Source organism: Mycoplasmopsis opalescens ATCC 27921 (genome assembly GCF_000712185.1).
In the GTDB taxonomy this organism is placed as follows: Bacteria; Bacillota_I; Bacilli_A; order Mycoplasmatales; family Metamycoplasmataceae; genus Mycoplasmopsis; species Mycoplasmopsis opalescens.
Window position 1 is genome coordinate 1 of record NZ_JOOB01000011.1, and the last position, 57,671, is coordinate 57,671.

The following is a 57,671-nucleotide window of genomic DNA, read 5'->3' on the forward strand; positions in this document are numbered from 1 at the left end:
GTAGGTATTGTTGAGTTAGACCCTAAATCCATTATGTTATCTTGAATATTCTTTAATGAATTAAATAAAAAGAATGGATTAATAAATATCTTCAAATCTAACGAAAAACACTTGTCATTAAGATAAAATTTAACTGGAATATATGAAACCCAGCCACATTTCCCGGCTCTTGCGATAGTAATAGTGTTTTCTAATCTATTGTATTCAGTATGGTAACCCATAATATCCACACCACCTGAAATTATTGGAAAACCTTTTTTAGATGATTGAAAAACAGTTATAACTCTACCGGTTGAAAAATTGGTTACATCCCCTAACCTTTTTAGTTCTCAAGCGTAAGTAAATCCGGCAAACCGAATTGATGGAATATTTGAGCCCTCAACCGGAAACATTTTCTCTAGTAAAGTTTGCTTGATTTTTTTGAGCGCAGTTATCTTGCTTTGATGTAGTTTTAGTAGTGAATCAAGGGTTGAGAATGTCTGAGCTATTTTGTTTTGTTCGGGGAGTTGAGTGAATAAAACTGGTAGCTTTTTAAATGATTGCTGATTTATATTAAATCTTGATATTCCTTGAGCTTCCCTAATTGCAAATGTTCTAAAATACATTGATCTAAAATATCATGCTAAGTACTTGGCGCAATAGTTTCGGATATTTTTAAATCTAGCACAAATACAAAAACTATTGAAATAGATGTATTTATCTTTAATTTCTTCACAAACTACAGAAGAAATTCCAGCTTCCTCTGGAGTTTCGGAAGATATTGTTAAAAGCACATCACCAAATTTTATGTTGTTTTGATTTCTTCTATTATTGAATTTTCTTAATATTGATAAGTCAACTATAGGATTATTGAAAACATTTAAATAGTCAATATATTCATCAGAACCAGAAAGAAAATCGTTTTTTGATACACTACTTAAGCCATTAATAAAATCAGCCTCATCCCCCAACCTTTTTAATTCTCAAGCATCAACAAACCCTTTAAATCTAATTTTTGGCTTCAATTCATTACTCATATTTTGCCCCTTAATACTAATATTTATAATTATATTAAAATAAATATATTCATTTTAAATAACGTAATGAATTTTTAAAAATTTCAAATAGCAAACAAAATGGATGCCTCCTGTAAAATACAGGAAAACATCCATTTGTGTTGCCTAATTAATAAATTTGTGTCCATGATTCTGGGTACATATCATTTTTAGCTACTTTTTTTATAAATTTTGAATTGTATCAAACCCTGGCAATGTTTTTCCTTCTAAAAATTCTAAGCTAGCACCACCGCCTGTTGATATGTGTGAAAAATATTGCTCCATTTTTAGTTTTTGAATTGCAGCTACACTGTCTCCACCGCCAACAATAGTATAAGCTTGATTTTCTTTAGCTAATGCATTGGCTATTGCTAATGTTCCAGCTGCATAATTATTAAATTCTGTAACTCCCATAGGTCCATTTCATACTACTGTTTTAACATTTTTTAATGTTTTGGTAAATAAGTCGATACTTTGAGGACCTAAATCTAGCGCCATAAAATTATCGTCTATGTTGGCATCGTTAGTATATTTGGGATCAGTATCGGCAAATTCTTCACTTATAGCATGATCAACCGGTAAGATAACTTTATCACGGTATTTAGCTAAAAAATCTGTAGCAAAGGCTAAAAAGTCATCTTCAACTAATGATTTACCTACCTTATATCCTTGTGATTTTAAAAATGTGTATGCCATACCTCCGCCGATAATGATCTTATCCACTAAAGTAACTAAATGTTCTAAGACTTTAATTTTATCGCTAACCTTTGCACCTCCAATTATTGCAATGTAAGGTTTTTCAGGATTAACAAGCGCTTTCGAAAGGGCACTAGTTTCTTTAGCTATTAAATAACCAATTGCGCTTTCTGAAATATGCTTAGCAATTCCAACATTTGAAGCATGAGCTCTATGTGCTGTACCGAAAGCATCATTAATAAAAACATCCCCCAAAGAAGCTCAATAAGCTCCTAATTCATCACTATTTTTACTTTCAGCTTTATTATTCAAATCTTCATAGCGTGTATTTTGAACTAAAATAACTTCGCCATAATTCATATTTTTAATAGCATTTTCAAGCTTTTGACCTCTAGTTTCATTGACAAAAGTCACTTGATTTTTTAAATGTTTAGCTAACTCCAATGCGACAGGCTCTAAATTATTTTTTTCTTTATCTGCTTCTTCTTTAATTCTGCCAAGATGCGAAAATAAAACTAATTTAACTTTACTTTCTAGCGCTTTTTTAATTGTTGGTAAAGCCGCTAAAATCCTTTTATTCGATGTAATTTTGCCTTCTTTAATTGGAACATTAAAATCAACTCTCATTAGTACAGTTTTATTATCTAGTTTTAAATTATCAATAGTTTCCTTCATATTTACTCCTTTAATATAATAATTATATTATTAAGCATTATTTATTATTTTGATTAGCTTAAAAAATGGAAAAAATGTGGAAATAATTCACTAATTTCGAGCTAATTTTTCTAGATTTTATATAATGCAATTACAAAAAATGAGGTGTTATGAATCGCAATGAAGCGCAAAAAAGAATTAAAACATTAAATGTTTTAATAAATAAATATAACCGTGAATACTATATTGATGATAATCCTTCGATTAGTGACAATGAATATGATAAATTGCTGCTTGAATTAGAAAATTTAGAAAAGATTTATCCAGAATTTGCCTTAAGGCAATCAACAAATGAAGTCGGCGCTGGTAAATTAATTTGAGATCAAAAATTTAGCAAATTTGTACATGCCTACCCTATGTTATCCTTAGCTAAGGCGTACAATTATGATGAAGTAGAAAGGTTTGTAAATAATATTGAAAACAGTGTTCCTTTAGATGAAATTAATTTTATTTTAGAGCCAAAAATTGATGGTCTTTCAATCGCATTGCACTATAACAAAGGCTTTTTGGTAAAAGCCGTTACCCGTGGCAATGGTGTTGAAGGTGAAGATGTAACAGAAAATATTTTTATGTTGCAAGATGTTAAAAACAAAATAGCTTTTGATAAAAAAATTGAGATAAGAGGTGAGATATATTTAGCTAAAGACCGCTTCGAAGAGCTAAATGAACAATTAATTAAAGAGGGCAAAAAACCTTTTGCAAATCCAAGGAATGCTGCTTCGGGAACTCTTAGACAATTGGATGCATCCGTTGTTTTAGATAGGGGTTTAAGCTTGTTTTTGTATCAAGTTGTTAATCCGCTCGAATATGGACTAAAGACTCAAAAAGAGGTATTAAATTTCATAGAAAATATGGGGTTACCTACTACTAAAGTCGCTAAAGTTGTTGAGATAGAAAATCTCTCGAACGAGATTGAAAATTTTGCAGAAGTCAAAGATAATTTCAATTATGCTGTTGATGGATTAGTTATTAAACTTAATTCTCTTAAATACCACGATGAACTAGGAAGAACAGCCAAATTCCCTAAGCATTCTATTGCATTTAAATATGATGTTGAAAATGCAGTTAGCACCATAAAGAATATTATTGCAACAGTTGGACGGACTGGGAAAATAACTTATGTTGCTCAACTTGAACCGGTGGAATTAAATCAAACAACTGTACGAGCTGCAACCTTACATAATTATGAATTTATAAAAAAGCATAACATTAATATTGGGGATGAGGTCAAGATTGTTAAAGCAGGAGAAATTATTCCAAAAGTTATAGAGCTAGTTAATAAAAACAGCCAAAACACCTATGCTACAGTAGAATTGTGTCCATCATGTAATCAAAAAATATTTTACATTGGCGATAATGTCGACCAATTTTGTATAAATAAACAATGCCCAGAAATGATTATAAATAAACTAGCTCATTTCACAATGAGAAATAGTTTAAACATAGTAGGACTAGGCTTAAGCACAATAAAAGATTTCTATCGAAATGGTCTAATAAAAAATATTTTAGATATTTTTGAATTAAAAAACAAAAAAGCTGAAATCTTAAAGCTACCTAGGTTTGCTAATAAAAAAGTTGAAAATCTTCTTAAAAATATTGAAAATAGTAAAAATACACCTTTTTTTCGAGTTTTATATGCACTAGGAATTAGACATATTGGTTTAAGAGCTTCGAAGATTATTTCAACTAAATTTAGTAATTTTACTCAGCTACTGGAAGCGGATAATTTAGGTAATATTGCAAAACTTCAAAATATTGGTGAAACAATTTTTACATCGCTTACCGAATATTTAAAAAATGACGAAAATCGCTATAATATAGCAATTTTAGACACAATATTTAATTTTAAAAAAACTACTAATGCCCTCAAATCCAACAAGTTTGAAAATTTAACTTTTGTAATTACCGGTAAACTCTCTCAACCTAGAGAATATTTTGCTGAACTAATTGAAAATAATGGTGGTAAAGTATCCAATTCAGTATCTAAAAAAACTTCTTATTTATTATTCGGTGAAGATTCAGGATCTAAATTATCCAAGGCAAATGAGTTAAGCATAAAAATAATTAATGAAGAACAATTATTAGAACTTTTAAAATAAGAATGGAATTGTGGTATTATTTCCATATAAGTGGAGGAGAAAAATGAATAAAATTATTATTGCAAACTGAAAAATGAATAAAACATTCACAGAAAGTATGGAATTTTTAACCCAAGCATGTAAATTAATAAAAGATAGAATGGCTAAAGATAAAGAATATGCTAAAAATGTAAAAAATAATGTAATTGGTATTGCAATGCCTTTTACAAATCTATCAACTTTTTTACCTTTTGAAGGAGATAAAGATTTTCCTATAATGCCTGTAGCACAGGATATTTCATTATATGACCAAGGGGCATATACAGGAGAAATATCAGCTAAAATGCTTGTTGATTTAGGGATTAAATATGTTATTGTAGGCCATTCTGAAAGAAGAAGATACCAAGGAGAAACAGATAAAATAGTTAATTTAAAAGCTAAGAAAGCAATTGAGTACGGTTTAATCCCTATCGTATGTGTGGGTGAAGAGTTAGAAGATTATGAAAAACACTTATCTAAAGAAGTTGTAAAACAAAGAACAATTAACTCGCTTTTTGGTCTTGATTTGGATAAACTTATTTTGAGCTATGAACCTGTTTGAGCTATGGGAACGGGGCATTGTGCTTCGAGAGAATGGGTTGAAGAGATGACTGCATTTATAAAAGAAATAACTTCTCCTAATTTGCATATTATGTATGGTGGTAGTGTTTCGCTTAAAACTAATGAGGAATTATCGCAAATCGTTCCTAATGACGGATTTTTAATTGGTAACTGCACCCTAGATTTAAATAATTTTGTTGAAATAATTGGAACTAAATTTAAACATAAAGAAGATAAATAATTCAAAGAGTATTTACTGCTCTTTTTAATTTAAATTAAAGAAAGATCATTAAAAGCCTATGTCTTAAGCTTAATTTTTCTCTTTTGTAATATAATTTATTAGACAAGGGTGCTGTAAAAGGCTGAGATTATACCGAAAAGCAGATCATGGTAATTCATGCGTGGCTTAAATATTGAATTTAAAAATATCCCCTTGTCGTAGAGGATATTTTTAATTATTTTGTGATTTTAGAACAAAATAATATTTATTCCTCATTAAGGATAATGATGAAAACTAAAAAAATATATAGGAATTTAATGCTTTGTTCATCAATTTTTGGGACTGCTTTATTATCAGTTTCATGTTCTAAAAATGAATTAAGTTTTAAAGAAATTAAAAATAATCTTGCATTTATAGAGGCAAGAGATTTTTTAGATGTATCAAGAGATAAGATTGATGAATTCAAAAAAGATTTGGATTTATATGAAAAATCTACAAAAAATGATAAAAATTTGAATGAATTAAGACAAAAATATCGAGAACTTAAGAAATATGCTGAACAGAAAGAAGATGAATATTTATCTTCTTTGGCAGGTTATGAAGTCATAGATGCAAATATAAATAAAATTAATGATACAAAAGATTATGAACTAGATAAAACAAAAACTGAAAAAATGTTTTCTAAAGATTCAATGGAAATTAAAATTCCACACAACTTTACAGTAATAAAAGATAATGCTTTTGAAGGTTATTATAATTTAGAGAAACTAATATTACATGATGATCTAGTTTATATTGGTAAAAATAATTTTAATAATTCGCAAATTACACAAATCACTTTACCCAAGAAAATCAAAACTTTAGGAGGCTTTGCTAATACTAATATTGCAAAAATAGAGTTAGCTGAATCTATAGAGGAGATATTGGAAGGAACTTTAGATAATTCAAAAATAACTAATTTATATTTACCGAAAAAAATAAAAAAACTTGGTGGTTTTGCTAAAACATCTATAAGAGAGCTGAATTTGCCGGATGGCCTGCAAAAAATTTTACCATGCTCTTTTGATTCAACATTAATTAAGAGCTTAAAATTAAATAATGAATTAATAGAACTTGCCGGTTTTAATAATACTCCAATTAATAATATTGTTTTTAATAACAAATTAGAAAAAATACTACCCAATAGTTTTGAAAACATAAAAATAAAAGAGTTAAATCTTCCTAGTTCAATCAGATTTTTAGGAGGATTTAATCGTTCCTCATTGAGCAGCGTCGATATTCCGGAGGGTGTAGAGGAACTATATGGAGACGCCTTTAATAGGAGTGAAAATTTGATGCAGGTCAACCTTCCAAACTCATTAAAAACATTAGGCGGTTTTGCTTATACTGGTGTAGTTAGCTTGAATTTACCTCAAAATTTAGAAAAAATATTACCTAAATCATTTGATAATACATTGATATCAGATATTAATCTACCAATAAAATTAAAATACTTAGGTGGTTTTGCCAATACTTTGATAACTGAAGTAGATCTACCTGAAAGTCTAAGAGTAATATATGCTAACACATTGGATAAAAATATTGAGAATATCAAAATAGTTAGGTCACTAAAATTACCATCTAAATTACAAGCTTTTGGTGGATTTAAAAATTGAAATATTAAATCAATCAATCTTCCAGAATCATTAATTCATATTTTTCCAAACACACTAGATGAGGCTGAAATTAGAGAAATTTTATTACCAAAAAATTTAGCTAGTTTTGGTGGTTTTGCAGGAAGCAAAATCACAAATATAGCTTTGCCTAAAAATTTAAAAGTTATTTGAGCTAACACTTTAGATAGAACCAACATAAAAGAAATCGAATTACCTGAAACATTAAAAACACTTGGTGGATTTGCAAAAACCAATATAAATAAAGTTAGCCTTCCCAAGGCTTTACAGGTTATATATGAAAAATCTTTTGATAAAACTAAAATCGAAAATTTAAAATTACCTAATCAATTGATTAAATTTGGAGGTTTTGCTCATACATTAATTAAAAGCATAGATCTCCCTAATTCAATAAGGATTATTTACCCAAATACACTGTATGAAGCACATTTGAGTCAATTAATTCTCCCTGAAAATCTTGAAATATTAGCTGGTTTTGGCGGAAAAAACAACACTATTAATAATCTTAAAATTCCTAATAAAGTTAAAAAAATTCTCAATGATGCGTTTAATTTCAACCAACATATATTAAAAATTAATATACCTGAAGGAGTGATTGATGCACAAGGTTTTAATTCTACAAGAGTCCAACAATTAACGTTGCCTAAAGGCCTAATTAAAATCGGTGGCTTTAATCAATCTTTTGTTAATGAAATTGACTTGCCCGATTCGCTAGAAAGTTTCGCGGGCTTCCATGAAAGTAATATTGAAATTTTGACCTTGCCTAAAAATGTCCAAGAAGCTGAAATTTCAAAAGCCCATTGAAGTGGATTAATTCAAATAAATATTAAAAGTAAATTTTTAGTTAACAATAAAGAATGAATTCAAGATATAAATAATCAAAAAATTTATTATGAAATCCATTTGGATTAGTGAGAGGAAATTATGAAAAAAATTCAAAAACAATTGTTTTACATTTCGCCTTTAGTTGGATTATCCTTAACAGCTGTTCAATGTTCTATAAATCGTAATAATTTATTAGAGGAAGCTAAAGAAAGACTTTATGATGAAATTCAAAAATTAACCAATAAACGCGGTAAATATAGATATGACTATGATAGTGTAGCATTTGACCTATCTACAGTTGTTTTAGACAAAGCTAATAAAGCTTACCATGATGAAAAGGCAACAGTTGAATCTATAAATAAAGCGATTGAAGACATAAAAAAATCAGCAAAAGATATTGATAAATACTATAGTTTGACATTGAAACAAAAACAAGATTTATACTATAAAAAATTCATAGCTAAAGTCCAAGAAGCAGAACAAAAACTTAAAGAACTATCTAAATTTGGCGCTAAAAATTATCTTCGCAATATAATCAACACTGCTAAAAAGTTACAAAAAAATGATCGCCATTTTTATAAAAAAATTAAAGAGATGACTAGTGTAATCGATGAAAAAATTAATGAAGCACTTGTCCTTGAGAAGAAATCATATGCAGAATTATTAGATTTATTTTTAGATAGTGAGTCAAGGATTTTGAGTGAGTTTGAGCAAGAGCACGGAAATAATCCTTTTGCCTTAGATCAACAAGATGTTATTAGACAACATTTTAATGATGCTAGAGATAAAAAGAACAAAATAAACGAAGAAAAAGATTTTGAACAAATTGAAATTGAGTTGTTTAATAAAATTAATGAAACTATAGAATTTGCTAATAAAACTGCATTAACAAGGAATAACGCAAAAAAACAATATGATTTCAACGATAAAGAAATTACAATATCAAAAGAAACTAAATATATTCAATTTGAAGTTTTAAAAGACTATGAAAATTTAGAAAAAATTAATTTTGAAGCAGATTCAACCCTTGAGTCGATTGGTCATAATGCTTTTGATAATACAGCCATAAATGAGCTAAATTTACCTCAATCACTTAAATTTATTAGTGGATTTAATAATATACGAATCAAAAAGCTAATATTATCAGAAAATGTCACACATATAAATTATGGTTTTAATGAAAATTTTGAGCTTGAAGAAGTTAAACTGAATAATAATTTAGTTGAAGTTAGGGGCTTTAATTTTACAAAACTTAATAAGATTGATTTACCCGAATCTTTAATTGTTTTCGATGGTTTTAGAGAAGCTAAAATAAAAAATATAACACTAAATAAAAACTTAAAAACATTTTTAACTAAGCTTCCAGAATTAGAAACGTTAACCTTACCTGCTAATATCGATTTAGATTTAATCACAAATGATAATAATGCAAAACATGGGATATTAATTTCAAAAGCAGCTTTTAAAAATCTTAAGAAAATATATGTTTCTAGTGAAGAACAAAAAGTGAAGCTACAAAAAAAATTAAATGGTAATATCAAAATAGTTAAACAATCTGATATTGAAGAAAAAATTAAATTATTACAAGACAAAAACAATGAAAAAATATCAGATATAAATAACAATTTAAACAAAGCAAAAAAATTCTTATTTGATGCATATACAGATGTTTTGGCCACGATTGAAAACGATAAAAAGGATGAATTTATTAAAAATAATCAATGAATAGAAACTTTGGATTTTGATTTTCTTTGAACTATTAAAGATAAATATCATTATGAATCAATAATCGAAAAAGGCAAAAATAATGCTAAAAAACTTAATAAAGAAAATGAGTTCGATGATGTAATAAGACAAATTGATTATTCGATTATTTTTGAAGAAATAGCAAAAAATAAAATTTCAATTAATGAACATAAAAATATTCTAAAAAAATATCAAGAAATTGTCAAAAATGCTGAATATTATAACCAATATCTTTTCTACATAGCTCAGGTAAAAGTTTTAAATAAATATCATAAATTAACTGAAAAAAGTAAAGAAAATATTAAAAAAACTATCAAAATAGAAGCAAATAAGAGCGATAATGATGTCATTAATTCAATTGAAAAATTTATTTATAATAATAAATTTAATATTAATGATAATTTAGATAAGACTGATGAAAAAATCAATAATTTAATTGCTCTAATAACTGATATTGGTTTTGAATTAACTAATGTAAATATTGCTAATGATGAGGAAATTTTAAATGAAGACAAAATAAAAGAAGAATTTGAGCTTGAAAAAAATAAATATGAAAATAGTAAAAAGGATGATGAATGAAACGATATAATCGAAGTAAAATTAGACTAAATTTATTTACTTTTCCGGCTTAACTTGTTATGTTTTTCTCTCTGCTACAGTAGTTTTATGTGCAAAGAGATTAAAAATTTTTTAGAAAACTTTGAAGGATGAAATATGATAGATAAAAAAGCTAAAAGATTGTTTTTAAAATATATGGAAAATGAGCCAAGTTTAAATATTGAAGAAGTAGAATATATAAAAGAAAAAGCTTTACTTAGAGAAAATATAGTTATTACAGAAAAGGAATTTATTGATATTCTTGAAAAAATATTTTTAAAAGTTTCTTTAGAAGAGGTAGCTAATGCCTTTTTATATAGCCTATCAACTAGAGATTTAGATTATAGATATATTTTACCTTCATATATTTATGCAAGAAGTTGACTAAAACATGATAAAGGGAAAGAATATAAAGTTCCAAAAGAAATTACTGCTACATTTTTTAATTGGGTAAGATATTATAGTGGTGGAATTTGGGGTGAGATTGCTAAACCTTATTATTATTTATCTGAATTTTTAAATATGGAGAAAAAAACTCCAAAAGAAGAAGATTATGAAATTTTAAAGAAAATTTTATTCTTTGTAGATAATTTTGAAGAAACGAAAACAGCAACTATGTTAAGAAATGAATTAGCTAAAGAAAAACTATTTCCATCAAATAAAGATGAAGTTACTGGCTTATTAGAAACTTTAGGAATATGTGGAATTTTAGAAACAAAAGAACATAAAGGCTTCTGGGATAACTTTACTCCAAAATTTGAGAGAGATTCGGGGGATTTAAGGCAATATTTTTCATATCCATTTCATTGGTGGAAAGGGAAAGATAGGGTAAACTATGAAAATGTAAAAAAAATTTTTAAAATAACAGTTTAGAAAATTAGGATGATGAATGAAACGATATAATTGAAGTAAAATTAGACTAAATTTATTTACCCTTCCAGCTTTAACTTGTTATGTTTTTCTCTCTGCCACAGCAGTTTCGTGCGCAAAAGAAGAACTAAAAGTTACAAAGCTTAATCATCCAGAATTAAAATTTGAAAAGGAGTATGAATTTAAAAATTTATCAGCGGAATTTAAAATTAATAATGTTAAATTAAACTCTTTTCGTGATGTATTAACGTCTGATTTATATATTAATTTTCATGAATTTTTAACAAAGTTAAAAGGAATTTTTGATTTAAAAAAGCTTAAATTAGCATCAATTAAAGATGGTGTTTATGAATACGACATAAATAATGAAAAAATATTTTTTAACGCCAAAACAAACCAAATTTTGATGAGCTCTACAGATGTATTTAATATTACAAAGCAATCGCAAACAACCAATTATGCACGTCAATTAAAATATTTAGAGTTCAATAATAAAAAACTTTCCGATGAGAAGTATGCAACACTAGATTTGAATAATTATGGTATGACAATCAAAGAGATTGACAGCAATATCTTTTTACCATTTTCGATTTTTAATTTCCTATTTTTAAGTCCAAATTATTATAATATTTACTTTAATAATGATGCCTTTATTGGGACTACAACTACTGTAAATAAGGATATTTCGACACAAGAGTATAACCAGGTTATTAATAATTCACGCAGTGGCCAAGCACAAAGTGAAAAAGAAAGAGTTAATTCTTATAATTTTTTAAGATTTGTATTTGACAATTATTATGGCCTTAAAACACAATTTTTAGCTAAGAAAAAAGCTAAAAATTTTGATGAATACTTTGCAAAAACGATTATTGATAATTCAAAAGATGAAGCTACTCCAGAGCAAGAAAAAAATCAAAGCTTGAAAGAAAGATTTTTATCAACTGATATATATACCAATACCCGAGCTTATGAAGATTTCGTTTATAAAGAATTAAATGAGCTTCATACCTCTATTCAATCGGGTTCTTATTTCCATCCGAAAAATTATAGATCAAACCCTTACGGTGGTTCATTAAGTCAAAAAGTTAATGATTATATTTATTATTTAAGAGAACTAAAAAGAATCCGAAATGCCTATAATGCAGGCGAAAAAGATAAAATTGTTTCATTCCATAAAGATAAGGCTATTATTTATTTAGACATTTTTAATATTGCAACTGATGAGCAATTAAAAGAAAAAGATGCATATAAATATGATTCATATTTATTTATGTCTAAGGCAATGGAGATGATTAAAGAACATTCTAAAGTTGAAAAAATTAATAAAATCATTTTAGATTTATCACTTAATGGTGGAGGTTCCATTGCAGCAATGGAAAAAGTTGCTGGATTTTTAACCAATAAGGATTTAAGTTTGTATTTTTATGAAACTGTTAATAAAAATTTAGGCTTTTCAAAATATCGTGTTGATGTGAACCATGATGATGTTTACGATGAAAAGGATGGATATCCAGATTACCAATGATACATTTTAAGCGGTATTAATACTTTTAGTGCAGCAAATTTACTGACTCATATTGCTAAGTCAAATAAATTAGCCACCATAATTGGTAATAAATCAGGGGGCGGAATGTATTCGATTTTACCTATTGTTTTACCTGATGGCACTAGCTTAGAAATTAGTTCAAACAATGCATGAGTATCTTATGAAGGTAAAGAGGTTGAAAAAGAAGCTGATTTAGCTTATACACAAGACGGAATTGAACCTGATATCACCATTCCTTATCCAGCTTATAATCTATATGATGTTATTGACGGGTATTTAGAAAGTCAAAAAAAAGGCGATGAACTTTATCAGTTGGCCATTCGACAAATTAAAGTTAATAATTTAAAACGGGAACTAGATAATGTTAAAAAAATAGTTAATAATCTAAGCGAATTAAAGAGAAAAGAAAAAGCAAAAAAAGCTGAATTTTTAAATAGAATTGAAATACTTAACGCAAAAGATACAGATACTTTAGATCATTTAGATGAAAAAATAATAAAAGCAAAAGAACTTTTTAATGAAGTTATTATCTATTCTAAAAACCAAAACAAAAACCAATAAAAAATCGTTTAACCTAATGTTAAACGGTTTTTTTGTTTTTGTTATTTTTGTTCCTAAAAAGCCTGTGAAAAAGTGATTTTAGTGAAGCTAAATATTTTTTTATTATTTTATATTTTAAATTTTTAAGGTACAAAGTACCAAAAATATTAATGGCTAATATTCCAAAAGACCCTATTCAAGCATACGCTAGAGCCAATTCTGGTTTTGGATTTTTATCTTGTAAATTAGTTCAAATGCCTTTTCCTATATCTAATTTTCCTTCGGCAAAAATCGAATAAGTAATGGATGCTCTAAAGATTAATTCAAAATATAAAATAGCAAGAGAAATAAAATCAAATTTTATGCTCGGTAGGACATATTTATAAAATATTTGATTATTTGAATATCCTTGCATTCGCATATTTTCAATAATGCTTTTATCCAAATTATCTATAGCATCAGTTAATTGTTTCGAAAGTGAAGTCATTTGGTGGATACCAATAACTATAATCAATAATGATAAAGATGAATCCAAAATAAATGTAAATAAGTAGAAAAGCACAATCGAAGGTATCAATCTTATAAAAGCATTAATGATACGATTTAAAAAAGCATATCACGTTTTATTTAAATTTAAAGCTTGAATTCTAATTGATAAAATCGTTAAGATAACTGCAATAGTTAAAGAAACAATCGTAAATTTAGTTGATTGTCAAAGCATTAAAAATGGATTAAGGCTTTCGCTTTTTGATATGATTGAAAATTGCGAAAAGTCCGCATTCACTAGTGCTTTAAGCAAATTTTTAGTTTCGGTGGTTTCAAAAAAAGAAAATTTAGATGTTGCGAATGTAATAACTGTTATTGTGAAAAAGAATACTAACATTACAACATAAAATACCTTTCTTCAGTTTATATGCTTTGTCAATTTAGCTATTGTTTGACTTTTATTTTTTTCATTCAAATCTATTTCAATAGTTTTAGCTTCAAAAACAAATTTTTTTAACAAAATGTTGCTTATTTCCAATAACGATACAAAGCCCATTAATACTAATAAAGGAATGCCTAATTGTTCGATTAAAGCAATATTTTTACCAGCAGAATCTACTAAAACACCTATACCAGGCAGAGATAAAGCTCCTAAAATTGAAGCTCAGCGCATATTACTTTCGAATGAAAATATAAATAAAGCAAAAATTCTATGTTTTGATCTTGCTCATATTTCTTTATTAAAGGCGCTAAATTTTGAGTTTCCCTGATTAATGGAAGTATAAAAAGGATTTAAATCCATATTTTCTAGTAGTTCTATGTAGTATTTATGCAACCATAATCAAGTAAATCAAGTGTAAACTAATAATAAGGAAAGTTGATTTCTTATCGTTTTAGTAATAATTCCAATTAAAACTAATTCAGGTATCGATCTTAAAATCAGCATTGTAATTTTTACAATAAAAGCCGAATATTTATTAGTTATGACACTAAAAGATAAAATTGAGGTTAATAAAGCTAAAATAAATCCAAAAAATGTGCCTACTAAACCGAGTTTAATCGTTAATCATAAGGCTTTAATTGAATCATAAAATAAGTTAGTGAATCCATCACCCTGTGTTGTGTGCGTGCTTTTGTTAGAAAATGTAAAAAATTTTCTTAGATTTTCTCCCACTAAATTAAAGTTATCAAATCTAATTTTGCTTGCTTGGTCATAAACTAGAAAGCAAAAAAGAATGATGAAAGCAATTAAAATAAGATGTTTAAAAATTGGTTTAATTTTTCAGTCAGTATTGGCTTGATTATTGTTAATTACGCGATAAGAATGCCATTTTTTTTCAATTTTTATTCTGTTTTTTGAATTATTTTCTCGAGTTGTCATTGTTCTATTTCTTTAGTTGCACAATCCAACACTATTTTTTTATCTTTTAGCGCAATTACACGATCAAAATAAGGTTTAACAAGTGATAAATCATGAATGTTTACAATTATTGTTTTTCCGTTATTTTTTAATTTTTCCAATAAAACTAGTACTTCTTTGGCGGTATGGTTATCTAAATTAGATGTAGGTTCATCGGCTAGAATTAAATCAACTTCACGAATTAATAACTTAGCGATTTCAACCCTTTGTTGTTGGCCGCCACTTAAATCATCAACCCGATAAAAAGTTTTTTCTAAAATGTCTAGTTCTTCAAGAGTTTCAAAAATTTTTACCTTTTGCTGTTTAGTTAAAATTCCAAATATTTTAAAGATAAAATTTTTATAATCAATAAATGCTCTTTGAACATTTGTATAAACATCATCAGCCGAAACTAAATTTGGTTTTTGAGTTAAAAATCCAATTTTTTTAATAATTTTTTTTCATTCTTTTTTGCCTATAGCACAGATATTTTGGCCAAAAATGTTTATGCTTCCATTTTGTAATTTAATCGCTTTAACTAATGATTTAAACAAAGTGCTTTTTCCCACTCCACTTGGGCCAATAATAGCGATCATTTCTGATTTGTTCACATCAAAAGAGATATCTTCCAATGTTGGAAAAACATCATTTTTATATTTAATTGTTGCGTTTTTGATTTCGATAATTTTCTCCATATTGCCCTTAAATAGTTACTTCTGGAATATCATTTACTAAATCTTGTGTTGTTTCAGCTTGTTTTTGCAGTAGAACAAATTTTTTAAATAAATCATCATTTATGGCTGTAAATTTATTATACCCTGAATAGATACCATAGGTATTTTCTTCTAAAGTTAGAGATTGAAGGGCTTTTGAGATTAATTCTGATTGTGTTTTTGATAATCCACTACGGCCTAAAGCTACATTATAACCAGCAGGGTTTGTAAAAGTTAAAACTCTAATTACTTCATTGTTTGGATCATCATAACTTTTGCCTTCTTGGAAGCCATCAGGTTGATAATTTTTTTCGCCTTTTTTACTTTCACTAAAGTTGTATACGCCTTCATCATCAAAACCAATGGCAGGCTTAATAGGGTTGTTGCCTTTAGTGGCTTTTCCTAATTGTTCTTTAACCTTTATGCCCTTAACTATGAAAGGGTTGTCACTGGCAAACAAATCATTAATTTCTTTAATTGATTTTTTAAAATGTCTAGCTAGTAAAGCGACTTGGTATTTATATTTTCCTGAGCTAGTGTTTTTTTCAAATACGATACCATGACTGATGAATTTGTCAAAATCCTTAGTCTCCCAATCTTTAATTATTTGATCTCTTTTTGCTTTATTTCCTGCAATATAAATTGCTCCACGGTATACGTAGCTAAGTTTATTTTCTTGATAAAAGTCGGTGTATTTTGAGCCGTCAAAATGTAATTTATTTTCTTCAACAGCCTTATATCATTCTGGGTATTCGTATCCAGTATTTTTATGTCAAATTTCATTATTTTTTTCTGCTTGGATACGGTACTTATCTGTTGCTAATCCGTCTGTATAATAGTCGTTATCGTCATTTTGTCATTTAAATTTTAATGTAGCAGTTTGTGCAATTTTTCTAATATGATCATTATTTTGGTATTCTCCATTTGCGTTTAAATAATTAGCATAATATGTGGTGTAATTAGCTATATAAATATCATTATCTTTATTATTGCTACGTAATCGATTAAAGTAGTTGCCTTTATCCTTATCAACTCGGATATTAAATTTAACATCTGGTAAATCTTTTGTTAACTCATTTTGCTTTTTAAGTTCATTAAATCTTTTTGATAATAAAGCCAAAAAATTAGTTTCAATTTCTAATTGTTTTTGGCCATTTTCAGCTTTAAATCCTGGATTTATATCATAATTAATTATTGTTATCTTATTATCTCATTTTCCAGCGACAAATTCTTTGGTTCCGGGTCCATTAGTGCCCTTTTTTACTTTAGAGCAACTTAATCCGAAAAAAACAACTGATGAAGTCGTTAAAATACATGATGATAATATTATTTTCTTTTTTAAATTCATTTTAATCCTTTCGACAAGGGATTAAAAATGTTGCTAGCCACGCATGAATTACCATGATCTGCTAATAGGTATAATCTCAGCCATAATTGGGCACCCTTGTCTATTTAATTATAATTAATTACTAATTAATTTTTAATACAAAGATGCTAAAAAAATAAAAAACTTGGTTTTTTTGTTTATTTTTAATAGAAATATGCTTTTTATTCGCTAGATTATAATAAATGGAGTTAAAAGTGTTTTATAATAAAGTTGCGAATATATAAAAGTGAAATGATAAACAAAGGAGAAAAAAATGAAAAAAATTTTTTTAAGTTTGTTAGCTCCAACTATTTTAGTTCCAGCTATTGCAGTTAGTTGCAAAGATCCTAACCAAGGTGGTGGATCTCACGTTGATGAAGATAATCTTTCAAATATTAAAAAAGAATTAAAACAAACAATCGAAGAATATAAAACAATGTTATTATCATACCGAACTAACTTTTTATATAAAAACTCATCACTTAAGCAAATTGATGAAAAAAGTAGTAATAAAGCAATTTTAGAGAAATTTATTAATGAATTTTTTGTCAATATTGTTTCAGAAAAGATTTTAGAAATGTCTGGTAAAACTGATGACTTATTATCTGATTTACAAAAATTTTATAATGCCAATAAGACAAATGAATTTTTACATAAATTACACGAACCTGTTGAACACACGGTTGAACACGCAATTGACGCTATTAAACAATTTAAGGCTAATACGGATAATTTTAACAACTTTCTAAACGAACAAACTGAACATAAAAGTTTAGTGCTTTATAAAATCTACAAATCTATGTTTGAACAAAATAAAGTGCTCGAAAAAAGTAAAATAGCGCAATCATTAACATCAGATTATCAAACTATTTCAAATGCTATCGCTAACACAGATGAAAGAATTTGAAAAGTGCGTAAAATGGTTGATTTAGATAATGACCATCATCTAGATAATGGTGATGATAATAAGAATAATCATGGTCATGCACATTCACATGCAACAGCAAATATTGTTCTAGAAATTTTAAATTATGTGTATACACTACAAGCTAAATATAAAGATAGTTATTCACAAGAAAAAGCTAACTTAGAAAAAATCGCTACAGACGAGAACAAAGGTAAACAATTTATAGCTAAATTTGATAAGCTAATGAATATTGATTTAAGTGAAAATAGTGAATATTACAAATATGTAATTAGTGCAAGAAGCGAGGCGATTGCTTTAATTGAAAAATTAAAATTAATGGCTAAACATGAACAAATTGATGTTGCCGCTACATTTCCCCCTGTTAAATTAGCAGACGGAAGCGAAATTAAATAAAAAATGAACCAGCATTATGGTTCTTTTTTTATCAAAAACGCAGTACTATAGTGTTTTAAGAAACAAAAAAATAAAATTTTATAAAAATAAAAAAATATCAAATTTCATATTTTTTCAAAATACGGGTTTGAAATAATGTTCTCAATTTTTATTAAAAGTTACAACCGAAAAATATAAAAATAAAAACTGTTCTTTAGGCAAAAATACATAATTTTTTATAATTAAAATCATTATTATTTTTATATCAATATATAATTATCTTATACCGATAACAAGGAGAGTTATGATAGTAGATAAGGAAATAATTTTTAAGAAATTAAAAGAATATATGGAGATTGAAGGAATCTCGAGATACGAAGAAAAGGTTGCCCAAAAAATCAAAGATAACACATTTAATGAAAAATTAAATTATGCATACGATAATCTCGGTTCATTAATCGTAACTAAAAAAGATTGTCTTACAGGTCCTAAGATTTTAATTTCTGCGCATATGGATGAAGTTGGTTATAGCGTCTTAGAAATTTTAGACAATGGACAAATCACTGTAATGCCTGTAGGGGGCATTTGGCCGAACACTATAATAGGTACTAAAGCTAAATTAATTACTGCAGATAATAAGGAATTTTATGGTGTTTTTGGACACACTTCATATCATATTTTAGAAGCAGAAAAAGAAAACAAGGCCGTTCAAACGAAAGAGTTATTTGTTGATTTTGGTTTTAGTAATAAAGCTGAAGCGGAAGCTCAAGGAATAGAACCTGGCAATATTATTTTGCTTCATGGCGAGGTTTTTAGATTTCATAATAAAGATTTGGTTGCGGGCAAGGCGATGGATAACCGCGCTGGTGTAACTGTTTTAGATTGCTTAATTAATAATTTGAAAGAAGAAAATTTAAAGTGTCAACCTTATTTTGTTGGCACTGTGCAAGAAGAAGTGGGTACTCGGGGAGCAAAAACAGCAGTATCGTTAATTGAGCCTCAAATCGCGATTGCAATTGATACTACTGCTTCTCATGATACTTATCAAGCTATTAGTGGCAGACAAAAATTAGGTGATGGTGTCGCCATTCGTGTCCAAGATCGAGGGACAATGATGGATCCTAAATTAGTTGAAATTTTAATGGATTTAGGCAGAAAAAATAATATAAAAATCTATAAATTCGTCGCCCAAGGTGGCGGAACAGATGCAGCAGAATTACAATATGGAAAAGGTGGAGTAGCCACTGTAACGATATCAATACCACAAAGATATTTACATTCTCCTTTAGGTGTTTGTGACTTAAATGATTTACAAGCGGTAATTAATTTACTCACAGAATTTTTAAAATTCATGAATGAAGAAGAATATAAAAAAATAACATACAAATAAAATAAAAAAAATATTTGTGTCCAAAAAGACTGCACTACAGACTAATTTGACACAAGAAAGGTAGAAAAAATTATGCATAATAGAGAAAAATTATTTACTAAACTTAAAGAATATATGGAAATCGATGCTGTTTCTCGTTATGAAGAAAAAGTTGTGGAATCACTAAAAAAGAATACAGCTAATGCTAATGTTTTATATGCTCGCGATGGAATGGGATCATTAATCATAACTAAAAAAGACCATAATAATGGGCCAAAAATTATGCTAGCTGCACATATGGATGAAGTTGGTTTTTCAGTGCTAGATATTCTTGATAATGGTCAATTAAGAGTTGCTTCTATTGGCGGAATTTGACCTAATGCATTTGTGGGAACAAAAGCAAAATTACTTACCTCACAAGGCAAAGAGTTTTTAGGAATTTTTGGACATACATCTATACATATTTTAGAAAAAGAAAAAGTTGATAAAGCAGTTTCTATGAAAGATTTATTTGTAGATTGTGGATTTAAAAATAAAGAAGAAGCTGAAAAATTAGGTGTTGAAATAGGCGATGTTATTTATGTATCAGGTGAAACAATTAGACTATTTAATCCGGATTTAGTAGCTGGTAAAGCGATGGATAACCGTGCTGGTGTAATGATTTTAGACGAAATCATTAACCGTTTAGCTAATGAAAAACTTCCTAACCAACCTTATTTTGTTGGTACAGTACAAGAAGAGGTTGGATGCAGAGGAGCTAAAACTGCAATTTCAATTATAGAACCAGATATTGCTTTTGCAATCGACACCGGTGCATCTCATGATACTTATGGAGCAATTAAAGGTGTTCCAAAACTTGGCGGAGGCGTTGCAATTAATATGCAGGATTCGGGCACAATGATGGATCCTAAATTAGTTAAAGTAATAACTGAACTTGCCAAAAAATATGATATTAAATTATATAAATATGTTGCCCAAGGTGGCGGAACAGATGCTGCTCAATTGCAATACGGAAAAGGTGGCGTGCCTACAATAGGTATTTCTATTCCACAACGTTATCTTCACTCGCCTTTAGGTGTTTGTTCACTTTTCGATATGGAAGAAATAATTCGCTTAATGGTAGAATTCTTAAAGTTTTTTGATCAAAAAGCTCTTGAAGCTATTAAATATAAATAATAATAATTAAAAAATATAGCTATGGCGGCTATATTTTTATAATTTATGTTGCATAACAAAATAGGAAAAAAATAGAATTTTGGCATTTTGATTTAGTTAAAATGAGATTATGCAAAAAAAATCAAAAAATCAAGCTAATGATTTACCATTAGTTAAACCAATATTACTAAAAAGTGGATTTACTAAAGCAATCAAGGGAGGATTGCTAAATTCCGATGTTGTTATCGCTGTGGCAACCGATGAACAATATGTATATTTTATTGAAGCACACGATAAAAATACCCAAGAAACCTGTAAAGATATCCAACTAGAATACTTAAACGAAGATAAGCCATATGGCTTGCATAAGTATGTTTATGTTAATTCTTTGAAAATTTTTAAAATGCTTGCTAAAGATTTAAAAACTCAAGTCTCTGTTGATTTTGATGTGAAGAAAAATAGTGCTATATTAGATTATCAAAGTCAGCTATCATTAGTTAGACATATATCTGAAAGGTTAAATGACGATATGAATCTGCCTAAATTAGTCTATTTAAAGCGAAGCAACGCTAATTTAAGAAGTTAAAAAAATAAAAAACGGAAGTATATTCCGTATTATTTATATATTAATATGTAAATTTATCAGCGGATGGAAATAATGCTATGGCAATGGCACCTGGCCCTGTGTGAGCAGCTACTGCCCCATAAAGCGTAGATCTTGCATCGAAAGATGCTTCGATTTTTGATAATTCACTATCAGCAGTGTCAATAACAGCCTTATCATTGCCTTCTACAATGAATATTTTGAAATAATCTTGGATTTTTTTTATGTTTTTCTTTGTTTTGAAAGCAAATTCTTGCATTTTATTAATCACTGATTGAACCCCTTTTTTCATAGTTCTCATTAAGCCGGCTACGCTAGCCATATTATAGTGAAATTTAACAAAAGGGTAGATTCTAAGTTTTGATAAGACATTCAAAGTGAACTTTTTCAATCCACCAACTCTGCCGCCGCGAATAAAATATTCAACATCGCCAAGAAGCACATACATTAATGATTCTTTTTTAATTTTATCTAATACATTTTCGACGTTATTAAGGTGTTGGTCTTTGTCATAAATTTTTTGAATGATTTTTGCCCCTTCTAAAAGCATATCAGAAGCTCAACAAGAGTCTATTACGTGAAATTTAGGGTATTCTTTTTCCAATACCTTTGATACTGAATATGTAGAAGAAAGGGCAGATGAGATAGGTAAATAGACAATATCATCATATTCTTCGCTTAATTTATGCACTAATTCTTCAAGTTTTCCAATATTAGGCAATGAAGTCTTAATCGATTTCGCATTTTCATAAATTTGTAGCATTTCTTTGGCATTATTGTTTAATCCATCTTCATAAACTTTATCATCAACTATGACTTTTAAAGGGATGAAGTGATAACCTAATGCTTCTATTTCTTTATTATTATGAAAAACGAAGCTATCGAATATAAATGTGAGTTTTTTCATAAATCTCCTAAAATAATATCATTAATAATAGCATAAAAAATAAGGAATAGAATGAATTAGACACTTATTTGTTTCAATACGCATATTTAATTTTAAGTTTTTTCTTTATTTCTTTTGGTAAATTTTTTGGAGGATTTTCATAAATTAATTTAATGTTGCCCGCTGAACTAATACTTTCAATAAAATCGAATAAATAAGTCAGTTTTATAATGTCTATAGGAACCGAATTAGTGAGTTTTTCTGAAATTACAAAAGTATCGACATTGTTTTTTAGAGCCAAAACCTTTGTTTGTGGGAAAATTTCTTCAATATACAAAGCAATTTTTTGGTTTCTACTAAGTTTTTTGCTTAATTTCAATATGTTATCAATGTTAAAGGGTTCAGATATGTTTCTTTCGCGTATTAAAAATATTAAATTTTTTTCTTTGTATGTTGTTATATTGTGCAATAAATCGTTTTCTGTGGTATCGATAATATTGATTTTTTCTTTATTTCTACTTAATAATAAGAAATTATTAATTTGGCTATTAAAGTAATGTCTATTTCAATTAACGTTATCAAAGAAGCAAATATCCTCTTTTTCCATTCCTACAACTTCAGCGGTTAGATAATCAATATTCGTATTTTCTTGTGATTCATAAGTTTTTACATGGACAACATTTTTGATGTAATTCTGTAGTTGGTGTTGCTGATTGTATTCAAGCAATTTACTATAATAATTAGCAAAGGGTTTTTCGTGTGCAATATCACCAAAAGCTCAATATCCAAATTTGTTAATATCATTTGTATTTTTTAGATTATCTAGTAAGTATCTAATTTTATAGTTGTTGTTTAATACTTGGTTTTCTTCTGTTGGTCTAACCACTTGTAAAAGGACATATTGGTCGAAATATTTTAAATATTTAGTATTATTTGATGCTTTTCCTTTATATCTAATATGTCGTTTAAGGGATTTGGTGCATTCAGTAATTGAATCGAAGCCAACTAAAATTTGAATCGAGCCCATAAATTTATAAATAATTATGTGATTTTCACCTTTGGTTATACCCATTAAATTTATGATATTAAAGTAGTCAAAATAGTTCATTTTTTTAACATAATAATCTATTTTATGATTAAAAGCATAAACTAAATAATATGGATATGATGCTTTTTTTACTAGTTCTGCTGGGTTATTTACTACAGTATAAACTTTTTTATTAGCTAAATCATGCTTATATCCTCAAAAAATGTTGCATACAAAGGAATTGGTTTCTGGTTGAAAATACAATCTAAAGCTAACCATACTGCTTCTAGCTGTGAATTTATATAGTTTCATACTTATTTTTTTTAAATAAGGTTTGATCTTGTTTTTTGCAAAATGTCCCTCGAAATAAACTTTTTTTTGTTTTTCGCCACCAAATAAATAATTTTCCAATTGATGTCTTGATTTGGTGTCAAAAAACGATAAAAAATAATCTAATTCAATATATTTATTGGTTTTTACACCCTCTTGGCTAATATCAAGCATTGAACTATCCGATAATGCTTTTGAACTGTTGCGAATTACAACCTTATTTTCCATGTCGATTTTAAAGCTTAAAAATCCATCTATGTTAATTTTATTAATACTTTGTTTAATGAAATAAATTATTAATGGCAGTGCGACCAAAAAAATAAAAGCAAAAATAATGGCAATTAAGATTAAAAGATGGCCTGTATTTTTAGTAACCGTTTCTGGTGTAATTGACAAATTACTTGGTCTAATGTTTGAGTTTAAGCGGATGGATGATGTTATAAAAATTTGAAAATGGCTATTCATTAGCTCTCCTTATCGGTTTTAAGAAGTCTGATTGAAGGGTGATTTTTAGCTAATGTATAGATTTTGTCTCCCTTATTAGGGAATGTTGCGACAATCGTATCGTTGAATACCTCCAAAACTTGGCCTTCACCGAAGAAAGAGTGACTAATAATATCACCTGGTAAAATATTTTTATTAAGGTTTTTAATTTCTTTTTCATCGGTCATATCTGAGAAGTTTATACCAACTTCACCTTGATGAAGGATAAATTTATTGATATCTATACCCATTTCTTTAATGAATCTTGATGGTTGTTTATGTTCGTTTGTTCCGACATAGTATCCGCGGCTATCGCTTAAAAATAAACGATGTTTTGCCCGAGTAACAGCAACATAAGCGAGACGTCGTTCTTCTTCTGCTAAGTCGGGTTTATTTTTCTCCAGTGATTTTACATGAGGGAAGATTTTATCTGACAATCCAACAATGAAAATATTGTCAAATTCAAGACCTTTTGAACCATGTATTGTCATTAATGTTACGTAATTTGTTGAGTTGTCAAAATCATCGCCAGCAGATAAAAGCGAAACATATTCAATGTAATCCTTTAGTGTTTTCTCAGGATTCATTTCCTGTCACCTCTTAATTGAACGGATTAATTCGTTGACATTATCTGCTCCAGTGCCTTTAAGCAATACATCATCCTTAAGGTGTTCGAAATAACCGATTTTGGTTAAAAAATCCGATAAAACTAAGTGAATAGGGTTAACTTTACTATTTTTTAAGGCTTTTCTTGATCGTAAAATATTATTTAAAAAATCAACTAATTTACGCTTTACATCAATTTTAACCGGCAGTTCTTTATATGAATCTATTAAAGTTTGAAAAAGTGGTTTATTTTGTTCGCGAGCGAATTCAATTATTTTATTAAGATTAACTTCACCAATATTACGGCTAGGAACATTAATTATCCTTAAAAGCGATACTTCAGAACCGTCATAAATTACTCGTAAAAATGCTAAAGCATCCTTTACTTCTCTTCTTTGGAAGAATTTAGTGCCATTAAAAACTTTATAATTAATATTTTCTCTAGTTAGTTCTTCTTCGAATTGACGAGAATAGTAATTTGACCGATAAAATATGGCGATATTTTTAAGTTGAATTTTGTTGCGTTTTAGTTCATTGATTTTTTGTACAACCCACCTGGCTTCACTTTCAATGCTAAAAGCATGGTTGAATTCTATGCTTTCCCCTTGTGGGTTTTCGGTTGTTAATTCTTTCAAAAATCTTTTTTTATTATGACTAATCAATTTGTTGGCGGCATCTAGAATTGTTTTTGTTGAACGGTAATTAGTGTTAAGCAAAATGGTTTTAGTATTAGTAAAATCCTTATCGAAGTTTAAAATCAAGTTAACATCTGCACCTCTTCAACCATAAATTGTTTGGTCTGGATCACCAACGATAGTTATTTGAGCACCGCTTTTTGAAAGAGCTTTAACAATTTCGTATTGCGTTGCAGATGTATCCTGGAATTCATCGATTAAAATATGAGAATATTTCCGAGATCACAATGTTGCAACTTCAGGAAAACGTGTAAATAATGAATGCGTTTTAATGATGAGATCATCAAAATCTAAACACTGATCTGCCTCTAGCTGTTCATTATATGATTCAAAAATAGAAGCGAATTTTTTATTAGCAGCTTCATTTTCTGGTTCTTCTTCCATCAGCTTTTCATAGAGATCAAAAGAATTAAGTTGCAATCCTTTTGCTCAACTAATTGTATTGATTACACGATTAAATGACATTTCTTGTGCATCGATGTCATTTGCTCTAAAAATTCTTGATAATATTTGTTTTTTATCTGCATCATCAATGATTTGAAAATCAGGATTTAAATTTAAGTGAATGGCTTCTTTGCGTAAGATTTTGGCACAAATAGAGTGAAAAGTTGTGATTTCAACTTTTTCATATTTATGTTCTAGGTAGTATTCAACACGAGCAGCCATTTCCTTAGCAGCTTTATTAGTGAAGGTCAAAGCTAGAATTGAGTTTTCATCAATACCAAGCTCAGTGACCAAGTATGCAATTTTACGAGTTAAAACACGAGTTTTTCCACTTCCAGCACCAGCCACGATCCGGAGGGGACCATCAAAATATAGTAAGGCCTCATGTTGCTCTTTGTTTAATTCCGAAAGTAATTGCTCTTTTATATTCATTATTACTCCTAACTAGTTGTTTTGGTCATTATAAAAATAATATTTTTCATTATTAATTTTTATAGGTACAAGAATTTTGCTATTTACTTTTTCTGCTATATCATAGTGTTTTTGGTAGCAAACAATAGATTGAGACAAGGCATTAATTACGCTAAATTTACCATTAGTTATTAACAAAATTAAATAATTAGATAACCCTAAAAATAATCAAATTCCAGAGATTGTCTCTAGGATTTTTTTTATTATTATTAATTTATTATTTAAATCTTGTTCTTTTTGAGATAGCAAATAAATCTCTTCATTATTTATTGTGATTAAAAAAATTAAGATGAGAATAGTAAAAAATCATAAACTTAATAAGTGTCTTCTTAACACGAGAATAATATTATTTTTGAAACTGTTTTGATAATAATTAGGTGTTGAAATGCGGTTTAAAATTTGCATTTTGCATAATGTTAATCCGATCGATTTAGCATTATTGAAAATCGGAATTATGAAGAATAATAATCAAACATCTGCTAGTGAAAAGCACAAAAATATATACCATCTTAATGGCGATGAAGGTTGTGAGATATCTTGATTTCAAGCCATTAGCAGCCAATATTGAAATATAATTAATGAAAATAAAAATAAAGTATCAATTATATTTGCTAACATCATAAATCAAGGATTAACATAGCGATGTTGGTGCATTATTCTCCTTTTGATTAAATTATCAGATTACTTCTCAATTTTCTAATTCCGGTAGACCCCTTAAGATCATTGCTTCATGATTGTTGAGGTTTACATAGTGGTTAGTTGCGAAGAAATTTTCATTATTTTTATGAAAATCACTTAATATTTTGTGTAATTTTTCAAAAAATTTCTCACTTCTACGTTCATCATATTTCGCTTTTTTAGCCAGGATTAAAAGTGGAATTAAGTAGTTATATCTTCTGGTTAGTAGAAAATTACCAACTAAATAACGCATTGTGTAAAGGTATGCGTATTCAATCTCTTGTGTTAATTTGAGATTATTAAACTTGATGTAATTTTTAATTCTACCAAATTGCATATTAAAAATACTTGGGTTAAATCAAGTTAGAATTGAGATATCTTCTTTTCGACCTTTTAATGAGGTTAGATAATAACTTTTAGCATTAATTAAAAGTGTATAAGCTAATTCAAGGCAAAATTTAGTATCAGATTGATTGTTTCCTTGGATCGTATCTAAACGTGTTATTAGGCTTTTTTTGATTAATTTATTAAAAATAAAAGGGTAAGAATAGGCTAAAACTTCAGGATGTTGATTAGTAGCATATTCAACATCTTCATCTAATCTGTTATCAGCATTTCAACGAACTGTTCCTCTTAATCTAGGTTTTCATTCAATGATTTCAGGTTCAGATTCCGGAATCATTTCAATCATTCTAGAAACTGTTCAAGGTTTAAAGTGAATTTCATCAAAAATAACAGCAGCATAGGTACTTTTAACCAAATGCAGGCTTGAAATAATATCACTTTGTGAGTTATTTATTTTATTGTTAACTACAAATTTTAATCTACTACCAAAGAATTTTAGATATCGGTCTAGTCTTGAATACATATCTGACGAAATTTTGCTTAAAACTAAAATAAGTTCAAAATCTTGCGAATCTTGTTCAACTAAAGCATTCAATAGTGATTTCAATTGTTTTGATGACGCTATTGATGGACATATTAATGATATTTTCATGTTAACCCCTTAATATTTAATATTTCCGCTTGTTCTTGGATAAGGAATAGTATCGCGAATATTATCAATTCCGGTTACATACATTATTAAACGTTCAAAACCAATGCCAAAACCACTTGAACCGGCATCACCGAAGCGGCGAAGGTCAAGGTATCATTGCAATTCATCGCTATGCATTCCAAGTTCTTTAACTCTTTGCATTAGCTTGTCATAACGAGCTTCACGCTGAGACCCACCGATTAATTCACCGATGCCTGGGACTAATAAATCAAATGATGCAACGGTCTGATTATCATCGTTTTGATGCATGTAAAAAGCCTTGAATTCTTTAGGGAAATTAATAACTGCAACGGGGCCTTGGAAGACTTCTTCCGCTAAAAAGCGTTCATGTTCAGTTTTAAAATCTAAGCCAAATTCAATATTCTTTTCTTCAAATCTATCTTTAACTTTAGCTAATATTTCAATCGCTTGCCTATAATCAACAGTAGTAACTTCACCATTAATGAACTTATTTAAACGACAGCGAAGATTTGAGTCGAGTTTTTCTTCCAAAAAGTCAAATTCTTTTTTATTAATTTCTAAGGTGTTCTTAATCACAACTTTTAAGCAATCGAATGCTAAATTGATAATATCATTCAGATCAGCAAAAGCAACTTCTGGTTCTATCATTCAAAATTCAGCGGCATGTTTTTTAGTATTTGAATGTTCAGCTCTAAATGTTGGTGCAAATGTGTAAACTTTCTTAAATCCTAAGGCATAACTTTCTGCGTGAAGTTGACCAGTAACTCCTAATGTAGCTTTAACATTATCAAAAAAAGGCTTATCACTATTACTATCGTTGACTACAAAAGTTTCACCCGCTCCCTCTCCGTCATTTGATGTGATTATCGGTGCGTGAAAATTAAGAAAACCGTTATTTCTAAAGTAAGTATGGATTTCTTGTGCTAATGTTGATCTGATCAACATTACACTTCGAAGTAAACTTGTACGATGTCTAACGTGTGCTGCTTCCCTTAAAGTTTCAACATTAATGCCCTGTTTTTGAATTGGATAATCTGAATCGGTTTTTTTAAGTAATGTAATTTTTTGAGCCAACAATTCAATTCTTTGTTTTGCTTCTGGAGTAAATTTTAAAATACCTTCCACTTTAACAGCTGATCCTAGACTGAATGCATCAATTTCATCTAAATTTAACAAATCAGCTTTACATGTAACTTGCAAGGAAGCCACTGTTGAACCGTCATTAATTTCCAAAAACCTAATTTTTTTATTACCTCTATTTGCTACTAATCATGCATCTATAGTGTATTTTTGTTCTGAAAAAGATTCTTCGTTGAATAGTATTTCTTTAATCGAATTTGTGATCATATTACCTCTATTTAATATTTAATATTTATTTTAATTATAACATAATAGAATAATAGGTTATATGTTTTAGAATTTTTAGCATTATTATTCTATTAATAAAAGCTATATTATTTTTCTTAATTTTGGTATAATTCACTTTGCACTGTTTTTTACTAAAAATACACATTTACAAGCTTTTTAGAAGAGGAGAAGTGATGAATATTACTATTTTAGTGCTCGGGATTATTTCTTCATTATTAATGGTGATTTTACCGATTCCACAGTTAATTACGACTTTTAAAACTAAAAACGTTGATAACGTTTCTTACCCTGCTTTTTATATTTATTTTTTTGGTGGCGCTCTATTTGTCGCTGTTATGACTATGCTTAAAAAAACACCTTTTGATTTAGCTAATGATCCGATTATAAATATTGTCGGAAACACCTTATTTATAGGCTTAATGGCAACAACAATTACATTATTTATGGTTTTAGATAAAAAGGTAAAAAAGGCTTTGAAATTGATAGGCGTCATTCCACTTTGAGTTATTTTTATTTCTTTAGCAACTTGATGAATTATTGAATATTCACTTTATAGAACAGGATATTTTGATAATAATAATACTTTTATTACCATTGTAACAATTATCGCAAACACCTGTACAGCGCTTCCTTTTGTAGCGCAAATTATTAAAACATTAAAAACTAAATCTGCTGAGGGTGTTTCATTTGTTTTGTTAGCTTGCGGTTACTTAATAAACATGCTTCTATTAGTTTACTTTGGCTTATTGCTTCCAATGTTTTCAGCGATGTGATGAGTAACATTGTTATTCCAAAGCGCAGGAGCATTAGTTTATGTAATTCAAATTATCGTCTGTGTTGCCCTCCAAAAAGAAAATGTTTAATTTAAATTTTTCTAAAAATACTGTAATTAGCTCTTTTTAGAAAAAAAAGATAAATAAAATATTGCCCAGAGCAATATTTTTAAATTAATTTATTTCGTTATTATTTTAGCTATAAAGTTGCAATTTTAACTGCAATGAACATAACAATAAATGCGATTAATACAACTATTAAAGCACAAATGAAGTTCATAATAATACCAGATAATGCGCTTGGATCTTTTTTCATTTTGATCATAATAATAGGGATTAAAATTGAAATTAAATTACAAATAAAGATGCTTAATAAGATAACTATCGATGTACCAATAATGATTGCTCATGTAAGTGAGCCTTGTCTTGAATCAGTTAAATTTTCAGTTATTGCATAATATGGAACTAATCTTAAAACATTGATGATTGATAAAATCAATCCAATTATAGTGCTTACTAATAATTCTTTTCTAAAGGCTTTTTTAAATTGTTTTTTCTCAATTTCATCTAAGCTATAAGCTCTAGTGAATGACAATGAGCTTTGCCATGCAGCATTATTAATTAAAACAATTATAATTGGGAATAAAGAAGCTAAAGAAACTGGTAAAAAACTTAATAAATTAGGATTTGCAAACTCTGCTGGCGCGCCTTTGCCTATAGTTAAATTAATCGAAGTTTCAATTAAAGCTTGTAAAAATGTTCCGAAAATTAAGAATAATGACAATCATAAAATTCTATAACCAACCAATTTATATCATGGTGTTTTAATGTAATCACTACCAGTGGCGGCGTTTGAGCTTATACCTGCATATTTATATAAGTCTTCTGTAGCTTCATCTTGAATTACGTCGATAACATCATCGCTTGTAATCATTCCTAATAAACGATTTTCATTATTTGTAACTGGTAAAGTAGACATATCATGCTCAGAAAAAATTTTAGCTGCATCAGCTTTTTTAGAGTTGGCAGTAACAGAGGTTACTGGTGAGTATAACTCATCGAGCTTTGTAGAGCCGTCATTGAAAACAATTTCTTCGAAGGTTAATGTACCTAGTAATTTGTTTTTTTCATCAACTACATAGTAATAATGGACTAATTCAGCGTTTTTGCGTCCATAGTCACGTTTGATTTTATATAAAGCTTGTTCACATGTATATGAGTTAAGAAGCGAAGAAATATCGATAGACATAATGCTTCCAACTTCATCATCTTGGTAAGATAATATTTTATTGATTTCAGCTATTTTTTCTTTAGGAGTATAAGCTAGAATTTTGCTTATTACATTTGCAGGTAATTCATCAATAACGTCTGCGAGTTCATCACTTTGTAATTCTTGCAATATTTTCATTGCTCATGGTTCGCTAAACGATACTGCCAACTCACGTTTTAGATCATCTTCAAAAAATGAGAATAAATCGGCTGCATCGGCAGTTTTTAATAATCTTAAGAATGTGATTTGTTTCTCTTTTTCTAAGCGAGCAAATTGTTCAGCAATATGTGCATTTGGATAGGTGTCGATAATTATTCTAGCTTCCTGAACGCTTTTGATTTCCACTACTTTTATGATTTCTTCATAAATCTTTTGTTCATATGCTTCATCATTTTGAAGCTGATCGAGGGGTTGAGTATCTGTGGTCATTGTTTTTCCTTTGTTTAATCTTTAAGATATTTAACTAATTGTTGTTGGAATTGTTCTAGTTTAACTGTATAAAATACACCATTTTTGACAAATTTAACATCTCCAGTTTCTTCTGAAACTACAACTGTCAAAGCATCGCAAATTTCACTGATTCCAATGGCTGCACGGTGACGAGAACCATATTGGTTATCAATTGATTTTTTTGTGATTTTATAAAAAGTTGATGCATAATAAATTTTATTTTCACGAATTATTACAGCTCCATCGTGCAATGGAGAGTATTTATTGAAAATGGAAATTAAAAGCGATGAAGAGATATTGGCATTTAAAATTACACCATCAGTACGCAAGTTATCTAAATTATCGTTATTTTCGATAGTGATTAAGGCACCGATTTTATTTTTTGATAAATATTCAACAGCTTCCCGTAATTGGTTAATAAGTCTTATTTGGCTTGATGTTCCGAGTTTATTAAACTTTCTACGACGAAAAATGCTACTAATTATATTGACAATAAAAGGCACTGATATAATTAAAACTAATAAAATTAATAATGCAAAACCAGCGTAAAAAAATCCCTTAAATAGCTGTGTATCAGTGAAATTAGTCAAATATGAAGCCGATACATTTGAGGCTGTATTTGTTTCCATAATTAAATTATTTTTCATACTATTGACCAAATTTTCCCACTAATAGTGCAACTAAAACCAATAATGTTATTCCTAATAATGAACAAATCATTGCGATAATATTAGTTTTGTAAGCTTTTTTCTCTTCAACTGGATCAACATTTATGCGCAATTTACATCTTGGTTCTGTGCATTCTAATTTTTCATTAATTATTTCTGCATTGTTGATTAATGCTGGAGACGATAATTCTGCTTGATTTTCTGCATATAATTGTTTTAATAATTCACGACGCTTATTTATTTTTTCTTCACATTCAAATGGATCACGTTCTGTAGTCATATTTACTCCTTACTTTATTATTGGTAATTATATATAAAAAATCAATTTTTTTTAATATTAGTACTAGCATTAAAAATAACCTTTGGATGGTGATTTATAAAAGTTATATTTCTTCTATATCTTTTTTGTTTTTTCTCGCAAGCGAATTATTGATTTTTTTTAGCTCAGCTGCAAACTTAGAATAGTATCTTTCAGGCGGAATTTGAATTTTTGAAATATCAATAATTTGAAATTCTAAGCCATTAAAAGCACTAGCAAAGGATGAAATATCATTCGATTGAGGATTAAAAATTTGTGTTTTTTCTAAAGTCAAAGCATCAGCTTCATAATCATAAATTTCTTTTAGCCATTGTTTAATGTTGGCGGTTTTTCCAATTATTGAATGGTTCTCATTAATATCATATGAATCGTTAAAAATATAGTTTTCAAGCTCTAAATCATCAAAATTAGAAACTTTTTTGCCTGATAATAAACCTCTTAAAATAGGATGAGTTGGTTTAGTGAATAATTCAGCTGTTAAACCATGTTCAAAAATTTTATTATTAAAGCAGGCATATGTGTAATCTAATTTGCAACTTTGAATGATATGGTGATCCTTAGTTACAAACACTAAAGTAATATTAAATTCTTTAGCTAATGCGATCGCACTGTTTAAAAAAGTGTATTTAACATTAAAATCTTTTTCGTTTTCATTATCGATTAAAAAAATGATTTTAGGATACTCAATAGCTTTGAAAAGGAAAAAGATTTTTAGCTTATTCACGGGCGAAATGATATTAAAATTTTTTACTGAATCCGCGTAAGTAACGGATGAATGATTTAAAACTTCATAAGTTTTTTTTAATGTTTCTATTTTTTTGATTTCTTTAATAGAAGCTTTTGATCTAACAGAAATATTTCATAAATCCTCAACAGTTGAAAACATATCCAAGACCATTTTAGCTTGCCTTGTAGTTGATTGAAATTTTTGACTAAGCTCATTGAGCATTTTTCAGTGAATATCACTAATATGATTTATGCTTAAAAAATCAGAAATATTAATTGATACTAAATTTGATATTTCTTCAATCATTTTATTATTTTCATTAAAAGTTGCGAAATAGTTATTAATAAGCGGGTTTTTTTTAGTTTTTGCATCAGCAAGCTTTTTAAATTTATTTTGAGATATGTCTAATTCAGCAACTTTATTATCAAATTGAGTTTGTAATTTACGAATGGTGAAATTAAAGTTATCGATTGTCGTAGAAATTCCAAATTTTCTTTTTAGCAACTTTTCCTTGTTTTTTCTCTCGTCTAAAATATTTAAGTAGGTACGATATTTTTCATTTGAATAATCAGCATAAGAAGTGAAATCAATAACCATCTCATTTTTTATTATTTTTTTAATTTGTGCACTCGTTAATAATTTTTTAGTAGATAAATTATTTTCTAGAAATAATGCAACTTGAGAAGCTATTGATGATCTCATTAGTAAGAAATCATCATATTTTGTAAAAAAGAAGCTTTTACGAACAGCAAAAATTTTTCTAGCCATATATTTATAGACTAGTGAACGCTTCATTAAAAAATTATGTTGTACTGAAGTATTAGAAAAAAGCTTTGCCTCTGAAAAGTCTATTCTACAGGCATTTTGGTATCATGATATCAAATATTTTATAAATGAGTTAGTTGATGATTTAAAATTTTTAATTTGATTTGTTATTGCTTTCACTTCTAACTGGACATCTCTTAATTCTAAAGTTCTTTCATAATTATAACTATTAACTTTAGCCATTTTTTCATAGTAGTGAAGTTTATTTTTTAATGTTTCAATTTCGTTTTCTAATTTGATTGTATTATTGGTGTATTTACCAGTATATGCATTTTTGAAAACTTTTAATATAGGCAAAATATATTCATCAATTTTGTTAATTATTTCAACGAAGTAATTTCTACGACTTTCGCGTAGCTCGTGAACTTTAGAAATGAAGTCTTCAATATTTTTATTCATTAATTTTTTACCAATTTCACTGTGTAGTAGTGTAATTTGGCGCAAATAATCTATTGATAATGAAGATAAAATCGGCATTAAAATTTTATAAGTATCATGTACAAAATTTATTAACTCATTACGTCTTGATGCTAATAATTTATTGATTTTAGCTAAGTCATAGAAGGTGCTTTTTATTTCTTGATTAATTTGGTTGCGCACAAAAATTAAAGGTATGGTTGCAATATCATTTAATTTATTAGTGTCTACTAATTCAATCTTTTCTAAAATTTCCTTTTTATTAGTTCTAAATTTAATTTTTCCATTGTCAAGTTGTTCATTAAAAAATAAATTGCTGTTTCTTTGACCAATAATATTCTTAAAATTAGTATTGAAAAATTCGTTGTTATTATCGCAAACTAGTATGGCATGACTTAGATTTTTATAAAAGTTTAAAGACGGTAAGTTAATTCAATCATTTGTTGTTGATGATGTAAATACCTTGTCTGCACTAAAAATGTTATTTTTAAAATCCATAAATTAATTATATATTATAAGTATATTTAATGTTTGATAAAATAAAAGTATGGGGGTGTAATGGTTTCGACACATATTGGGCTTATTAAACAACAGGGGTTTGGCACACCTTAATGCCTTCTAGGTTTAATAAACGCAGAATCTAAAGAAAATGATGTTGAAGTTACAAACTTTGACTTAATGATTGCCAACCAGGCAAAATACAATCTTGCATTTGCTTAGTATTAGCTGCAAGTAGCTTAAATTTTTTGTCTCAATTATTTAAGCTAAGGACGAGACTCGTGATAGTTTAGGCCAGCATAACTATCATTAAAATAAGCTGGCACAATTGACTAAATTTTGCTATTTTGATAAGTTAATTGACATTAAAAATTAGCTAACCTGTAAGTATTTGTTTAATAAAGTTTAGTGTGTGGACACGGGTTCGACTCCCGTCATCTCCACCATTTTTTTTATATTTTTTTATTAAAATAATATAATAAAAATATGAAAAATAATAATAACAATAAGTATGTTTTAGATGATCGGGAATATCTGACTAAAGAAATTGAATTGCAAAAGATTGAAGCCAAAAAGCATAGGTTAGAACTTCTTGAGAAGGCTTATGAAATTTCTTTAATCGAACCTGATGAAAGACATATTAAAATTAGAAAAAAATTTAAATATCTAGTGATATTTTTTGGATCTTCTTTAGCTATTGTTTCGGCCTTATGTATTATTTTATTTTTATTTTTACGTCGTTAAAGTTTTACCAAAAATGCTGTATACAGCTATTTTTAATATAAAAAAACGAGTAATATTTATTGTACTCGTTTTTTATATTTCTTCTGTTAGAGTAGTTTTGTCCGCCTCATCTAATGTGTGATGATTTTTTTGATTTTCAGAATTATTTATAGCTTCTGAGTGATGGAATGGGCTTTCAATTTCACTTTCGATAGTGTTTTCATCATTAATATCTTCAGCCATGATATTTTCATCCTCTATTACATGTACAGTAGTTCTTTCTTGAGAAGCTTTTTGTTTATTGTAATCACTTTTACGTTCACGGATTTTTGATTTTACATCAAACATATTTTGGATAAATGATAAATTAATATCATTTTTAATTTCTTTAAAGTAAATTACAGCTGAAATAATGCTGAAAACTAATGAAGCAATTAAAGGCAAGTTCATGATATGGATATAAAGTAAAGCTAATGGCGCCACAATCAATGTATTTCCGCCTCAGTAGTAGTATCCAGCTCCTTGGGATTCAAAATCGATTGCTATAGCTAAAATTAAAATGATTATTGTGCCTATTGCTTGGGTTAAAGTTTTAAGTTTTCCCCAAAATTTAGCTGCAACATCAATTCTTTTTTCTGCCATAACAACTCTAAAACCGCTAACTGCGATATCTCTCATTATCATTAATGCTGTTATTCAAAATGGAACTACATGTATAACTGATAAAAATATAAATGTGGTTGATGTAATGAATTTATCGGCAATAGGGTCGAATAACTTGCCAAATGGAGTAATTCTATTGTTTTTTCTTGCGATTTTACCATCATAATAATCAGTAATCATGCTTCCAATATAAATAATAGTAATTAAGCCTAGTAAAATACGGCCAGTAATTTTATGGAATTCATAATGCGTTCCGAAAAAGTTTAATGATTGACCTAAGCACACATAGAGAATCATTAAAATTAGTAAAGGAAGCGCTGCAATAATTCGTATAAAAGTTAGCTTATTAGCTAAATCCCTTCTACTTTCTAGTGTTTTCTTGTAATTTTTCATTATAAAACTCCTTAACTTTATCAATTGATTGAGTTATATTATTTTGTTGAAAATCTTTATCAATATTTTCCATCTCTTTATTGATTCATTCGCGAACATCAAAACATTTTTTACTTCATGATGATGAACGATTAGTTCTAAGTTTACCGATATTGTCTAGCAAAGCTGCGTTATAAGGACCATCAAGCACATATTCTTTAAATTTACTTGAGTTAGATATGCTATCAATATATGTGTAGGCTCAAGAGACAACATCGCCCATTTTATATTCGCCAATTGAGGGCTCAAATTTTTCTAATAATAGCTCATTTTGTTTTCAGAGCTCATCTAACTCAAAAATTAAGTTTTCACGATATAAGTTAGCTTGGTTTCTTGCTTCTAATTCGGCCCTTTTACGGCGTTTTTTTGCTGCTTTATCTTTTAATGCACTATAAGTAATAAAGACAATTATTATGACAATAAAAACACCTAAAATTATTCAAACTATTTCATTACCTGTACCCATATAATCCTCCTTTTTCACAAGGTTTAATTAATTATATTATAATTTCATAAATCAATATTTATCTTTTTATTAAACATAAAAATATTTATATTTATAATTAAGAAATGGGGGTTAAAATGCGCAAAAAAAACAAATTAAATCAAAACAGTAATGAGCAAACAATTTTAAAACTTAAAGAAGCCGCGACCCTTGACACTAAAAGCCTTATAAATAAGTATAATTCGTCGTTTAAAGGTTTAAAAGACAAAGAACAAATTAAGCAAAATCGTGAAGAATACGGAGCTAATTTAATAGCAAAGAAATCACGTTCACAATTCGTTAAAACATTTATACAGGCATTTTTTAATCCTTTTTCAATAATTTTATATGTATTATCGTTGATTAGTTTAATAATAGACGTAATTATTCCTGTTGTACAAAAAAAGTATGACGAATTAAGCTACTCTACAGTAGTAATAATCATGACGTTGGTGATTATTAGCGGTATTATGCAGCTAATTGAAGAGACTCGTTCTTCCGCCAGCGCTGAGAAGCTGGTTAAAATGATACAAACAACAACTCGTGTCGAACGAAACGGTGTTCATTATGAGATCCCACTTAGCGATGTTGTTGTCGGTGATATTGTGATTTTAGCAGCTGGTGATATTATTCCAGCCGATGTTAGAATCATTAACTCGACGGACTTATTCGTTTCTCAAAGCTCATTAACTGGTGAAAGTGATAGCATTGAAAAATTAGCTAATTTACCTGTAGGCAAGGATTTTGAGAATGTTGTAGACTATGATAATTTGGCATTTATGGGTTCAAATGTTATATTGGGATCGGCTCGTGCTATTGTTATCGTTACCGGAAATAATACATACTTGGGGCACGTAGCACAAAAAATCAATGAGAAGAAAACTAAAACCAACTTTGAAAAAGGACTAGCAAGTATAAGCTGGCTATTGATCAAAATTATGTTAACTGTTGTTCCTTTGGTATTTTTAATTAATGGTATAAAAGGTGAAATAATCGGAAACAAAGCTTTATGAGTTGAGGGTCTAATTTTTGCAATTTCAGTTGCAGTCGGCCTAACCCCTGAAATGCTACCTATGATTGTAACGGGTGCATTAGCCCGTGGCGCAGTTGCTCTTTCCAAGAAGAAAACGATAGTAAAAAGCTTAAATTCAATACAAAATTTTGGCGCTATTAACATTTTCTGCACCGATAAAACAGGAACATTGACATTAGATCACATTGTGCTTGAACGTCATCTTGATATTTTTGGCAAAGAAAACACCAACGTTTTAAAATATGGCTTTCTCAATAGTTATTATCAAACAGGGTTAAAAAATTTATTAGATAAATCAATTATTGATAAAACTGATGATTTAGCAATTTATCATGATCAGCTCAGGGATTTAGAGTCACTTTATTATAAAATCGATGAGATTCCTTTTGATTTTGAACGTAAAAGAATGTCTGTGATTGTTAAAAATAAAAAAACAGATAGTGTTGAATTAATAACTAAAGGTGCTTTAGAAGAAATGCTTAGCATTTCAAAATATGTAGAAATTAACCAAAACCTCTATGAACTAGATGAAACCTACGCAAAAATGATTATGCGTAAAGTTGATGAATTAAATGATTTAGGTATGCGCGTCATTGGTGTTGCTAGAAAAGAAAATGTTCCTGTGGACGGAAAATTTAACATTTCACATGAAACAGATATGATTTTATTAGGGTATTTAGCATTCTTGGATCCCCCTAAAGAATCGACAGCTAGTGCAATTAAAAAGCTTCATGACTTAGGCGTTGAAGTTAAAATCTTAACTGGTGATAATGCACGTGTAACAAAAGCTATATGTCAAAAAGTTGGAATTCCGGCCGAAAAAATGATGATCGGTAAAGAAGTTGAAGAATTAAGCGATGAACAATTGGCCGATATTATTGATGATTATAATATTTTTGCTAAACTTAGTCCAGATCAAAAAGCAAGATTAATTACCGTTTTACGTAATAAAGATAATGTTGTTGGGTATATGGGCGATGGCATTAATGATGCTCCAGGGATGAAAGCAGCCGATGTATCAATTTCAGTTGATACAGCTGTGGATATTGCTAAAGAAAGTGCAAATATCATTCTGTTAGAAAAAGATTTAAATGTATTAGCTGATGGAATAATTTTAGGCCGTAAAACTTACGCTAACATGAATAAATACATCAAAATGGCTGTAAGCAGCAACTTTGGGAATATTTTTAGTATTATTTTTGCCTCGATATTATTGCCATTTATTCCAATGCTTGCTGTTCAAATTCTATTTATGAATTTAATTTATTCAATGGTTTGCATTGCTATACCTTTTGATAAGGTAGACAAGGAATTCTTGAGCAAACCTCGACGTTGAAATGCAAAAAGCATTATGAGGTTTATGTTTTGGTTTGGCCCCGTTAGCTCAATAATTGATATCACAAGCTTTTTAATACTTTACTATTGGTTTATTCCAAATATCCAAGGTATAGATTTAAAACAAAATCCCAAATTATTCACAATGGTATTTCAAACTTGTTGGTTTTTAATTTCAATGTGAACTCAAAGCTTAATTATTCATTTCATTAGAACTGAAAAGATTCCTTTTATTCAATCTCGACCATCATGAATGCTTTTAACATTTTCACTATTAGGCTCTATAATTGTTTCGTCTGCTCCATTTATACCAAAATTAAATACTAGCTTAAACTTATATGATTCCCTCAGTCCTTGATTTATTTTAATTTTAGTTAGCACTGTTGTACTTTATATATTATTAGTTTCAATTGTGAAATGAATTTATATGAAGCTATATAAAGAACTATTATAAAAAAAGAACCCAAGCGGTTCTTTTTTTTACTCTAATCATTTTTTAAATATTACTCAGTAATTTTTTATTTCCTTCTGTAGCACAGTAAAATTAGAATCAAATGAGGCACAATAATTTTTAAATTCTTTACTATGGTTTTGATGTTTGTGGTGTCCTAATTCATGCAAGATTACAGAATTTATAAGCTCTTTATCTAAGCCGAGTAATGCTATACTATATGAAATATAAGGCTCACTAAATATTTTTTTTCTATATTTTCCCCATGCTGAAGTAGACTTATCGATTCTAATAGGCAATTTTTCATAGTTCATATTGTTTTCCATAATTCTTTGTGTTTCAGTTATGTAAGCTAATAAAATCTTGCCAAGAATAGTAAAATAATAATCTTCTAATTTTTTAATATTATTTTTATCTCGTTCATTGAAAAACAAATTAATTTTCTTTAAATTTGGCAAAATAAGAAAAGAAGGCTTTTTAAAAGACCCAAATAATGCTTCAATTTTATAGCCTTCACCAAAAATTGAAGCATAAAAATGTTTGTTTTCAAATAAAGGTTTATTAAAAATTATTATTTTTTTCTTTGATATTAGTAAGGAAAATATGTGAAAAACTTTTTTTTCAAAAAATTGAACTAATTCATCATTTTGATCTTCAATAGGTCCAAATAAATCCAAGTAGCTATTGTTTTGTATAACTTTAAAAAAGTTTAATTTTGGATCGAAATTATATTGGTAATAGTATGTTTTGTTTTTTAATCTAATTTGTGTATAACTCATTTTAATTGTCTTTTTGAATTTAATTTTTAGATATAAATTTTCCGAAGCGTTTAATATCTTTTATTGATGCTGTACGGACTTGATTTAAAGCTGTTGTAATGCCAAAAATTTGGTCATTATTTAATCCTTTGGTTTCTCCAAGCTCATTTTCAACTTCCATTATGGTTTCTTCGAAATTATTTTCATTAACTACTACAGATCAGTTTTCTACTCTGCTAACTTTTACAGGGCTTTGGCTTGGAAAAAAAACTAATGAAAATATAGGAAAATTAAAACCAACTACCTTAAAAATGTGTTTAATATGCTTGAAATTTTGAATAAATGGATTTGATAAACTAATTTTTCTTTTACCTTTAGTAATTGTTATTTTTTCATCTGAGGCATCTCCTGAAATTGATCCATCATAATACTTGCTTTCAATAACATATACAGCCTTATTTGCAATTAGCAACCCATCGATTTCGAACATTATATTCTCGCGATAAACAAATAATCCACCTTTAATAAATTTAAAATTATTTTTTTTGGCGAAATTATTGACCGCTAAAGAAACTTTTTCTTCAAAAATTGAGCCCAATGTGTGTTTTTTCTTATTTTTTAATGAATAAAAAATAAATAGAAAGATGATTAAACCTAAGATTAGCGCACTAATTGTAATGCCGACAGCTATTCCTATATTATTAGCTTTTTTTGCGGCTTCTCATGCTTTGTTAGTTGTTTCTGACATAGAAGCCTTTTCAGCTATTTGTAAAAATGTATTAAATGAACTAATATTCATAATTTTAATTATATAATAGAAATATATTTTCAAAGAAAAAGGAGATTGATAATGGCAAAAAACCTTCGTGTTCTAACTTTGATTTCATCACCAAATGTTAACTCTATAACTTCACAATTAGCAGGTAAAGCAAATAAAATTATTATGGATTTATATAAAAATTCTGAACTTGAAATTATTGATTTAAATAATAGTATTTTTAACCAAAATTGCCTAACTACAGGCAATTTCAAAACATTTTGAAACGAAAATGAAAGCGATAAATATATCGAACAACTTAAGCAAACTGATTTATTAATTGTTGCTGCTCCAATGGTTAACTTTTCAATTCCGACAGTTTTAAAAAATTTTATCGATACAATAGCTGTTGCTAAAAAAACATTCTCATATAAATATGATGCAAAAGGTGGCTCAATTGGGCATTTAAATAATTTAAAGATATTACTTATTACTTCGCAGGGTGCACCAACTTCTTGGTATAAATGAAGCAATTTTTCTGGGTATCTTAAGGGTGTATTTAATTTTTTAGGAGCTGAACGAATAGAAAAAATAGCTGTAAATGGTACCAAAACAGATCCATTAAATAAATTATCTTTGGATGATTTAATTAATAAAAATATTAACAAGCTTGAAAATAAAATTAAAAAATTGCTAAGCTAAAATTGCTGTGCTACAAATAAAAAAGCAAAAAAGCTGAGATTTATTCTTCAGCTTTTTTGTTTGGATTTTGATTATTATTTTCATTAATTACTAAATATTCATTGATAACGAAATATTTATAAATATTTTGCAAAATAGCATTAACCATTTTGTAGTAGTTTTTTTCATCTTCAAAGAAATATTTAGTTATTTCTATTGCTTCATTAATAACAATTCTTGGGATTTTGATAGTTAAAAGCTCATATGAAGCATTAAGTAGTATTGCCCTTATTAAAGGTGAGGTTCTTTCTCAAGATCATTTTTCGTGAATAAAGCGTTTAATTACATTTTTATAGTTTTCATAACCGCGGGAAAGTTGTTCAATATGTTTTATTTGCTCTTCATTTAATGTGGGATTATTTTCAAAAATTTCTTGGATATTTAATGGTTGATCCATTAACTCATAAGCATATAAAACCCTAATAATCCCTAATCTATATTCACGTCTTGAAATCATGCTAATATTTTAATATAAAAAAGATTTATGCAAACATTAAACATTAAAAAATAGTAAAAACTCAATATAAAAACAAAAAAGGCAAAAGTGCCTTTTTTGTTTTTATCATGTATATAAAGGGTTTGAGTTTAATTTCTGATATCTATGATTAAGCTCCTCGATTGCAACGGTAATTGGTGTTGAAATTGTAATATAAATTGGAATGGTAAAAAGTGACTTAATAATTATCGGGATAGCCACAACTGCATAATCAGTGCCAACACTTTTTAATGCTATGCTTTTATCCAAAATAGCAGCTGAATTAATATAGTTATAATATCTAATATAAAGTAATGGGTCTAATGATCATCTAAAAATCATCATAATTAAGCTAACTAAACCAAACATTAAAATGTAGTTATATCATCTTTTACTTTGATGCTTAAAATATAAGATTGTAAAAGTAATTAAAATCGATAGTGAAACAAGAGAATATGAAGATAAAATGCCGATAAATAAGCCATTTGCAACATATACTGGATTTTTTTTCGATGCATTTAATTGAATTTGTTTTGAATTAGGATCATTATGTGAAGTAAAAACATAATAAATAATTAAAACACAAAGAATGAAGAATACATAAGTTAAAATTGTTCCAAAAATTTTATTTTTATTAATTGCCAAGTAATAAAGTCAACTCACAATAGCTATAGCTGGTGGAACCATTGCATACAAGTAATACCATGTTCCGATTGAACCTGTGACCAATAAACCGAATGTATCTGAAATAATTGCTAAAAATAAACCTCTAAAACCACCTAAAATTACACCATACATAATGTAAAAAATGAATGGTATTTCTAAAGGAACTATGCGTAGTATAGTGAATTTGGCTACAACCCTGACTACTAAATATATACCCAGCAAAATACCCATTAAAGTAATTTGGTATAGTGAAATGGCAATGTTTTTTTTATAAAAATCTATAAAAAATTGTTTTGCTTTATTGCTATTTTTAGATTTTGCAAGTTGAGGTTCATTAATATTTGTTTGATAATTACTATTTTGTGAAATCATAAAAATTATTTTAGCACTTAAAGGTATTTTAAAAAATATTATGTTAAAAACTTTAAAAAAATAAATAAAAAAAAGTAAATTGAATAAATTACTTTTTTTCTCCATTTAACCAAAAGTGCTGTATCACAGTTGTTTTGGTTAAATTAATATTGAATAAAAACAATATACTTAGTTCATCATTCAGGAAGAAGATTCTCAATAGGATATATTCCATATTTGAGAAAAAGAATGTGTTCAAGAACTATTAAGATTAATGCAAACATTAAAACATCTCTTCATGATGTGATAAGTTTACGATATTTAGTTCTTTTCGCTTTTGGATTATACCCTCTAGTTTCCATTGCATTAGCTAAATCCTCAGCTTTAGCAAAAGATATAGCGAATAAAGGGATAATTAAGGTAGTAAAGGCTTTGATTTTTTCTTTAATATTGCCGTTTTTAAAATCTACACCTCTGGAAGCTTGCGCTTTGATAATTCTATTAGCTTCATCTAGAAGGGTAGGAATGAATCTTAAAGCAATAGAAATTATCGTTGCTATAACACTGGTAGGAATAAAGATTAATTTCAACGGTCAAAGCAAATCTTCAAATGCTTTGGTTAAATCTACTGGTCTTGTTGATATGACAAATAAAGAAGTTGAAATAATCATAATATAAATTCTTAAAAATAAGCTTAATGTTCTAGCAATAACACCATAACTAAATGCATAAACTTTAGATTCAGGAGTGATATAAAATATTGGTATATAGTTATTAGCATCGGGATTTTTCATTGTATAAATATTTACAAATAAGATAAATATTGACACAATTACAGGGAACTTCATTAAGTTAATTAATGATGAAAATTTTCTAGTAGTTATAAGATAACCAATTGACGAAATTAGCAGTAATATAGCTAAATCAGTAAAATTAGTGGATATAAAAGTTAAAACAATTATCACGATATTTAAAATTAATTTAATTCGCGGATCGAGACGATGTATGAATGAATCACGATTAAGATATGAACCAATAGGAGAACTTTTCATTATTTTGTACCTCCTTTATCTTTTGACTCTAAAAAGTTATTGATAGCGTCTGCTAATTCATCAATTGTTTTAACCGGGGGTAAAACAATTCCGTGTTTTTTTAACTCAGAAACAAATGCTAAAACTTTTGGGGGTTCCAAATTATTTTTTTCTAATAAATCAATATCACTTAAAAGTTCAAAAGCATGGTAATCACTAGCGATTTTTCCATTATTAAAAAGTAAAACTCTATCAGCGGTACAAAGTACATTGTCAAGGTCATGGCTAACCATTATTATTGTTTTGCCTTCTTCATTAAGCTTTCTTAATATTTCTAAAATATCAATTGTTCCTTGTGGATCTAATCCTGCAGTTGGTTCATCAACGACTAACACTTCAGGCTCTATTGCTAGAATACCGGCCAAGGCAACCCTTCTTTTTTGTCCGCCACTAAGTGCAAAAGGGCTCCGCGATAAATATGATTCATCAAGCCCGACAATTTTTATGTATTTTTTAGCTCTTTCTTTGGCTTCTTCTTTACTTAAGCCATAAGAAATTGGGCCAAACATAATATCTTTTTCTATATTTTCTTCGAAAAGCTGATATTCAGCAAATTGGAATGCCACGCCTATTTTCTTGCGAATATCTTTTACTCTCTTAACTTTTCTTTTAACTGGAGCCATTACAGAAACGACTTCAATTGATTTATTAAAAGATTTAGTTTTTTTATCATATATTTCATTTGGAAAAACTCAATCAATTTTTCCAACTGTAGGTAAAAGTAATGTGTTAAGATGTTCAATAAATGTGGTTTTACCACTACCTGTTGAGCCAATAATTCCTATAAATTCACCTTGATTAATCTGACACGATACATCATCTAAAGCCTTAAATTCGCTGTTAGTTTTCTTTGAAAAAATATGGGTTAATCCATTAACAGTTATTTGCATATTTGCTCCAATAATTCATCTTTGTTATATGTTGGCTTAATACTTTTGATTTTTTCGCTTAGTTGGTAAATGAATGGTGCAGTAATTTTAGCTTTATCAGTAATTTCTTTATTTTTAAGTATTTCTTGCGGCGTTCCTTCGCCAATTATTTTACCTTTAGCGAACACATAACAATAATCAGCTAGAATAGCCTCATCCATATCATGAGTTATTGAAATCAATACTTTTTCCCTCTTTTTTTGAATTTCTCTTATTATTGATAAAACAGTTCTTTTACCCAATGGGTCAAGCATACTTGTAACTTCGTCGAAAATAATTACTTCGGGATTTAAAGCTAAAACTGAAGCAATAGCAACCCGTTGTTTTTGTCCACCTGAAAGCATTTGCGGTTCACGATTGAGGTGATCCATCATCCCAACATCTGTTGCTAATTTATCTATAATTGGCTTCATTTCGTTTTGCGGCACACATCTATTTTCCAATCCAAAAGCTATGTCATCTTCAACAGAAGAACCAACAAATTGGTTATCTGGATTTTGAAAAATAACCCCAATTTTTTGACGTATTTGCTTAATGGTTTTTTCACTAATTGTGATCCCGTCAATTTCAATCGAACCACTTAGTGGACGATATAAAGCAACCAAAAGTTTACTAAATGTACTTTTACCTGATCCATTGTGTCCTAAAATGGCGATATATTTACCTTTTTCAATGTTTAAATTAATCCCATCAATAGCATTTTCTATTGCATCTGGATACTTAAAAACTAAATCATTTACTTTTATCATAATTTAGTATTATACACTAAGTTAAAAATATAAATATTCATAAATAAAAATATGCTTTTTCTTAATTAAATATGTCCAAAAAACCTGTAGCACAGCATTTTTAGCAAAAAAATCATTATTTTTTATATACCAATTAAAATTGTTGAAAAATTTTAGTCTCGGTGTAGATTAGTTCATTATTAATTATGTGTTCGAAAAAGGTCTGATTTAGTGTTTTTAGTGAAAATATAAAATAAAAATATTTTCAAAATGTTTATAAAATAATGGAAACAATGTCATATTTTTGCATTTTTTACCTCATATAATTATAATTAATAAGAATATAAAATAAAAATAGAATAAAATATCATCATAAGTTTAACTTATCGAGTTTATGCTTTTCGAAAAAAAGTAAAAATTAAGATAAAAGGAGAAAATATGACACCACACATTAGTGCTAAAAAAGGGCAAATTGCAAAAACTGTAATTATGCCTGGTGACCCACTTAGAGCAAAATATATTGCTGAAACATTTTTAGACGAAGGCTACGAATTAGTTAATACAGTTCGTAATATGTACATGTATACTGGTACATACAAAGGAAGAAAAATTACTGTTGCAGGTTCAGGTATGGGATGTCCTTCAATCGGTATTTATTCATACGAATTATTTAAATTCTACGATGTAGATAGAATTATTAGAATCGGTAGTGCAGGTGCTTATACATCTGATTTAAACTTGTATGATGTTGTTTTGGCTTCAAGTGCTATTGCAGATAGTAACAGCTTCAGAAAATTAGTTTCTGGAAAAGTTGGAAAGGTAGTTAAACCATCAAGCAAACTAAATAATGAAATTAAAAGAATTGCTAAAAAACAAAATATAACTCTTCATGAAGGAAGAGTTCACTCATCAGACGTATTTTATTCAAGTGTACCACTTGAAGAAAGAATTAAAAGTACACAAGCTTCATGCGTTGAAATGGAATCTTATGCTTTATTCACTAATGCTGAAGCATTAGGAAAACAAGCCGCTTGCTTATTAACTATTAGCGATAACTTAATCACCAATGAAGAAACAACAGCGGAAGAAAGACAAAATGCCTTTACAACTATGATGAAAGTGGCTTTAGAATTAGCTCAAAAATAAGGATTATTATGAGAATAGTTGATTTAATTGAAAAAAAGAGATTAAATAAAGCTCTTACCAAAGAAGAAATTGAATTTTTAATTAATTCTTATGTAGCGGGAACTATGCCTGATTATCAAATGGCTGCATTCATTATGGCTGTTATGTTTAACGGCATGGATAATGATGAAATAGCAACTTTTACCAAAACTATGATGCATTCTGGCGATGTTATGGATTTATCATCAATTCCAGGTGTTAAAGTTGATAAGCATTCAACCGGTGGTGTTGGAGATAAAACTACTTTGGCCGTAGCTCCAATAGTGGCCGCTTGCGGTGCACCAGTTGCTAAAATGTCTGGTCGTGGACTTGGCCACACAGGCGGAACCTTGGACAAATTAGAATCAATTCCTGGCTTTAATATTTTTTACACCGAAGAAGCTTTTATCAAACAAGTTAAAGAACACAAAATTGCAGTGATCGGTCAAACCGCGCAATTAGCACCTGCTGATAAAAAACTTTATGCATTAAGAGACGTAACAAACTGCGTACAATCAATACCATTAATCGCTTCATCGATTATGTCTAAAAAGCTAGCTACAGGCTCAGATGCGATTTTATTAGACGTTAAATGTGGCGATGGTGCCTTTATGAAAAACTTAGAAGAAGCTAAATTATTAGCTCAAACTATGGTTAATATCGGGAAAGCTTTAGGCGTAGACACACGTGCTGAAATCACAAATATGTCTCGCCCAATTGGTCGTGAAATTGGTAACAAAAACGAAGTTTTAGAAGCGATTAAAACATTAGAAGGAAATGGACCCGCAGACTTTAACGAATTAGTTTATTCTTCATGCGCCGCAATTTTAGAGCAATCAAAATTAGTTAAAAGTCATGAAGAAGGTTTAGAAAAAGTTAAAGAAGTGATTGCAAATGGTAAAGCTTTAGCTAAATTCTATGAATTCGTGAGCTTACAAGGTGGAGATGTTGAATTCCTTAAGAGTGAAAAATTCTGAACTCCTGCATACAAACATGAAATTTTTGCAAGTGAAAGTGGATATTTAGAAATATGCAATGCTTTAACTTTTGGAATTGTTGGTATGAAATTAGGTGCTGGTAGAGAAACCAAAGAACAAGATATTGACTTCGAAGCTGGTATTACTTTACATAAAAAGACAAACGAAAAAGTCTTAAAAGGTACATTATTATTTACTCTTTATTCATCAAAACCTATTGATGCAAAATTAGCAGAAGAATTAGCTCCTGCTTACAAGATTAATAATAATACAGTTGAAAATAAAATTATTTTGGCTCGCATAAGCTAATAAAAAAATATTTTCTTAAAATTCACAAATTAATTAATTAATTTACTAAAAGTACTATTATACAGTTAAAAAGGAGACAAAATGACAAGTGTAAATTATGAACGTATGATTGATCATACATACTTAAAACCAGAAGCAACAACTAAAGAAATCGATAAATTAATTGCTGAGGCAAAACAATACAATTTTAAAACAGTTTGTGTTAATGCATCATATGTTGAATATGCAAAAAAAGCTTTAGCCAATACTGAAGTTGGCATTACTTGCGTAATTGGATTCCCTTTAGGAGTTATGAATTCAAATGTAAAAGCTTTTGAAGCTTTAGATGCTATTAACCGTGGTGCCGATGAAATCGATATGGTTTTACACATCGGTAAATTAAAAGAAAAAGAATATGATTATGTTTTAGAAGACATTAAAGCAGTTAAAGCTGCGATCGGAAAACATATATTAAAAGTTATTATTGAAACAGCTTTATTAACTAAAGAAGAAATTATTAAAGCAACTGAAATTGTTATGGCTTCAGGTGCTGAATTTATTAAAACATCAACTGGATTTTCAACCCGTGGCGCTTCATTAGAAGATATCCAAATTATGAAAAGTGTTTGTGGGGACAAATTATTAATCAAAGCAGCTGGTGGAATTAGTGTTAAAGACGATATGGTTAAAATGCACATAGCTGGCGCAACTCGTTTTGGAACATCTCGTTCAGTTGCAATTTTAGAAGGCAAAGCAAGCTCTGGCGGATATTAATAAGATTTAAAAACAAAAATTAAAAACATCAATAACTCACGAAAATGTGAGTTATTTATTTTTACTTATTTAAGATTTTGCCTCTTTATTTTCTTTATTCCATTCATTTATTTTAGAATTGTGTTTTAATTTTACTTTTTTGCTTGTAATGAAGTCATTTTTAACTCAATCTGTAGCTAAAGAAAATTAGCTTTATGCTTTTTTTGATGATGAGTTAGGTATCAAGGACTATGATTCTCTTTTTAAAATCTGTATTAAAAATGTATACCAAAAAAAATTGTTTTTTAGCCATTTTTGGTCGTTTTTTTTCAAAAAAAGCCAAAAATATGGTTTTGCTCGCCAAAATGATTACATCTTTATTGATAAATATATTATTTGGTTATTTATAAATAAATACTTATTAATTAAATTAAGGAGAAACTTATGAGTTATAAGAAAAAAAATAAGAAAGTATTGCTTACTTCATTAGCTTCATATACGACTCTAACAGGAATTTTGCTTACTTCAACAATCGGTATTTCTGCTAGTACCACAAATATTACAGACGCAGACTTACCAAGAATACCAAGTGAGAAACATGGTCAAATTAGTAAAGTTCATCATAATGATGACGAACAAATTCGCAAATTATATGACCTTTTAAACATTAACGATAGTAACTGATTACCTGAAGAAGTGCGTGAATCATTTAATTACTTTAATGAAAATGCACCTTTAACAATTGATTCAGCTAGTGCTACAATGGAAGATATTTATAAACGTACCCAAGCTATTAAAAAACTTGGTCTTTTCGTAAAAAGAAATATTAACCACTATGATACAATTATAGAATGAGATGGTAGTGGTGCTAAAGATCATGATGGGCGAAATACATCATTTTTCGACAAAATGGATCAGTATTGAAAAGAATTTCAAGGCTACCAAAGACAATATCAAGAATTTTTAGCTAATGGTTCAGGCGGCTTAAATGAACAAGCATTCATCCAAAAACGAACAGAAGTAACTGAGAGAGCCTTAAAACTTTATTGCTACACTCTTGATGCTACCAACTCCCATCCACATGGACAACATTCTAATTTATATACAGAATCTAATGAGGTTTTTAATAATATTGCAAAAAAACACCAATTAATCGGTCATATTTCAGGTGTTATGCCTTCATCATCAAGTTTTAAATGATATGCTTTAAATAACTTTAGTTTCAACAGTCACAACTTTAATGGATATTATAATGCCTCAAATGTGGATGAATCGCAAAAATTAGACTTCGTTAACTTCCAAAATTTAGGTCAAAACAAGGGTAATGATAGTTGAACTATTAAGTTATTAGGTAATGCCAACCCATTAATGGTTGTTGGCTATTTAAATAATATTGTCCAAGCCAATAACCTTAATATACATGATCCGAACATTCAAAGAATCTTAAAAAGTATCTTCCGTGTTGTTTATTCATTCGTTAGTTTCGAAAAATCATGAACATTAGCTCATTCAAACGGCTGATTTAACTCTTCAAATAAACAAGAATTTTTAAGAAATTCTAGTGGTAAATCGGTTTCTGAACTATTATTAATTTTTCAAGGACAAGTGCTTGCCAACTTACGTCAATTAGGTTTAGATATTCAAGCAGCATTATCGGATGCTATCTTTAAATATACCCTTGATCCAAGTGTAAAAGGCATTTCGTCAATTCAAAATATTATTAAAGTCTTAAATAGATATTTTAACCCAGCATCAACTAACTATGATTATGTATGAGGCCAAGCTTTAGACTATGAGAATGACAGATTAATATTCATGAGATTTATGTCTGGATATTTACCTTCAATGCTTAAGGGTGAATACCACCTTTCACCACCAGACAATCTTGGACAAGTAAAAGAAATTGCTTTAAAAAGCGTTATGCAAGGTATTTTAGGACACAAAGAACCTGGTTTCTATGAAAAAGATCCAATTAATAATCCTGGAAATTATACCCGTATCACTGGAAGTGGCTCAACAGATAAAAATGAACAAATTTGAGATGCTGCTAAACTAATTTGAAGAAAAAGAAATGCTAAACAGGATAGTGATGAACCTACAACTAAAGAAGAATGAATTCAAGTTTACAACGAATATTCTTTAATTTTATCTACTAACTCGATAAGAAGTGCTTTAGGTGGTATTGATACCAATAATGGTCAGTCTATTAAAGACAATGATAACCTTAATAATGTATATATCGATAATGTTACTGAGTTAAAACCTAATACTGACTATAGTTTTGGTAAAACTTTAAATGCTTTATTTTTTGCAAACAAAATTATTACAAATAATAATATTAATATTGATACTAAATACGACGAAAACGGTAATCAAAAATATCGTCATTATATAGAATCGTTTAACAGTTTAAAAACACAGTATGATAGTGCAGATAAAACCAAAAAAATTGAATTATTAATTCCAAAAGGTCCGATTTTATCTAGAAGCCACTTTAATACTTATGATGAGTATAAAGAAGCTTACACTAAATATTTAGAATTCTTCGATACAGAATTCGTTAAAGAATTTGGTCACTTAGGAACATTGCCTACACCTGTTAAACCAATTATTTCAGGTGCTTTTGAAAATGAAAGAAATAGTAAAACATATACCGAATTATTTGAAAATTATTTAACTAAAGTTAAAGCTATTGTTGATTTAAACAGAAATTTACGTAATAAAGCCTTACAACAAATTGTTGAAATTCCGCTTTTAGGTGATCAAAACCTTGACCGTGTGGAAGTTCACTTTAAAGATGGCCAAGTTTCATACGGTCTAAGTCAAACTTGACCGATTAAAAAAGGAACACGCAAACCTGAATACTTCCCTGATGTAGAAGCAATTTATGTGGGCGAAGAAAGAATTAAAATTGATAAAAATTCAAAAAACATTATTTGAGTCGACCCAGCTAACAAATATAAAGGTATTTTAAGAATAATGCCTGGAACTAACACATCGCAACTTGACGTTGATAACCCAACATCAATTATTTCATTGCGTAATAGCTTAATTCGTCATCTAGATAAAAGCGCAAAAAGAGACTATAACATCTATGTTAAAGCCTTAATTGAATATTTTGATGCTCATAAAGATGGTTTAACTACTGATGAAATTAGCCAATTAAGTAAAGATATTACAGATGAATTTTCATTAAAAAATCCTGATGGATTAATAGATGTTGATGGTTATACTGTAACCGATCAAACAGGTGAATATAAAACCGTTGATAAAAAAGCGACTGTTTGAGATGGCATTAACATGAATCACAATAATAGTTCAAACGGTAAAACTAATTCAACACGATTGGAAATCGATAAATCATTAATTAAGAAAATTGAAGATAAAAAAGCTTTAATTAAAAGCAAATATGATGCTAACCAAGCAAGAGTTAAAGCATTACGTGATGCAACAATTGCATTAATTAAAGCTTCAAAATTCGATAGTTCTGACGATCAATACGCAGCTAAAAAATCAGCTTTAGAAGAGCAAATTAATCAATCAAAAGCAATATTCCCTAAACTAGTTAAAAACTCAGAAGATGCTCTTAAAACTGCAGAAGTTATTTATAAATATACAAAATATTTAGATCAAAGATATCAAAGTGGAGGAAATAACGTTCCAAAAGCTAGTTTTGGTGACTTTGCAATCCGTATTGTTTCTGTCGATAATGCAGAATATAGAACCATGTTAAATGGTTTAATGATGATTATTGAAAAAGAAAGATTCGAAAAAGTTAAATTTGGCTATGATGGTGCTCCAAAATCAATTACCCTTAGTGAATGAACTAAAGCTAAAAAATGATTTGATGATTTCTACAACGAAAATGATGAGGATACTAAATTATTTGTCAACGATAAAAATGATTTAACAAGCAAAATTGAAATTGTTTATGCTATTTTAAAAGATACTAATAAACAATCTCAAAGCGTCGACAGATTTAACATTGACGAATCATTATTCACTGATGACATTAACAAAGTTATTCCTGATGCTTGATTTGAAACAGCCAGAGAATACAATAGTGCTGCTCTAGCTGCTGAAAAATTAGAAATTCAAAATGCAAACTTAGAAGCTTTAAAAGCTACAAAAAAAGCTGTTGAACATTCATATGTTGTTTACGATAAAGATGGCCAATACTTTACTAATTATAATGGTGCTTTAGCCTTAAACACTAGTGATGAACTTTACAAACTAGTAAAAAGTGCTAAAGATTTAATTAAAAATATTGATCCAAATAAAGAAAATGGTAAATATGCCATCATTAAGGCTGATTATGAAGGTTATAATGCTGCTTTAGCAGCTATGGCTGAATTAATTCACATACAAAAAGAAATTAATAGTAAAGAATATAAAGCCTTTAATAAAACAGTTTGAGAAAACTATGACAAGAAATTAGTTTTATGATCAAACAGAATTGACTACGGTTGATTAAAAGATCTTACTGAAGATGGAAGCCTTAGTGGCAATAATGCAAAAGATAAAACTGAAGTTGCTTTAACCCAAATTCAAGATTCTAATCCTTTTAAAGGTGTAAATAACTCATCAATAAGAAATATTTTATTAAGTAAAATCTTCTTCTTACAATACCTAAATAATTATCAATATGTAAAAAGTAACTATATTCCAGATTTAGACTTTAAAAATGATAATACAATAAAAGTTAATGACGACGTTAAAACAAAAGGTATTACTACAATTGGTTCTAATAATGCTAAAGCACAAGGTAAAATCTCAGTCGCTTTACGGGCTGATACTGCCTTAAATCAAAGTAATTTAATTGATTCACTTAAGAAGATGTACAAAGTTTTAGCTAAACCTAAAGCTAAAAATAATGGTTCGACTACTACAGGCGAAGCTTTTAATTCATTTGCAGAAGATGAACGTGGACAATTAATCGACTTTAACTCAATTCGTTCATATATTAGTAGTATTAACGGTAAAACTGATGATTATGAGTATGTAAAAAATCCTACTCAAGCTCAAAAATCACAATTAAGAACTTTATACGAATCAGTTAAAGATACTAAACCAAGTAATGCTGGAGGCATTAAAGCTGCTGCATATTTTGTCAAAATCCTTGAAAAAGTTGAATGAATGCTTGCCATTGATGACGCTAAAAAAGAACTAGATAATAACACAGCTCTTTCAGGCAATGGTAAGCAAGAAAAAGAAAAACATTATCACTTAAATGCCTATACACAAGCCGAATTAAACGAAGCTTATGAATGATTATTAACTGCAAGCCAATTATGAACAACTGCTAAAAATATCCATGCATACTATGAGAAAAATAAAGAAAATGTTAGTGGTAAAAATGTAGAATCTTACTGAAAAAATAAAATTTCGACACCTGTTTATGATGAATATATAAAGCAACGTCAAAACGCTAAAGATGCTTATGGTGATAGTAGTGATGCATATTACTTTGAAGCTGATCCTTCAAGCAAAAACTTAATTAAAAAATCTTATAAAGATTTAGATAATGCGCAAGTAACTGATGAAAACAAAATTAAAGAAGCTCATACTTTAGCTAAAAAAACTTTAGCTTCTTTAGCTGGTAATTCAGCAACCATTTTACCTGGTTTATTAAGCTTAAATGAACAATTACAAGCACTTGAAAAAGCTGTTCCAAAAGATGATGCTAAAATTAATAAAACAAAACAAGAAATTGAGGCTCTAAAATCAAAATTACAATTAGGAATTTTAGAATTATTTACTAATGCCGTTAATGCAATTAGTGACTCACCTGTTGATCCAGCTAAATTAAAAGAATTAATCGCTGAATTAAATGGTCAATTATCTTACAATTCATCTGATACAAGCGACACTAGCTGAAAAACAAAACAAACTAATAACAATACTGTTGATGTTGTTTATGGTATTGAGCCACAGCAATTTATCTTAGCTAAAACCGAAAAACCAAATAATTCAAATTCTGGTGGATACGCTATCTTTAATAATAATTATAGAACTGCTCCAACTGATGCAGAAAGAAAGTTATTAGGTGATTTACGTGACGATATAGATTACAACACTATTTTTGCTAACCACAAATACACACAAAACTTTGACCATTATGCTGATCATCCAACAAGCATTTTAACTACAAATAGTGGTGCTGATAAACAAACCAAACAAATTGACATGGATATCATGACTAAATTATTGGAAAGCCGCATGATAGCTCATGTTTACAAGTCAATTTATTGAGCTTATGAAGATTATTTAATTATTACTAAAACTGCTGAATATGCCAGTGAATTAGATCAAAACGGTAAGAAAAAATACTCAATTAAGCAGGCTTTTGAAGAAACTAAGAAATTCTTGGAAAATGAAGCTAATGGCTTTAAAGCTGGTGCGCTAAGTTATAATGAAGTAGATGGCAAAATTCCGCTTCCTAATTTATCAACTAAAATGGATCAATATTCAGAAGAATACTTCAAATTAGTTTATAAATACCTTAACTCTCCACGTGCTGACCGTGAAAGCTTTAGAACTATTGGAAGTTCATTAGAAAATGCTATTAAACTTAATGCAGTTAGTGATAAAAATAGCCGTTTAGCATACATTAAGTTCTACAAAAACTATATCGATGCTAGAGATAAACTTACTGCTGAAGTTTCAACTATTTCAGGAGAAGCATTCAAACACCAAGATTCTTCTCAAACTGGCTCAGCACAGCAAAATTACAAACAATTATTCGAAGCTTACCAAGATGTAATTAAATATCTTAAATACGGTGCAGCTAACGCAGCTAACCAAGCAATTGAAAGTGGTGATGAACAAAAATTCTTAGATATTCTTAATCGTGGTAAAAAAGAAACCGATAAACAACTTAGTGAAGTATTAACATACAGTATTTTAGTGCTTAAAGATTTCTTAGATAATCAAACTATCGAAACACTAGATAAAAGTAATGATGCTGAGAAATTAAAAGCTAATAAAGAAAATAACCACTACTATTCTCAAGAAGAATTAAAAGAATTAGCTATAAAACTTTATAAAGCTAAACAAGCTAAAGTTGAAGCAGACAACAAAGAAAAAGTTGACACCGCTAAATACATTTATGATTTTGCCACAAAATTAAAAGAAGAATTAACTTTATCAGTAAATGAAAGATTAAGCGATAAAATTGAAAAAATTCAAGATCACGCTAAGGCATTAAAAGTGCAATTGGACATAATTGCTGAATTTACTGATGCTAATGATCAAAATAAATATGATGAAAATGCTAAAAAAGTTTACGATGCTTACTTAGAACTATATAAAGTAGCTCAAGCTGTAATCGAATACTCATTAATCTTAGTTAAGATTCAAAAAGAAGATGTTTATTCATTAGAAAACTT

General features: G+C 28.5%; 43 protein-coding genes and 1 other RNA gene (1 of these 44 running past the window's edge). 20 read left to right on the top strand and 24 right to left on the bottom strand.

From position 1 onward, the window contains the following. Nucleotides 1–1,016: restriction endonuclease subunit S (locus T385_RS03550; RefSeq protein WP_198763708.1), on the bottom strand; the 1,016-nt coding region annotated here is incomplete at its 3' end. Nucleotides 1,017–1,217: 201 nt separating this feature from the next. Further along, a complete protein-coding gene (locus tag T385_RS0100790; protein ID WP_029905637.1) occupies nucleotides 1,218–2,405 on the bottom strand; it encodes a phosphoglycerate kinase in 1,188 nt (395 codons plus the stop codon). Nucleotides 2,406–2,554: 149 nt separating this feature from the next. Here T385_RS0100790 and ligA point away from each other — a divergent pair, with 149 nt between their 5' ends. The 6 genes from ligA (at nucleotide 2,555) to T385_RS0100820 (ending at nucleotide 13,160) form a co-directional block, all read left to right on the top strand. Then, nucleotides 2,555–4,543, top strand: coding sequence for an NAD-dependent DNA ligase LigA (gene ligA / locus T385_RS0100795; RefSeq protein WP_029905639.1), 1,989 nt, complete (start codon nucleotides 2,555–2,557; stop codon nucleotides 4,541–4,543). A 43-nt stretch (nucleotides 4,544–4,586) separates the two neighbouring features. Further along, on the top strand, nucleotides 4,587–5,363 hold the full coding sequence (gene tpiA / locus T385_RS0100800) for a triose-phosphate isomerase (protein ID WP_029905641.1): 777 nt from the start codon (nucleotides 4,587–4,589) through the stop codon (nucleotides 5,361–5,363). A gap of 266 nt (nucleotides 5,364–5,629) precedes the next feature. After that, nucleotides 5,630–7,927: a leucine-rich repeat domain-containing protein gene (locus tag T385_RS0100805; RefSeq protein WP_029905643.1), complete on the top strand. Its 2,298-nt coding sequence runs from the start codon at nucleotides 5,630–5,632 to the stop codon at nucleotides 7,925–7,927. 12 nt (nucleotides 7,928–7,939) lie between these two features. Further along, complete coding sequence (locus T385_RS0100810; protein WP_029905645.1) at nucleotides 7,940–10,195, top strand: leucine-rich repeat protein; 2,256 nt, start codon at nucleotides 7,940–7,942, stop codon at nucleotides 10,193–10,195. Nucleotides 10,196–10,300: 105 nt separating this feature from the next. Further along, nucleotides 10,301–11,056, top strand: a complete 756-nt coding sequence (locus T385_RS0100815) for a hypothetical protein (RefSeq protein ID WP_029905647.1) — start codon at nucleotides 10,301–10,303, stop codon at nucleotides 11,054–11,056. Between the two features lie 16 nt (nucleotides 11,057–11,072). Then, on the top strand, nucleotides 11,073–13,160 hold the full coding sequence (locus T385_RS0100820) for a S41 family peptidase (RefSeq protein WP_029905649.1): 2,088 nt from the start codon (nucleotides 11,073–11,075) through the stop codon (nucleotides 13,158–13,160). 19 nt (nucleotides 13,161–13,179) lie between these two features. Here the strand turns inward: T385_RS0100820 and T385_RS0100825 are convergent, their stop codons facing one another. Genes T385_RS0100825 through cypl form a run of 3 tightly spaced genes read right to left on the bottom strand, consistent with a single transcriptional unit; the run spans nucleotide 13,180 to nucleotide 17,085 of the window. Beyond that, nucleotides 13,180–15,006, bottom strand: a complete 1,827-nt coding sequence (locus T385_RS0100825; RefSeq protein ID WP_084276662.1) for an ABC transporter permease subunit — start codon at nucleotides 15,004–15,006, stop codon at nucleotides 13,180–13,182. Then, nucleotides 14,970–15,719: a phosphonate ABC transporter ATP-binding protein gene (locus T385_RS0100830; protein ID WP_029905653.1), complete on the bottom strand. Its 750-nt coding sequence runs from the start codon at nucleotides 15,717–15,719 to the stop codon at nucleotides 14,970–14,972. Before T385_RS0100830 ends, T385_RS0100825 begins: the two co-directional genes overlap by 37 nt. A 7-nt stretch (nucleotides 15,720–15,726) precedes the next feature. Further along, complete coding sequence (gene cypl, locus T385_RS0100835) at nucleotides 15,727–17,085, bottom strand: ABC transporter thiamine pyrophosphate-binding lipoprotein p37/Cypl (RefSeq protein WP_029905655.1); 1,359 nt, start codon at nucleotides 17,083–17,085, stop codon at nucleotides 15,727–15,729. A gap of 292 nt (nucleotides 17,086–17,377) precedes the next feature. Here cypl and T385_RS0100840 point away from each other — a divergent pair, with 292 nt between their 5' ends. From T385_RS0100840 to T385_RS0100855, 4 genes are all read left to right on the top strand, one after another. Next, nucleotides 17,378–18,424, top strand: a complete 1,047-nt coding sequence (locus T385_RS0100840; protein WP_029905656.1) for an MAG5150 family histidine triad lipoprotein — start codon at nucleotides 17,378–17,380, stop codon at nucleotides 18,422–18,424. Between the two features lie 283 nt (nucleotides 18,425–18,707). Further along, nucleotides 18,708–19,793: a M42 family metallopeptidase gene (locus T385_RS0100845; protein WP_029905657.1), complete on the top strand. Its 1,086-nt coding sequence runs from the start codon at nucleotides 18,708–18,710 to the stop codon at nucleotides 19,791–19,793. Nucleotides 19,794–19,865: 72 nt separating this feature from the next. Continuing rightward, on the top strand, nucleotides 19,866–20,948 hold the full coding sequence (locus tag T385_RS0100850) for a M42 family metallopeptidase (protein WP_029905658.1): 1,083 nt from the start codon (nucleotides 19,866–19,868) through the stop codon (nucleotides 20,946–20,948). A gap of 109 nt (nucleotides 20,949–21,057) precedes the next feature. Further along, the gene (locus T385_RS0100855) at nucleotides 21,058–21,513 is read left to right on the top strand and encodes a hypothetical protein (protein ID WP_029905659.1); all 456 of its coding nucleotides are present in this window, start codon (nucleotides 21,058–21,060) and stop codon (nucleotides 21,511–21,513) included. A 40-nt stretch (nucleotides 21,514–21,553) separates the two neighbouring features. Here T385_RS0100855 and T385_RS0100860 read toward each other — a convergent pair whose 3' ends face one another. The 4 genes from T385_RS0100860 to T385_RS03675 form a co-directional block, all read right to left on the bottom strand. After that, a complete protein-coding gene (locus T385_RS0100860) occupies nucleotides 21,554–22,438 on the bottom strand; it encodes a DegV family protein (protein WP_029905660.1) in 885 nt (294 codons plus the stop codon). A gap of 64 nt (nucleotides 22,439–22,502) precedes the next feature. Then, nucleotides 22,503–24,239 (bottom strand): MHO_4530 family protein, encoded by a 1,737-nt coding sequence (locus T385_RS0100865; protein WP_029905661.1) that lies wholly within the window; start codon nucleotides 24,237–24,239, stop codon nucleotides 22,503–22,505. Continuing rightward, the gene (locus T385_RS0100870) at nucleotides 24,239–26,434 is read right to left on the bottom strand and encodes an ATP-dependent helicase (protein ID WP_029905662.1); all 2,196 of its coding nucleotides are present in this window, start codon (nucleotides 26,432–26,434) and stop codon (nucleotides 24,239–24,241) included. Before T385_RS0100870 ends, T385_RS0100865 begins: the two co-directional genes overlap by 1 nt. A 12-nt stretch (nucleotides 26,435–26,446) precedes the next feature. After that, nucleotides 26,447–26,722 carry a hypothetical protein gene (locus tag T385_RS03675; RefSeq protein ID WP_156953939.1) on the bottom strand — a complete coding sequence of 92 codons (276 nt, stop codon included), beginning with the start codon at nucleotides 26,720–26,722 and terminating at the stop codon, nucleotides 26,447–26,449. A 136-nt stretch (nucleotides 26,723–26,858) separates the two neighbouring features. Between T385_RS03675 and T385_RS03680 the strand changes: the two genes are divergently transcribed. Then, nucleotides 26,859–27,113: a hypothetical protein gene (locus T385_RS03680; protein ID WP_156953940.1), complete on the top strand. Its 255-nt coding sequence runs from the start codon at nucleotides 26,859–26,861 to the stop codon at nucleotides 27,111–27,113. 33 nt (nucleotides 27,114–27,146) lie between these two features. Here the strand turns inward: T385_RS03680 and T385_RS0100880 are convergent, their stop codons facing one another. Then, a complete protein-coding gene (locus tag T385_RS0100880) occupies nucleotides 27,147–28,148 on the bottom strand; it encodes a hypothetical protein (RefSeq protein WP_029905667.1) in 1,002 nt (333 codons plus the stop codon). Nucleotides 28,149–28,157: 9 nt separating this feature from the next. Continuing rightward, the gene (gene asnS / locus T385_RS0100885; protein WP_029905669.1) at nucleotides 28,158–29,516 is read right to left on the bottom strand and encodes an asparagine--tRNA ligase; all 1,359 of its coding nucleotides are present in this window, start codon (nucleotides 29,514–29,516) and stop codon (nucleotides 28,158–28,160) included. 194 nt (nucleotides 29,517–29,710) lie between these two features. On the opposite strand from asnS, the gene T385_RS0100890 reads away from it, so the two are divergent. Further along, nucleotides 29,711–30,400 carry a PQ-loop repeat-containing protein gene (locus T385_RS0100890; RefSeq protein ID WP_051677940.1) on the top strand — a complete coding sequence of 230 codons (690 nt, stop codon included), beginning with the start codon at nucleotides 29,711–29,713 and terminating at the stop codon, nucleotides 30,398–30,400. A gap of 109 nt (nucleotides 30,401–30,509) precedes the next feature. On the opposite strand, the gene mgtE is transcribed toward T385_RS0100890, so the two are convergent. The 4 genes from mgtE to T385_RS0100910 form a co-directional block, all read right to left on the bottom strand. Continuing rightward, entirely contained in the window at nucleotides 30,510–32,009 is a 1,500-nt protein-coding gene (mgtE, locus tag T385_RS0100895; protein ID WP_051677941.1) for a magnesium transporter, read from the bottom strand. 14 nt (nucleotides 32,010–32,023) lie between these two features. Then, nucleotides 32,024–32,677, bottom strand: coding sequence for a diadenylate cyclase (locus T385_RS0100900; protein ID WP_245601758.1), 654 nt, complete (start codon nucleotides 32,675–32,677; stop codon nucleotides 32,024–32,026). Between the two features lies 1 nt (nucleotide 32,678). Beyond that, nucleotides 32,679–32,978 (bottom strand): hypothetical protein, encoded by a 300-nt coding sequence (locus T385_RS0100905; RefSeq protein WP_029905676.1) that lies wholly within the window; start codon nucleotides 32,976–32,978, stop codon nucleotides 32,679–32,681. A 103-nt stretch (nucleotides 32,979–33,081) separates the two neighbouring features. Continuing rightward, on the bottom strand, nucleotides 33,082–35,484 hold the full coding sequence (locus T385_RS0100910; RefSeq protein WP_029905678.1) for an MAG1360 family OppF-related protein: 2,403 nt from the start codon (nucleotides 35,482–35,484) through the stop codon (nucleotides 33,082–33,084). 51 nt (nucleotides 35,485–35,535) lie between these two features. Here T385_RS0100910 and ssrA point away from each other — a divergent pair. Together ssrA and T385_RS0100915 are read left to right on the top strand one after the other, a co-directional pair. Continuing rightward, nucleotides 35,536–35,930, top strand: a transfer-messenger RNA (tmRNA) gene (gene ssrA / locus T385_RS03620). Between the two features lie 40 nt (nucleotides 35,931–35,970). Then, nucleotides 35,971–36,228 (top strand): hypothetical protein, encoded by a 258-nt coding sequence (locus T385_RS0100915; protein ID WP_029905680.1) that lies wholly within the window; start codon nucleotides 35,971–35,973, stop codon nucleotides 36,226–36,228. A 72-nt stretch (nucleotides 36,229–36,300) separates the two neighbouring features. On the opposite strand, the gene pgsA is transcribed toward T385_RS0100915, so the two are convergent. Both pgsA and T385_RS0100925 read right to left on the bottom strand, forming a co-directional pair. Continuing rightward, nucleotides 36,301–37,263 (bottom strand): CDP-diacylglycerol--glycerol-3-phosphate 3-phosphatidyltransferase, encoded by a 963-nt coding sequence (gene pgsA, locus T385_RS0100920; RefSeq protein ID WP_051677942.1) that lies wholly within the window; start codon nucleotides 37,261–37,263, stop codon nucleotides 36,301–36,303. After that, nucleotides 37,232–37,768: an MHJ_0274 family protein gene (locus T385_RS0100925; RefSeq protein WP_029905684.1), complete on the bottom strand. Its 537-nt coding sequence runs from the start codon at nucleotides 37,766–37,768 to the stop codon at nucleotides 37,232–37,234. The genes pgsA and T385_RS0100925 overlap by 32 nt, the downstream gene beginning before the upstream one ends. Nucleotides 37,769–37,884: 116 nt before the next feature. On the opposite strand from T385_RS0100925, the gene mgtA reads away from it, so the two are divergent. Continuing rightward, nucleotides 37,885–40,608: a magnesium-translocating P-type ATPase gene (gene mgtA / locus T385_RS0100930; RefSeq protein ID WP_245601759.1), complete on the top strand. Its 2,724-nt coding sequence runs from the start codon at nucleotides 37,885–37,887 to the stop codon at nucleotides 40,606–40,608. A 26-nt stretch (nucleotides 40,609–40,634) separates the two neighbouring features. On the opposite strand, the gene T385_RS0100935 is transcribed toward mgtA, so the two are convergent. Both T385_RS0100935 and T385_RS0100940 read right to left on the bottom strand, forming a co-directional pair. Continuing rightward, nucleotides 40,635–41,384 carry a YgjP-like metallopeptidase domain-containing protein gene (locus tag T385_RS0100935; RefSeq protein WP_029905688.1) on the bottom strand — a complete coding sequence of 250 codons (750 nt, stop codon included), beginning with the start codon at nucleotides 41,382–41,384 and terminating at the stop codon, nucleotides 40,635–40,637. A 19-nt stretch (nucleotides 41,385–41,403) separates the two neighbouring features. Then, entirely contained in the window at nucleotides 41,404–42,162 is a 759-nt protein-coding gene (locus T385_RS0100940; protein WP_084276663.1) for a nuclease-related domain-containing protein, read from the bottom strand. A gap of 51 nt (nucleotides 42,163–42,213) precedes the next feature. Between T385_RS0100940 and T385_RS0100945 the strand changes: the two genes are divergently transcribed. After that, complete coding sequence (locus tag T385_RS0100945) at nucleotides 42,214–42,822, top strand: FMN-dependent NADH-azoreductase (protein ID WP_029905692.1); 609 nt, start codon at nucleotides 42,214–42,216, stop codon at nucleotides 42,820–42,822. A gap of 40 nt (nucleotides 42,823–42,862) precedes the next feature. On the opposite strand, the gene T385_RS0100950 is transcribed toward T385_RS0100945, so the two are convergent. The 5 genes from T385_RS0100950 to T385_RS0100970 all read right to left on the bottom strand — a co-directional run bounded on the left by T385_RS0100950 (nucleotide 42,863) and on the right by T385_RS0100970 (nucleotide 47,122). Beyond that, nucleotides 42,863–43,318 (bottom strand): transcription antitermination protein NusB, encoded by a 456-nt coding sequence (locus T385_RS0100950; RefSeq protein ID WP_029905695.1) that lies wholly within the window; start codon nucleotides 43,316–43,318, stop codon nucleotides 42,863–42,865. 102 nt (nucleotides 43,319–43,420) lie between these two features. After that, the gene (locus T385_RS0100955; protein ID WP_156953941.1) at nucleotides 43,421–44,374 is read right to left on the bottom strand and encodes a hypothetical protein; all 954 of its coding nucleotides are present in this window, start codon (nucleotides 44,372–44,374) and stop codon (nucleotides 43,421–43,423) included. 143 nt (nucleotides 44,375–44,517) lie between these two features. Next, nucleotides 44,518–45,405: an energy-coupling factor transporter transmembrane component T family protein gene (locus tag T385_RS0100960; RefSeq protein ID WP_029905699.1), complete on the bottom strand. Its 888-nt coding sequence runs from the start codon at nucleotides 45,403–45,405 to the stop codon at nucleotides 44,518–44,520. Next, entirely contained in the window at nucleotides 45,405–46,334 is a 930-nt protein-coding gene (locus T385_RS0100965) for an energy-coupling factor transporter ATPase (RefSeq protein ID WP_029905701.1), read from the bottom strand. Before T385_RS0100965 ends, T385_RS0100960 begins: the two co-directional genes overlap by 1 nt. Then, nucleotides 46,325–47,122 carry an energy-coupling factor transporter ATPase gene (locus T385_RS0100970; RefSeq protein ID WP_029905703.1) on the bottom strand — a complete coding sequence of 266 codons (798 nt, stop codon included), beginning with the start codon at nucleotides 47,120–47,122 and terminating at the stop codon, nucleotides 46,325–46,327. Before T385_RS0100970 ends, T385_RS0100965 begins: the two co-directional genes overlap by 10 nt. 417 nt (nucleotides 47,123–47,539) lie before the next feature. On the opposite strand from T385_RS0100970, the gene deoD reads away from it, so the two are divergent. The 4 genes from deoD to T385_RS0100990 form a co-directional block, all read left to right on the top strand. Further along, on the top strand, nucleotides 47,540–48,247 hold the full coding sequence (deoD, locus tag T385_RS0100975; RefSeq protein WP_029905705.1) for a purine-nucleoside phosphorylase: 708 nt from the start codon (nucleotides 47,540–47,542) through the stop codon (nucleotides 48,245–48,247). Nucleotides 48,248–48,255: 8 nt separating this feature from the next. After that, complete coding sequence (locus tag T385_RS0100980) at nucleotides 48,256–49,551, top strand: pyrimidine-nucleoside phosphorylase (RefSeq protein ID WP_029905707.1); 1,296 nt, start codon at nucleotides 48,256–48,258, stop codon at nucleotides 49,549–49,551. 81 nt (nucleotides 49,552–49,632) lie between these two features. Next, complete coding sequence (deoC, locus tag T385_RS0100985) at nucleotides 49,633–50,304, top strand: deoxyribose-phosphate aldolase (protein WP_029905709.1); 672 nt, start codon at nucleotides 49,633–49,635, stop codon at nucleotides 50,302–50,304. A gap of 423 nt (nucleotides 50,305–50,727) precedes the next feature. Beyond that, nucleotides 50,728–57,671: the 5' portion of a hypothetical protein gene (locus T385_RS0100990; protein ID WP_029905711.1), read on the top strand. It continues 1,711 nt past the right edge of the window; the window shows 6,944 of its 8,655 coding nt (coding positions 1–6,944); the start codon lies at nucleotides 50,728–50,730; its stop codon lies beyond the right edge, outside the window.